This is a genomic window from Pseudomonas quebecensis (assembly GCF_026410085.1).
Classification (GTDB): Bacteria; Pseudomonadota; Gammaproteobacteria; order Pseudomonadales; family Pseudomonadaceae; genus Aquipseudomonas; species Aquipseudomonas quebecensis.
Window position 1 is genome coordinate 5,175,001 of sequence record NZ_CP112866.1, and the last position, 57,671, is coordinate 5,232,671.

47 protein-coding genes, 2 tRNA genes and 4 rRNA genes (1 of these 53 running past the window's edge) are annotated in these 57,671 nt (G+C 59.1%); 28 read left to right on the forward strand and 25 right to left on the reverse strand.

Going from position 1 to position 57,671, the window contains the following annotated elements; translation table 11 throughout:
• The 5 genes in view from OSC50_RS23955 to OSC50_RS23975 are tightly spaced (at most 60 nt apart) and all read right to left on the reverse strand, a layout consistent with a single transcriptional unit that may run on beyond the window.
• On the reverse strand, positions 1-845 hold the 5' portion of the coding sequence (locus OSC50_RS23955; RefSeq protein WP_253509897.1) for a LysR family transcriptional regulator. Its footprint begins 76 nt before the window's first position; only the first 845 of its 921 coding nucleotides appear in the window; its start codon is at positions 843-845; the stop codon falls past the left edge of the window.
• A 60-nt stretch (positions 846-905) separates the two neighbouring features.
• Positions 906-1,754 carry an ABC transporter permease gene (locus OSC50_RS23960; RefSeq protein ID WP_253509896.1) on the reverse strand — a complete coding sequence of 283 codons (849 nt, stop codon included), beginning with the start codon at positions 1,752-1,754 and terminating at the stop codon, positions 906-908.
• 10 nt (positions 1,755-1,764) lie between these two features.
• Positions 1,765-2,616 carry an ABC transporter ATP-binding protein gene (locus OSC50_RS23965; protein WP_266245330.1) on the reverse strand — a complete coding sequence of 284 codons (852 nt, stop codon included), beginning with the start codon at positions 2,614-2,616 and terminating at the stop codon, positions 1,765-1,767.
• 1 nt (position 2,617) lies between these two features.
• Positions 2,618-3,643: an ABC transporter substrate-binding protein gene (locus tag OSC50_RS23970; RefSeq protein ID WP_253509895.1), complete on the reverse strand. Its 1,026-nt coding sequence runs from the start codon at positions 3,641-3,643 to the stop codon at positions 2,618-2,620.
• Positions 3,644-3,657: 14 nt separating this feature from the next.
• Positions 3,658-4,551, reverse strand: a complete 894-nt coding sequence (locus tag OSC50_RS23975) for a TauD/TfdA dioxygenase family protein (protein ID WP_266245328.1) — start codon at positions 4,549-4,551, stop codon at positions 3,658-3,660.
• 311 nt (positions 4,552-4,862) lie between these two features.
• On the opposite strand from OSC50_RS23975, the gene OSC50_RS23980 reads away from it, so the two are divergent.
• From OSC50_RS23980 to OSC50_RS24000, 5 genes are all read left to right on the forward strand, one after another.
• Positions 4,863-5,573: a GntR family transcriptional regulator gene (locus OSC50_RS23980; protein WP_181081779.1), complete on the forward strand. Its 711-nt coding sequence runs from the start codon at positions 4,863-4,865 to the stop codon at positions 5,571-5,573.
• A 381-nt stretch (positions 5,574-5,954) separates the two neighbouring features.
• Positions 5,955-6,713 carry a DUF3050 domain-containing protein gene (locus tag OSC50_RS23985; protein WP_266245326.1) on the forward strand — a complete coding sequence of 253 codons (759 nt, stop codon included), beginning with the start codon at positions 5,955-5,957 and terminating at the stop codon, positions 6,711-6,713.
• A complete protein-coding gene (locus OSC50_RS23990) occupies positions 6,710-7,657 on the forward strand; it encodes a diiron oxygenase (protein WP_266245324.1) in 948 nt (315 codons plus the stop codon). The genes OSC50_RS23985 and OSC50_RS23990 overlap by 4 nt, the downstream gene beginning before the upstream one ends.
• Entirely contained in the window at positions 7,654-11,025 is a 3,372-nt protein-coding gene (locus OSC50_RS23995) for an amino acid adenylation domain-containing protein (protein ID WP_266245322.1), read from the forward strand. Before OSC50_RS23990 ends, OSC50_RS23995 begins: the two co-directional genes overlap by 4 nt.
• 19 nt (positions 11,026-11,044) lie before the next feature.
• Positions 11,045-11,509, forward strand: a complete 465-nt coding sequence (locus OSC50_RS24000) for an SRPBCC family protein (protein ID WP_253509891.1) — start codon at positions 11,045-11,047, stop codon at positions 11,507-11,509.
• Between the two features lie 38 nt (positions 11,510-11,547).
• Here the strand turns inward: OSC50_RS24000 and OSC50_RS24005 are convergent, their stop codons facing one another.
• The 9 genes from OSC50_RS24005 to OSC50_RS24045 form a co-directional block, all read right to left on the reverse strand.
• A complete protein-coding gene (locus OSC50_RS24005) occupies positions 11,548-13,428 on the reverse strand; it encodes a methyl-accepting chemotaxis protein (protein ID WP_181081784.1) in 1,881 nt (626 codons plus the stop codon).
• A gap of 338 nt (positions 13,429-13,766) precedes the next feature.
• A 5S ribosomal RNA gene (gene rrf / locus OSC50_RS24010) occupies positions 13,767-13,882 on the reverse strand.
• Between the two features lie 107 nt (positions 13,883-13,989).
• Positions 13,990-14,105: ribosomal RNA gene (rrf, locus tag OSC50_RS24015) — 5S ribosomal RNA — on the reverse strand.
• Positions 14,106-14,256: 151 nt separating this feature from the next.
• Positions 14,257-17,148: ribosomal RNA gene (locus OSC50_RS24020) — 23S ribosomal RNA — on the reverse strand.
• Positions 17,149-17,395: 247 nt separating this feature from the next.
• Positions 17,396-17,471, reverse strand: a tRNA-Ala gene (locus OSC50_RS24025).
• Positions 17,472-17,501: 30 nt separating this feature from the next.
• Positions 17,502-17,578: transfer RNA gene (locus OSC50_RS24030), tRNA-Ile, on the reverse strand.
• An 82-nt stretch (positions 17,579-17,660) separates the two neighbouring features.
• A 16S ribosomal RNA gene (locus OSC50_RS24035) occupies positions 17,661-19,197 on the reverse strand.
• Together the 16S, 23S and 5S rRNA genes with 2 tRNA genes alongside form the textbook arrangement of a ribosomal RNA operon.
• Before the next feature lie 619 nt (positions 19,198-19,816).
• Positions 19,817-21,037 (reverse strand): CaiB/BaiF CoA transferase family protein, encoded by a 1,221-nt coding sequence (locus OSC50_RS24040; protein ID WP_266245320.1) that lies wholly within the window; start codon positions 21,035-21,037, stop codon positions 19,817-19,819.
• A gap of 13 nt (positions 21,038-21,050) precedes the next feature.
• Positions 21,051-22,232 (reverse strand): acyl-CoA dehydrogenase, encoded by a 1,182-nt coding sequence (locus OSC50_RS24045; protein WP_266245318.1) that lies wholly within the window; start codon positions 22,230-22,232, stop codon positions 21,051-21,053.
• Between the two features lie 158 nt (positions 22,233-22,390).
• Here OSC50_RS24045 and OSC50_RS24050 point away from each other — a divergent pair, with 158 nt between their 5' ends.
• From OSC50_RS24050 to OSC50_RS24145, 20 genes are all read left to right on the forward strand, one after another.
• Complete coding sequence (locus tag OSC50_RS24050) at positions 22,391-23,302, forward strand: LysR family transcriptional regulator (protein WP_181081878.1); 912 nt, start codon at positions 22,391-22,393, stop codon at positions 23,300-23,302.
• 438 nt (positions 23,303-23,740) lie between these two features.
• Positions 23,741-24,862: a Re/Si-specific NAD(P)(+) transhydrogenase subunit alpha gene (locus OSC50_RS24055; RefSeq protein ID WP_266245315.1), complete on the forward strand. Its 1,122-nt coding sequence runs from the start codon at positions 23,741-23,743 to the stop codon at positions 24,860-24,862.
• A 15-nt stretch (positions 24,863-24,877) separates the two neighbouring features.
• Complete coding sequence (locus OSC50_RS24060) at positions 24,878-25,201, forward strand: NAD(P) transhydrogenase subunit alpha part 2 (protein ID WP_124413458.1); 324 nt, start codon at positions 24,878-24,880, stop codon at positions 25,199-25,201.
• The gene (locus OSC50_RS24065) at positions 25,198-26,634 is read left to right on the forward strand and encodes an NAD(P)(+) transhydrogenase (Re/Si-specific) subunit beta (RefSeq protein WP_266245311.1); all 1,437 of its coding nucleotides are present in this window, start codon (positions 25,198-25,200) and stop codon (positions 26,632-26,634) included. Before OSC50_RS24060 ends, OSC50_RS24065 begins: the two co-directional genes overlap by 4 nt.
• Before the next feature lie 179 nt (positions 26,635-26,813).
• Complete coding sequence (gene scpC, locus OSC50_RS24070; protein ID WP_266245309.1) at positions 26,814-28,307, forward strand: succinyl-CoA:acetate CoA-transferase ScpC; 1,494 nt, start codon at positions 26,814-26,816, stop codon at positions 28,305-28,307.
• 318 nt (positions 28,308-28,625) lie between these two features.
• Positions 28,626-28,838 carry a DUF1127 domain-containing protein gene (locus OSC50_RS24075; protein ID WP_181081882.1) on the forward strand — a complete coding sequence of 71 codons (213 nt, stop codon included), beginning with the start codon at positions 28,626-28,628 and terminating at the stop codon, positions 28,836-28,838.
• Positions 28,839-29,096: 258 nt separating this feature from the next.
• Entirely contained in the window at positions 29,097-29,282 is a 186-nt protein-coding gene (locus OSC50_RS24080) for a DUF1127 domain-containing protein (RefSeq protein WP_266245306.1), read from the forward strand.
• Between the two features lie 134 nt (positions 29,283-29,416).
• A complete protein-coding gene (locus OSC50_RS24085) occupies positions 29,417-29,737 on the forward strand; it encodes a DUF2388 domain-containing protein (RefSeq protein ID WP_181081884.1) in 321 nt (106 codons plus the stop codon).
• Positions 29,738-29,839: 102 nt separating this feature from the next.
• The gene (locus tag OSC50_RS24090) at positions 29,840-30,148 is read left to right on the forward strand and encodes a DUF2388 domain-containing protein (protein ID WP_266245304.1); all 309 of its coding nucleotides are present in this window, start codon (positions 29,840-29,842) and stop codon (positions 30,146-30,148) included.
• Positions 30,149-30,174: 26 nt separating this feature from the next.
• Complete coding sequence (locus OSC50_RS24095) at positions 30,175-30,495, forward strand: DUF2388 domain-containing protein (RefSeq protein ID WP_181081886.1); 321 nt, start codon at positions 30,175-30,177, stop codon at positions 30,493-30,495.
• The gene (locus OSC50_RS24100) at positions 30,492-32,453 is read left to right on the forward strand and encodes a DUF7844 domain-containing protein (protein ID WP_266245300.1); all 1,962 of its coding nucleotides are present in this window, start codon (positions 30,492-30,494) and stop codon (positions 32,451-32,453) included. Before OSC50_RS24095 ends, OSC50_RS24100 begins: the two co-directional genes overlap by 4 nt.
• Positions 32,454-32,745: 292 nt before the next feature.
• Positions 32,746-34,053 (forward strand): CitMHS family transporter, encoded by a 1,308-nt coding sequence (locus OSC50_RS24105; protein ID WP_034101743.1) that lies wholly within the window; start codon positions 32,746-32,748, stop codon positions 34,051-34,053.
• A 61-nt stretch (positions 34,054-34,114) separates the two neighbouring features.
• Entirely contained in the window at positions 34,115-34,882 is a 768-nt protein-coding gene (locus OSC50_RS24110) for a TerC family protein (RefSeq protein WP_181081888.1), read from the forward strand.
• Between the two features lie 433 nt (positions 34,883-35,315).
• Positions 35,316-36,974, forward strand: a complete 1,659-nt coding sequence (locus OSC50_RS24115) for a Na/Pi cotransporter family protein (RefSeq protein WP_266245295.1) — start codon at positions 35,316-35,318, stop codon at positions 36,972-36,974.
• Between the two features lie 57 nt (positions 36,975-37,031).
• A complete protein-coding gene (locus tag OSC50_RS24120) occupies positions 37,032-38,414 on the forward strand; it encodes a M16 family metallopeptidase (protein WP_253509886.1) in 1,383 nt (460 codons plus the stop codon).
• A gap of 69 nt (positions 38,415-38,483) precedes the next feature.
• Entirely contained in the window at positions 38,484-39,515 is a 1,032-nt protein-coding gene (locus OSC50_RS24125; protein WP_266245292.1) for a DUF5924 family protein, read from the forward strand.
• Between the two features lie 53 nt (positions 39,516-39,568).
• Positions 39,569-40,717 carry an ABC transporter permease gene (locus OSC50_RS24130; protein ID WP_181077377.1) on the forward strand — a complete coding sequence of 383 codons (1,149 nt, stop codon included), beginning with the start codon at positions 39,569-39,571 and terminating at the stop codon, positions 40,715-40,717.
• The gene (locus OSC50_RS24135; RefSeq protein ID WP_181077379.1) at positions 40,714-41,517 is read left to right on the forward strand and encodes an ABC transporter ATP-binding protein; all 804 of its coding nucleotides are present in this window, start codon (positions 40,714-40,716) and stop codon (positions 41,515-41,517) included. Before OSC50_RS24130 ends, OSC50_RS24135 begins: the two co-directional genes overlap by 4 nt.
• A gap of 1 nt (position 41,518) precedes the next feature.
• Positions 41,519-42,457: an MlaD family protein gene (locus tag OSC50_RS24140; protein WP_181077381.1), complete on the forward strand. Its 939-nt coding sequence runs from the start codon at positions 41,519-41,521 to the stop codon at positions 42,455-42,457.
• A complete protein-coding gene (locus OSC50_RS24145; protein ID WP_266245290.1) occupies positions 42,454-43,065 on the forward strand; it encodes an ABC-type transport auxiliary lipoprotein family protein in 612 nt (203 codons plus the stop codon). The genes OSC50_RS24140 and OSC50_RS24145 overlap by 4 nt, the downstream gene beginning before the upstream one ends.
• Before the next feature lie 91 nt (positions 43,066-43,156).
• Here OSC50_RS24145 and OSC50_RS24150 read toward each other — a convergent pair whose 3' ends face one another.
• From OSC50_RS24150 to OSC50_RS24170, 5 genes are all read right to left on the reverse strand, one after another.
• Entirely contained in the window at positions 43,157-44,386 is a 1,230-nt protein-coding gene (locus OSC50_RS24150; protein ID WP_181077384.1) for a nucleoside recognition domain-containing protein, read from the reverse strand.
• A gap of 99 nt (positions 44,387-44,485) precedes the next feature.
• Entirely contained in the window at positions 44,486-45,817 is a 1,332-nt protein-coding gene (gene gltP, locus OSC50_RS24155; protein WP_181077386.1) for a glutamate/aspartate:proton symporter GltP, read from the reverse strand.
• Between the two features lie 723 nt (positions 45,818-46,540).
• Entirely contained in the window at positions 46,541-47,008 is a 468-nt protein-coding gene (locus OSC50_RS24160) for an inhibitor of vertebrate lysozyme family protein (RefSeq protein ID WP_181077387.1), read from the reverse strand.
• 2 nt (positions 47,009-47,010) lie between these two features.
• A complete protein-coding gene (locus tag OSC50_RS24165; protein ID WP_003170804.1) occupies positions 47,011-47,175 on the reverse strand; it encodes a DUF1328 domain-containing protein in 165 nt (54 codons plus the stop codon).
• A gap of 81 nt (positions 47,176-47,256) precedes the next feature.
• Complete coding sequence (locus OSC50_RS24170) at positions 47,257-47,556, reverse strand: hypothetical protein (protein WP_253509884.1); 300 nt, start codon at positions 47,554-47,556, stop codon at positions 47,257-47,259.
• Positions 47,557-47,949: 393 nt separating this feature from the next.
• Between OSC50_RS24170 and algB the strand changes: the two genes are divergently transcribed.
• Both algB and OSC50_RS24180 read left to right on the forward strand, forming a co-directional pair.
• A complete protein-coding gene (gene algB, locus OSC50_RS24175) occupies positions 47,950-49,296 on the forward strand; it encodes a sigma-54-dependent response regulator transcription factor AlgB (RefSeq protein ID WP_124384508.1) in 1,347 nt (448 codons plus the stop codon).
• A 10-nt stretch (positions 49,297-49,306) separates the two neighbouring features.
• The gene (locus OSC50_RS24180; protein ID WP_181077390.1) at positions 49,307-51,094 is read left to right on the forward strand and encodes a KinB sensor domain-containing domain; all 1,788 of its coding nucleotides are present in this window, start codon (positions 49,307-49,309) and stop codon (positions 51,092-51,094) included.
• A gap of 3 nt (positions 51,095-51,097) precedes the next feature.
• Here OSC50_RS24180 and OSC50_RS24185 read toward each other — a convergent pair whose 3' ends face one another.
• From OSC50_RS24185 to OSC50_RS24210, 6 genes are all read right to left on the reverse strand, one after another.
• Entirely contained in the window at positions 51,098-51,874 is a 777-nt protein-coding gene (locus OSC50_RS24185; RefSeq protein WP_253509883.1) for an N-acetylmuramoyl-L-alanine amidase, read from the reverse strand.
• Between the two features lie 87 nt (positions 51,875-51,961).
• Positions 51,962-54,010, reverse strand: coding sequence for a GGDEF domain-containing protein (locus OSC50_RS24190; protein WP_266245276.1), 2,049 nt, complete (start codon positions 54,008-54,010; stop codon positions 51,962-51,964).
• Complete coding sequence (locus OSC50_RS24195; RefSeq protein ID WP_181077395.1) at positions 54,007-54,885, reverse strand: endonuclease/exonuclease/phosphatase family protein; 879 nt, start codon at positions 54,883-54,885, stop codon at positions 54,007-54,009. Before OSC50_RS24195 ends, OSC50_RS24190 begins: the two co-directional genes overlap by 4 nt.
• A 10-nt stretch (positions 54,886-54,895) precedes the next feature.
• A complete protein-coding gene (locus OSC50_RS24200) occupies positions 54,896-55,531 on the reverse strand; it encodes a thiol:disulfide interchange protein DsbA/DsbL (RefSeq protein WP_181077397.1) in 636 nt (211 codons plus the stop codon).
• A 168-nt stretch (positions 55,532-55,699) separates the two neighbouring features.
• A complete protein-coding gene (locus tag OSC50_RS24205; RefSeq protein WP_181077399.1) occupies positions 55,700-56,311 on the reverse strand; it encodes a c-type cytochrome in 612 nt (203 codons plus the stop codon).
• Positions 56,312-56,345: 34 nt separating this feature from the next.
• A complete protein-coding gene (locus tag OSC50_RS24210) occupies positions 56,346-56,648 on the reverse strand; it encodes a c-type cytochrome (protein WP_181077401.1) in 303 nt (100 codons plus the stop codon).
• Positions 56,649-56,840: 192 nt separating this feature from the next.
• Between OSC50_RS24210 and yihA the strand changes: the two genes are divergently transcribed.
• Entirely contained in the window at positions 56,841-57,482 is a 642-nt protein-coding gene (gene yihA / locus OSC50_RS24215; protein ID WP_078046252.1) for a ribosome biogenesis GTP-binding protein YihA/YsxC, read from the forward strand.
• The last annotated feature ends 189 nt before the right edge of the window (positions 57,483-57,671 follow it).

Below are 57,671 nucleotides of genomic sequence, written 5' to 3' on the forward strand. Positions count from 1 at the left end.
TCGTTGTCGAAGCGCGGGTGCCAGGACTGGGCCAGCACCAGTGTCGGCAAAGAGATGGGCAGCGGGAAGGCGCGCAGCGGCAGCTTCAACCGGTTGGCGCTGTAGAGCGCTTCCTTGGGCACCGGCAGCAGCAGGTCGGAGTCGGGCAGCATGAACATTGCGCCGTGAAAACCCGGCGCGATCATCGCCACGCGGCGCTCCAGGCCTTGGGCATTGAGCGCGGTATCGATCGGACCACGGGCAATGCCGCGCCGCGAGATGCTGATATGGGAATAGCTGGCGAAGCGTGCGGCGGTGATGTCGTCATCGAACAGCGGGTGGTCTTGCCGCGCCAGGCCCACGAAGGTGGTGGAGAACAGGTTCTGGACTTTCACTTCAGGGCTGGCCGGCATGGTGTTGCTCACGCGCAGGTCCAGTCGCCCTTCGCGCAGTGCTTCGTCGTCGGTGTCGCCTTCGGGCACGAAACACAGCTCGCACAACGGCGCCATGCGCTCCATGGTGTCGAACAGGCGACCGCCGTACACCCCGATAAAAAAGTCATTGGCTCGCACGCTGAAACGGCGGCGCAGGGTACTCAGGTCCACTTGGTCGGCCGAGCGAAACAGCAGCGCCGCCTGCTCGACCACGTTGCGCACCTGATCCTGCAACTGCAAGGCCTTGGGTGTCGGCACCAGGCCGCGCCCGGCACGCACCAGGATCGGGTCGCCCACCGCTTCACGTATGCGCGTGAGGGTACGGCTCATGGCCGCAGGGCTGAGGTTCATGCGGCGCGCGGCGCCGACCACACTGCCTTCATCGAGCAAGGCGTCGAGGGCGACCAGCAGGTTCATGTCCGGTAGTTGCATGCCAAGCACTCATAAGCAGTGGGGAGTGAACTGGGCGCAATCGTAACAGGGATGGGTCTTTCAGCGCTGCATACCCCAACGCTTCACGGTAAGACGTTCGAAGGTATCGAACACCAGGTTCTCCACCAGCAGGCCGATCAGGATGACCACCGCCAGCCCGGCAAATACCTTGTCGGTGTACAGCTCGTTGCGGTTCTGGAAGATGTACCAGCCCAGGCCGCCTTTGCCGCTGGTGGCGCCGAACACCAACTCGGCGGCGATCAACGTGCGCCAGGCGAAGGCCCAGCCGATTTTCAGGCCTGCCAGAATGGACGGCAGCGCCGCCGGGATCAGGATAAACAGTACAAAGCGAATGCCTTTGAGGCCATAGTTGCGACCGGCCATGCGCAGGGTTTCGGACACGCCCAGGAACCCCGAATAGGTGTTGAGCGCCAGCGCCCACAACACCGAATGCACCAGCACAAAGATCAGGCTGTTCTGGCCCAGGCCAAACCACAGCAGCGCCAGCGGCAGTAGGGCAATGGCCGGCAATGGGTTGAACATCGAGGTCAGTGTGCTGAGCAGGTCGCGGCCCAGTTGCGTCGACACCGCCAGGGTAGTCAAGGCGAACGCCAGCACAATGCCGATCAGATAGCCCTTGATCAGCACCGCCAGCGAGATGCTGACTTTGCCGAGCAGTTCCCCGCTGAGCAGCCCCTCGTAGAACGCGTGAAAGGTCTGCACAACACTCGGCAGCAACAAGTCGTTGTCCTGGTAGCGCGCAACGGCTTCCCAGAGGACGGCGAGCACGAGCAGGATCAGGCCTTTGCGCAACCAGCCCTGTTGCCACAGGCGCTGGCGCAGCGGCAGTACTCGCTCCACCGGCACGCTGAGCAACGGCTCAAGGGTAATTTCATATTCCTGGCGCATGGGCAGCCCCTTAGTAAGCGATGCGGATATCGGCAAAATCCAGCTCGGGTTCCGCCTCGGTGGCTTCGTCGAACAACAGCCGATGAATCCGTCGCGCCGAGGCCTGAAAGTCGGCACCGCCGAGGCTGTGCAGATCATATTGGTGACTGTGGATTTCCGCGCGCACGCGCCCGGGATGCGGTGACAGCAACAGGATGCGATTGCCCACCACCAGCGCCTCCTCGATGGAGTGCGTGACGAACAGCAAGGTGAAGCGCACCTCCTCCCAGAGCAACAACAGCTCTTCCTGCATCTTGCGCCGAGTCAGTGCATCGAGAGCGGCGAAGGGTTCGTCCATCAACAAAATTTTCGGTTGCATCGCCAGCGCACGGGCAATCGCCACGCGCGCCTTCATACCGCCGGACAGGGTGTGAGGGTACGCATCGGCAAAAGCGCTGAGGCCAACTTTGTCGAGGTAATGCCGCGCACGGTCTTCGGCTTCGGCGCGCTTGCAGGTATTCGACGCCAGCAGCGGGAACATCACGTTCTGTTTGACGGTTTTCCACGGCGGCAACTGGTCGAACTCCTGGAACACCACGATGCGGTCGGGGCCCGGTTGCTCGACTTTTTGCCCCAGCAGGCGAATCTCGCCTTCGCAAGGTTTGATAAACCCGGCGATGGCTTTGAGCAACGTGGATTTGCCGCAGCCGGACGGGCCGAGCAACACGTAGCGGTCGGCCGGGTCGATCTCGAAGCTGACCTGGTGGGTGGCCCGTACCACGCGCTCGGCCGTGCGGTATTCCAGGCTGACGTTATCCACCGCCAGCAACGGCGCGCAGGGGGTCAGACTGCTGGCCGCGTGGCCTGGCAAAGGCGCGTTCATTTCAGCTTCCCTGCAGGGGTTTGGCGTCTTGGAAGAAGTAGTCCTGCCACGACTGCGGTTTGTGCTTGATAGCGCCGACGCGGTACAGGAACTCTGCCAGCGGGTAGGTGTTTTTCGGCGTGACGCTGAATTCGAACTGTGGGTTGTCGATGATTTTGAGCAGCTCGGCGCGATCGATCCTGGCCTTGGTCACGCGCAGGTAAGTGTCGGCCGCCGCGCCTTTGTCGTTCTGGGCGAACTGTGCGGCTTCGGTCAAAGCGTCGACGAACGCTTTGTAAGTCTTGGGGTTGTCGTTGCGGAATTTTTCGGTGGCGAACAGCACGGTCGGCGAGTTCGGGCCCAGCAGGTCGTAGGTGTTGAGCACCACGTGCACGTTGGGGTTGGCCAGGGCTTGCTCCTGGAACGGCGGGTTGGAAAAGTGCCCGGTCAGTTCGGTGCCGCCGGCGATCAACGCTGCAGTGGCGTCGGGATGCGGAACTGCGACGGTGTACTTGTCGAGGCGGTTGAAATCCTGGTCGCCCCACAGCTTAGCGGCGGCGTATTGAAGGAAGCGCGACTGCACCGACACACCGACTGCCGGAACCGCGATGCGGTCCTGGTCGGTAAAATCGGCGATGGTCTTGACCTTGGGGTTGTTGCTGACGAGGTAGTACGGAAAGTTACCCAGGGACGCGACGGCTTTGACGTTCTGCTTGCCGTGGGTGCGGTCCCAGATGGTCAACAACGGGCCGACGCCGGCCCCGGCGATGTCGATGGAACCGGAGAGCAATGCGTCGTTGACTGCCGCGCCGCCGGACAGCTGGGTCCAGTCGACCTTGATGTCGATGCCTTCCTGCTTGCCGTATTTTTCAATCAGATGCTGGTCGCGTACCACGTTGAGCAGCAGGTAGACGATGCCGAACTGTTCGGCGATGCGGATCTCGCCTTCGGCGTGCGCCACCGATGGGGCCGCGAGGCTGCCGACCAACAGGCTGAAACCCAGGCCGACGCTGGCGGCCAGTCGTGCAAATGGAAGGTGTCTGGACATGGTCGTGCTCCGGATCAGAAAGGCGCGTCGCCCTGGATGGTGGTGCGAAACAGCTTGCGGCGCAGATGGCTTGGGCAACCGGCGGCCAGGTGGATCAGCGAGCGGTTGTCCCAGAACACCAGGTCGTGGGGCTGCCATTGATGGCGGTAGATGTTGTGCGCCAACACGCTGTGGGCGTAGAGCTGCGTCAGCAGGTCGCGACTTTCGTCCTCCGGCAGCCCGACGATGCGCGTGGTGAACCCCTCACTGACAAACAGCGCCTTGCGGCCGCTTTCCGGGTGCGTACGTACGATGGGGTGCACCACTTCGGCGACTTGCGCCAGCTGCTCGGGCGTCAGGGTCGGGCGCCAGTTGCCTTCGAATTTGGTTTCGCTGTAACGCGCCGTATAGGAGTGCGCGGCGCGGCGGCCTTCGACCGCCGTGCGCAGATGCGCGGGCAACTGATCCCAGGCTTTGTGCATGTCTGCGAACAGCGTGTCGCCGCCCTCACTCGGCAGCTCCTGGGCGTGCAGCATCGAGCCGAGACTGGGCAGCTCTTTATAGGACAGGTCCGAGTGCCAGAATTTGCCGGCGTCTCCGAGGCCAATGGCCTGGCCGTTTTCGATGATATTGGAGACGATCAGGATTTCCGGATGATTGGCCAGCAGGAACTGCTTGAGCACGTGGATTTGCAGCACGCCAAAGCGCCGGCTGAAAGCGATCTGCTGCTGGGGAGTGATGCGTTGGTCGCGAAACACCACCACGTGGTGATCCAGATGCGCGCGGTGGATGCGCGCGAAGTCGCGGTCGTTGACGGGCCGGGATAAGTCCAGGCCAACCACCTCGGCGCCGACGCTGCCGGGAAGCGCACGAATTTCAAACGTTTGAAGGTGAGTAGCCTCGGATGCAACGGTAGAGACGGTGGACATGTGTTCACTCCCGGTCAGTCAGGAACTGAACTTTATAGGCATAAGAACTTCAATTTAAATACTAATAAAGAATAACCATATGCGTGAAACTGACGGCAAGCACCAGGAAGTTCGCCGCCGAATCGTCCGAGCCTGGACGAGTTCGGCACCTGCTGTAAGACGTTATCAAACCCTGTCGTGAGCCCGCAGAGCGCCGTGTTGATACGCTTACAAGCCGAAACCGTGCATGTTTGACAAGCCTGGGAGCAGCCTCTAGTGTGCATTGGATCCAATTAGCCATCATCCATTTCAGCAAGGAGGGCAGCGTAACCGTGACGCAGAAGCCGACACCTTTGAACAGCATCAAGATCAGCGGTCCCATCCCCGCCCACCTTGCCCGCTCTGTGATTGAAGAAACCCTGCGCAATGCGATACTCGATGGCCGCCTGCCTTGCGGGACGGCCATGCGCCAGCAGGAACTGGCCAGCCTCTTCGGGGTCAGCCGCATGCCGGTGCGCGAAGCTTTGCGTCAGCTGGAGGCCCAATCGCTGTTGCATGTAGTCACTCACAAGGGCGCCGTAGTTGCCCCCTTGATCGAAGACAATTCGGCCGAAACCTATGAGCTGCGGATGTTGCTGGAATCCGAAGCGCTGCGCTTGTCGATTCCCTGGCTGACCGAGGCTGATATCGCCAATGCTGACGGGCTCATTCGTGCGCTGGAGCAGGAAAAGGACTACACCGAGATTGGCCGACTCAATCGCTTGTTTCACATGGCCCTGTACAGCAAAGCGCCTAATCAGCGGCTGCTGAAACTGGTGGAACATGGCCTGAATGAGGAAGAGCGCTTCCTGCGTTTCAACCTGGAGGCCATGGGACTGGGTCAGACGTCCCAGGAGGACCACCGCGAGCTGTTGAACCTGGTGGCGCAGAAGAAGATCCAGGAAAGCATTTTGACCCTGCGCAATCACCTGATGCGCGGGATGGAAGTGATCTCTACCTACCTTGATGGCCTTGGCAAGGCCGAGCGAAACAACCCGCACTAAAACCGCGTGCACCCTGCCCCTTGAGCGAGGCAGGGCTACCTGATCCTGCGCAATTTCCCCATTAAATAAACAGGGCACATTCGCTTTGGCTTAATAACCAAGCCGAGGCTGCCTGCTTGTGTGCGGAAACTTTCCCACTTTCAAAAACCAACTTACTGACAGCCCATATTATTTGGAAAAACATCTAACAAATTTATATGCTCGTCAAACTGTTTAACCTGACTATCATCTTCGCCATCAAACCAGACACCTTATCCATCAGTGCATTCGGGTAGGTTACAAGGCGCGTGCCGAGCCTGGTTTAAATCTCTTATCGCTTTGCCGATCACAAAAGCTCATCGCTGTATTCACAGCAGACGCAACAACTTATAGGCAGCAACCATGCATCAACTTTTACTTGAACAAAAAAAGCAGCAGTTATGCGCTCATCCGCTCTTCAAACAAATAACATCTCTAAACAAGTTACAACTTTTCATGGAGAGCCATGTATTTGCTGTCTGGGACTTCATGACCATCACCAAACGGCTGCAACGGGAGTTGACGTGTACTCAACTGCCCTGGCTGCCACCTACCAACCCGCAGGCAGCTCGCCTGATCAATGAAATCGTGCTGGCGGAAGAGTCCGACACACACCCGCGCGACGGTCATTGCAGCCACTTCGAGCTGTATCTGGAGGCAATGTGCGAAATCGGCGCCAACGCCAACGCGATCAACCGTTTCATGGCCCTGCTACGCCAGGGTGTGGCGCCGATCACAGCGTTGCATGAGGCTAAAGCCCCCTCGGGCGCCAGGCGCTTTGTCAGCGACACGCTGCGCGTGGCGTTGAACGCGCCGACTCACTGTGTCGCGGCGGTATTTCTTCATGGTCGCGAGCGTGTAATCCCCAGCATGTTCGAGCGCCTGCTGCTGGCCGACGCGCTGATTGAGGACCGCGCGCCCATCTTATGTGCCTACCTCAGACGCCATATCGAGCTGGACGCCCAGGATCACGCGCCGGCAGCAGAGCGCTTGCTCAGACAACTGACCGACGCACACCCGACGTATGCGCAGCAAGCCAACCAAACCGCGATCGTCGCGCTGGACAGCCGAATCACGTTCTGGGATGAGGTGCAGGTGTCGCTGCAGGAGGTACGTCCATGAACCTCGCCGGCTACCATTGCTTTGCCGACGATTGGGAACGCCGTGCAACCATTCGCACCCGCCCGCGACGTCTGCTGGAAAACGACAATAAGCTGATCTTTCCAGTGTGCCGCCAGCCATTGGTGCTCAGCGCGACGTTCGTTGAACACTGCCCGCAGTGGCGCGAATTCGTACTGGTGCAAAGCTTCTATAAATTCATCAATGACGTGGTGATCTTCGAAACCGAAATCGTCGATAAAACCGCGCGCGCCATCGCCAAGAATCGCTTCTCGCTGCCCTTCCCGCTCGCCTGTCGCGTGGACGCGATGACCGTAGTAGTGGACGAGGATTACCACGCTCTGGTCGCGCTGGACTTCCTGCAACAGACCGTGGCGCTGACGGGCATTGCCCCCCTCGATCTGCCCTCGCACATTGAACTGAGCCGCGCGTTGCCGGCGGCGCAGGCACAGGCACCGGCTCACCTGCGCGACGCCGTGGAGCTGATTGGCGTGGCCATTGCCGAAAATACCGTGACCCACGATGTGGCGGCGTTTTCCAAGGACAGCAGCGTCAAGGGCGCCATCCGCGGCATGATGGCCGACCACCTGTTTGACGAGGGTCGGCATGCCCGGTTCTGGACCAGCCTGGTCCGCCTGTATTGGCAAACGGCGAGCGCACAGGACCGGGATGCTATCGCGCATGTTCTGCCGACGTTTCTAGGGCACTACCTGACCCATGAGCTGCAGAAAAATTTCGACCTGCACCTGATCGACCACCTCGACATCAGCCCGAACGTGCGCAATGCGCTGCGTGATGACGTCAGGGCGCTGGCGTTTCCCATCCATCGCCAGCACCCCTTGATGAGCAATATCCTCGGTTTCCTGCAGAACAGCGGCCTGTTGCAGACGCCGAGTGTGGCGGACGCGTTGAACGCCTTCGCGCCGGGCCCCGGGGGGCTGGCATGAGGCGCCTGACCATCGGCTGGCGCGGCACCAGCACGGCCCTGGCGGCCACCAGGCGGGTATTGGAGGAGTACGGGCACGCCTCGGCCGACGAAGCCATTGACCTATGGATTGAAGATGGCAGCTCATCGCAGCCCCTGGATGGCGGTGACGCGGCCTGCATCCTGCTACGCATGGGCGTTGGTCCGATCACCGAAAGCGGGCTGCCGGTACTGCAATTGCGCGCTTATGACCGTGGGCACCGGCTGGTGGCCATGTTGGATGTCGTCGACGAGCCCAGCGGAAACGGCCAACGGCAGCGTCAACAGGTGACCCATGCATTGGTCGAATGGGTGGCGCTGTTGGTCAGCGGTTTCTCGCGGGACCCCGCCTACTTCTCACCGACCGCAGCCACCAACGACTGGCCCGAACAAGGCCTGCAGGAGCTTGAGGCATTGGCGTTCCTGCATCGTTTCAACCGCACGGCAAACCCCGAAGTGATGCAGCGGGCGCAAGTGGCCATGATTGATCGAATACAAGCCAGCCTGCAGGCCTTCGCCGAGCGGCCGGCGTTGAATATCGCCGGCACCACGGTGACTTACCGTGAATTGCATTGTCGCGCTCTGGCGATCCAACAACGCTTGCGCCCTGCGCTGCAGCCCTTTGAAGCGCCTGCGGTTGTGGGCGTCTGCCTGGAAAAATCCCTGGATCTTTATGCCAGTATTCTTGCTGTGCTCGGCAGTGGTGCGGTGTACCTGCCACTGGAGCCAGACCAACCCGCGCAACGTCATCAGGCCATGCTCGAAGGCGCCCGGGCCGTCGTATTGCTGGATGCTGGTCAACATCCATTGCGCGAGCGTTTTACTGCGTTGGATGTCAGCACTGTAGAGTCAGTCGACGGTGGGCTCGCACTGATGTGCCATCAACCATGCCTGGATGCGCCGTGCATGATGCTCTACACCTCGGGCACCACGGGCCTGCCCAAAGGCGTTGTGTTGAGCGAAGGCAACCTGGCGCATTTCGCAGCCTGGTTCGGGTCGTGCATGGCGCTGGATGAGCACTGCCGCGTGCTGCAGTTTTCGCCACTGAGTTTCGACTCGTCGCTGATCGATATTTTCCCTGCCCTGATAGCGGGTGCCGAGTTGATCGTCCCCAGCCAGGCGCAACGGCGTGATCCGGTGCAACTACTGGCGCTGCTGCGCCGGCAGCGTATTACTCACGCATTCCTGCCGCCCGCGCTGCTTAGTATCCTGCCACTGGAGCAACCGCTGGGCCTGACACATCTGCTGACCGGCGGCGACGTCTGTGAACCTCATGTCATCGAGCAACTGGCCGGGCAGTGCCAGTTCCACAACCTGTATGGCCCTACCGAAATCACGGTGCTGGCCACTCACCGCACGTTCGTCCAGAGCGACAGTAATCGCAACCTCGGCCGCCCTATTGCCAATAGCCGGGTGCTGATCCTCGATGAACATTTGCAGCCGGTGGATGAACATGTAACGGGCGATGTGTATATCGTCGGCCCTGGGGTAAGCCTGGGTTACGTCAATGTACCGCAGCAGAACGATGGACCGTTTGTCGACCTGCCCATGCCGGGAGGCCAGGTAACGCGAGCCTATCGCAGCGGTGATCTGGCGCAGTGGACGCCCGACGGGATCCTGCTGGTCGGGCGACGCGATGACCAGGTGAAAATCCGTGGGTTCCGGGTGGAGCCTCAGGAAATCGAACACTGTTTGCGCAGCGGGCGGCTGTATCGCCAGGTTGCCGTGGCGATCGACCGTGACCACCGAATCTGCGCATTTGTCGCGCAGCCCGAACCGGACGCTACGCTAGAAACCGTGAAGCAGCATGCGCGGCAATGGTTGCCGGATTACATGCAGCCGGGAATATGGGTCGAGCTGCCAGGATTGCCCTGTTCCAGCAATGGGAAAGTCGACAGGCAGGCGCTGCTCGCATTGCCGGGGCGGTCAGGCAGGCAGGTCAACGGCGGCGTGACGCCGACATCGCTTCAAGCACGAGTGGCGCAATTGTGGGGCGGGGTGCTGGAGGTACCCGCCGCGCAGTTGTCGGTCGATGCCAGCTTCTTCGACCTGGGCGGTCACTCGATTTTGCTGTCGACGCTGTTGCTGCGCGTACGCGAAGAGTTTGGCCGCAGTTTCGCGTTGAGCCAGTTCATTGAAGTGCCCACGATCCGCACGCTCGCCATGTTGATGCAAGAGGGAGAGCGGCCTGACGCCTCCTGTGGCCAGGCCGTTCGGGATGCGCAACGTGAGTGGCGCGTGAAAGCCTTGCCCGAGCGGCTTGGGGGCAATCCGAAGAAGGTCGTGGTCACAGGGGCCAATAGCTTTGTGGGCGTTCATATTGTCGAAGCGCTTCTGGCCGGCGGGGCGGCCCAAGTGGCGTGTCTGGTACGCGAACAGCCGGGGCAGTGCGCAGCGGCGCGGTTCAGTCAGGCACTGCGCGACTACCGCCTCGACCACCTGGACCTTGGCCGGGTGCGGGTATTGGCCGCCGACATCAGCCAACCTCGATTGGGGTTGGCCGACGCAGTGTATGACGAGCTTGCGAGGGAGTTCGGCGTACTGGTGCACAACGCGGCGCAGGTCAACCATGTGATGGACTACGCCTCACTGGCCAGGGACAACGTCGAACCCATCTTCGAATGCCTGCGTCTATGCGAGACCCACTGCAAGAAGGTGTTCAATTTTGTCTCGACGCTTTCAGCCGCCAGCTGCATCGATACCCAGGGCCATGTGCTGGAAGCTCAGGCCGGTGCCGCGCCGCCGCTGTTCATCAAGAATGGCTACAACCTGTCCAAGTGGACGGCTGAACGGCTGTTGGGGCGTGCGATCGAGCAAGGTGCATGGGTCAACATCCTTCGTCCGGGCAACGTCAGTTTCAACAGCCGCACCGGCGTTTGCCAACCGCAGAAAAATCGCTTGATGCTGATGCTCAAGGGGTCGCTGCAGTTAGGCCTGTTGCCCCGCTTGGAACTGGATTTCGACCTGATGCCGGTGGACTTCCTGGCGCGTTTCATCGCGTTCCATTGCATGAGCTTTCACGCCAATAGCTGCGTGTTCAACCTGCATAACCCACAGCCGTTGAGTTGGGAGCGCTACTTGGATGAATTAAGCCGGGTGGGGTGCGGATTCGAGCGGGTATGCGTTGCGCAATGGCAACAAGCCCTGCGCACGGTGAGCCAGGACAACGCAATGTTTGGGGTACTCGGGTTTTACCTTGATCGCCTGGATGATGACATTGGAGATACCAAGATGATTGTGCATAACAATGCCCGACGGGGTGTTGAGCAGATGGGCGAGCACTATCCGGAAAAAGACCCGGCGCTGTTGAACAAAGGCTTTGAGTACCTCAAGGCCATTGGCTTTCTTTGAACCGTTCCAGGACCACGATATGAAACCGCTGCAACCCGATACTTTAATCTGCAACCCGAACGGCCCGCCGATTGTGGCGAGCGTCGTCATCAACTGCGAAGCGCTTCGCGTGTGGGAGATGGTGGGGCAGTTTTCGAGCTTTGATGCCTTCATCCCGGCCTTGGCGTCTGTCGAGATGATCGGCACAGGCGTGGGTGCATTGCGTACCAAAACGTTCCGTGATGGCAACTGTGTCGTCGAGCAACTCAATAGTCGAGATGATCATGCCATGCACATGACCTGGACCATGATCTATAACACGCTGGGCGTGGCCAGGTTGTGGGCAGGGATTCGTGTGCAGGCACATGGCGTGCAATGCGCCAAGGTGAGCTGGACCATCATTGCCGAGCCAGTGGACAAGACGCAGGTGGGCTTCGAAGCGTTTGTGCAGGACTTTGCCGACAGCGCCCTGGTAAACGTGCGTAAGCTGCTGGGCGGTGCGTAGGAGCGAAGCTGCTCGCTCCTACGCACCGTCCAGACAAGTCAGATCTTGAAGCTGTCGACCAGTTGCTTCAAGCGATTGGCCTGTTGCGACAGGGCATCGCAGTCTCTGAGTGTCTCGTTGAGATTGGCTACGCCCTGCTGGTTAAGCAGATTGATCTGGTTGATGTCCACGTTGAGCGTTTCCACCACGGCAGTTTGCTCCTCAGTGGCCGCAGCGACGGACTGGTTCATGCCGTCAATCTCAACGATTCGCTGCGTCACGCTCACCAGGCGTTCACCCGCCTGGTTGGCGACCTCAACACTTTCCTCACTTGAGACCTGGCTGGCATTCATGGTGGTCACCGCCTCGCGGGAGCCCACTTGCAGTGAAGTGATCATTTTATGAATCTCTTCGGCGGACTCCTGGGTACGGTGAGCCAGGTTGCGTACTTCATCGGCCACCACAGCAAAGCCACGCCCGGCCTCACCAGCACGCGCGGCTTCGATCGCGGCGTTGAGAGCAAGCAAGTTGGTTTGCTGGGAAATGCCTTTGATCACATCCAGAATGTGACCAATGTTGTCGGTACTGGCGTTAAGCGTTTCAATCTGTGTGCACGAAAGACTGATCTTCTGAGACAGCTCAGACATTGCCAAAATGGTCTGCTCAACCACTTTGCGCCCATCGTCAGCCTGCTCACTGGCACCGCTGGCGTGTTGAGATGCATCAGCCGCGTTACGCGCAATCTCCTGAGTGGCGGCCCCCAGCTCGTTGATCGCCGCAGCAACGCTGTTGGTACGTGCACTTTGCTCGTCGGAGCCGATGATCGACGCGTTGGACGACGCCATCACGCGCTGGGACAAATCATGAACCTGGCGCGTGGCCGAAGAGACTTCCGAAATCGAAGCGTGAATACGCTCAACGAACCGGTTGAACGCACTGCCTACTTCGCCGAATTCGTCCTTGCTGGTGACAGCCAGGCGACGAGTCAGGTCGCCCTCACCTTGGGCGATGTCCTGCATGGCGACGCCCATGGTGGTCAAGGGGCGCAGTAGCACTTGGATCAACAGGCTCAGCAACACCGCAATCGCTACCACGGCGATCAACATGGCAATCAAGGCTGAGGTGCGGAATTTACCGAGCGGCGCGTAGGCTTTGTCTTTGTCGATCGACAATCCGATATACCAATCGGCACCTGGCAGGCCGCTGATGGGCGTAAAGGACAGAATGCGATCATGGCCTTTGAGTACTACGTCCTGGTTGAGCTTTTCTATGCGAAGTGTGGTGCCTGGATAGATGTCCTTGAGGTTTTTCATCACCTGATCTTCGTCTGGACTGACGATGACCTGGCCGTCGCCGCTGACCAGAAAAGCATGGCCGATACCACCAAAGTCCACCGAGTTGATGATTTTCACCAAGGTTTGCAGGCTCAGGTCACCACCCACTACACCGAGCAATTCGCCGTTCTTTTTCACCGGCATCGCGATGGTAACGATCTGACCACCTACTGCCGCCATATAAGGCGGCGTCAGCATGGGTTTATCTGCAGCAACAGCTTGTTTGTACCAAGGGCGCTGACGAGGATCATAGTCGTCCGGCATTTTGGCGTCAGGGCGTTGGGTGAATACACCGTTGGTTTGCCCGACATAAGTGAACTGGAAGTTCGATGTCAGTGCAGGTTGATCTACCAAACCTGGCAGGTCCGCAGCACTGCCTTGGTGGGCAATGTTCTGAGTCAGACTTTCGAGTACCAGGATTCGACCACTGAGCCAGTTTTGCACACTGCTGGCGGTGAGCTCACCGGATTGTTGGATAGATGACTCCAGATTCTGCTTGATCGTACTGCGTTGCAGGTAATCGTTGTAAAGCGTAAATAACGCGAAGGCTAGGACCACCACGCCTGACGCGGCCAACAAAATTTTATGACTGAACTTGAGATTCATTTCATCGACTTCTTTTTGCCAAAGGGGGATGAGCGTGCCGAGCGGAACATTCCATGTAACGGTATAGCCGGCTTCGCGGGCCGCTCTATTTCGGTGCACGCATGGCTCATCAGGCTTTCGGCCAAATCGAGTGAAATCTTAAGGGTTTGTAGGAAACATCTTCTTTTTGAGCGAGAAACCGGACCGGTGGTACACCGATTCATTGCGGGAATGCAGCACACCGGCACTTGCGCGCACGCCATATAAGGATATTGCGGTTGGATACTGAGTGGTAAATACCGATTGCCTAAACGACAAAACCCCTGCCTGCGTTAGCAGACAGGGGTTTCGGAATTTGATCTTGACGATGACCTACTCTCACATGGGGAAACCCCACACTACCATCGGCGATGCATCGTTTCACTGCTGAGTTCGGGATGGGATCAGGTGGTTCCAATGCTCTATGGTCGTCAAGAAATTCTGTGTACCAGAACGATGCATTGCAGCGTGCCAGTGAAATTCATGGACTTCTACATAAAACAAAACCCCAACTGCTCTCGCAATTGGGGTTTCGGAATTTAATCTTGACGATGACCTACTCTCACATGGGGAAACCCCACACTACCATCGGCGATGCATCGTTTCACTGCTGAGTTCGGGATGGGATCAGGTGGTTCCAATGCTCTATGGTCGTCAAGAAATTCGGGTACTGAGTCGCGGCCAGATGGCCTCGCTTCAGCAAATTGGGTATGTGACAGCTGTCGGTGTTTTGTGAGCGTCGAACTTTCGGTTCATTGCGTCTTCACACACCGCAATCTGGCCTTTCGACTCAAATTGCTTGGGTGTTATATGGTCAAGCCTCACGGGCAATTAGTATTGGTTAGCTCAACGCCTCACAGCGCTTACACACCCAACCTATCAACGTCGTAGTCTTCGACGGCCCTTCAGGGAACTCAAGGTTCCAGTGAGATCTCATCTTGAGGCTAGTTTCCCGCTTAGATGCTTTCAGCGGTTATCTATTCCGAACATAGCTACCCGGCAATGCCACTGGCGTGACAACCGGAACACCAGAGGTTCGTCCACTCCGGTCCTCTCGTACTAGGAGCAGCCCCTCTCAAATCTCAAACGTCCACGGCAGATAGGGACCGAACTGTCTCACGACGTTCTAAACCCAGCTCGCGTACCACTTTAAATGGCGAACAGCCATACCCTTGGGACCGGCTTCAGCCCCAGGATGTGATGAGCCGACATCGAGGTGCCAAACACCGCCGTCGATATGAACTCTTGGGCGGTATCAGCCTGTTATCCCCGGAGTACCTTTTATCCGTTGAGCGATGGCCCTTCCATACAGAACCACCGGATCACTAAGACCTACTTTCGTACCTGCTCGACGTGTCTGTCTCGCAGTCAAGCGCGCTTTTGCCTTTATACTCTACGACCGATTTCCGACCGGTCTGAGCGCACCTTCGTACTCCTCCGTTACTCTTTAGGAGGAGACCGCCCCAGTCAAACTACCCACCATACACTGTCCTCGATCCGGATAACGGACCTGAGTTAGAACCTCAAAGTTGCCAGGGTGGTATTTCAAGGATGGCTCCACGCAGACTGGCGTCCACGCTTCAAAGCCTCCCACCTATCCTACACAAGCAAATTCAAAGTCCAGTGCAAAGCTATAGTAAAGGTTCACGGGGTCTTTCCGTCTAGCCGCGGATACACTGCATCTTCACAGCGATTTCAATTTCACTGAGTCTCGGGTGGAGACAGCGCCGCCATCGTTACGCCATTCGTGCAGGTCGGAACTTACCCGACAAGGAATTTCGCTACCTTAGGACCGTTATAGTTACGGCCGCCGTTTACCGGGGCTTCGATCAAGAGCTTCGCGTTAGCTAACCCCATCAATTAACCTTCCGGCACCGGGCAGGCGTCACACCCTATACGTCCACTTTCGTGTTTGCAGAGTGCTGTGTTTTTAATAAACAGTCGCAGCGGCCTGGTATCTTCGACCGGCATGAGCTTACGGAGCAAGTCCTTCACCCTCACCGGCGCACCTTCTCCCGAAGTTACGGTGCCATTTTGCCTAGTTCCTTCACCCGAGTTCTCTCAAGCGCCTTGGTATTCTCTACCCAACCACCTGTGTCGGTTTGGGGTACGGTTCCTGGTTACCTGAAGCTTAGAAGCTTTTCTTGGAAGCATGGCATCAACCACTTCGTCATCTAAAAGATGACTCGTCATCAGCTCTCGGCCTTAAGATCCCGGATTTACCTAAGATCTCAGCCTACCACCTTAAACTTGGACAACCAACGCCAAGCTGGCCTAGCCTTCTCCGTCCCTCCATCGCAATAACCAGAAGTACAGGAATATTAACCTGTTTTCCATCGACTACGCTTTTCAGCCTCGCCTTAGGGACCGACTAACCCTGCGTCGATTAACGTTGCGCAGGAAACCTTGGTCTTTCGGCGTGGGTGTTTTTCACACCCATTGTCGTTACTCATGTCAGCATTCGCACTTCTGATACCTCCAGCAAGCTTCTCAACTCACCTTCACAGGCTTACAGAACGCTCCTCTACCGCATCACTTACGTGATACCCGTAGCTTCGGTGTATGGTTTGAGCCCCGTTACATCTTCCGCGCAGGCCGACTCGACTAGTGAGCTATTACGCTTTCTTTAAAGGGTGGCTGCTTCTAAGCCAACCTCCTAGCTGTCTAAGCCTTCCCACATCGTTTCCCACTTAACCATAACTTTGGGACCTTAGCTGACGGTCTGGGTTGTTTCCCTTTTCACGACGGACGTTAGCACCCGCCGTGTGTCTCCCATGCTCGGCACTTGTAGGTATTCGGAGTTTGCATCGGTTTGGTAAGTCGGGATGACCCCCTAGCCGAAACAGTGCTCTACCCCCTACAGTGATACATGAGGCGCTACCTAAATAGCTTTCGAGGAGAACCAGCTATCTCCGAGCTTGATTAGCCTTTCACTCCGATCCACAGGTCATCCGCTAACTTTTCAACGGTAGTCGGTTCGGTCCTCCAGTTAGTGTTACCCAACCTTCAACCTGCCCATGGATAGATCGCCCGGTTTCGGGTCTATTCCCAGCGACTAGACGCCCTATTAAGACTCGCTTTCGCTACGCCTCCCCTATTCGGTTAAGCTCGCCACTGAAAATAAGTCGCTGACCCATTATACAAAAGGTACGCAGTCACCCAACAAAGTGGGCTCCCACTGCTTGTACGCATACGGTTTCAGGATCTATTTCACTCCCCTCTCCGGGGTTCTTTTCGCCTTTCCCTCACGGTACTAGTTCACTATCGGTCAGTCAGTAGTATTTAGCCTTGGAGGATGGTCCCCCCATATTCAGACAAAGTTTCTCGTGCTCCGTCCTACTCGATTTCATGACTAAGAGATTTTCGCGTACAGGGCTATCACCCACTATGGCCGCACTTTCCAGAGCGTTCCGCTAATCTCAAAGCCACTTAAGGGCTAGTCCCCGTTCGCTCGCCACTACTAAGGGAATCTCGGTTGATTTCTTTTCCTCAGGGTACTTAGATGTTTCAGTTCCCCTGGTTCGCCTCTTGCACCTATGTATTCAGTACAAGATAACCATCTTATGATGGCTGGGTTCCCCCATTCAGACATCTCCGGATCAAAGTCTGTTTGCCGACTCCCCGAAGCTTTTCGCAGGCTACCACGTCTTTCATCGCCTCTGACTGCCAAGGCATCCACCGTATGCGCTTCTTCACTTGACCATATAACCCCAAGCAATCTGGTTATACTGTGAAGACGACATTCGCCGAAAATTCGAATTTCTCAATTAAGAGAACTCACAAATTTTACCTTAGCCTGATCCGTTACCAGTGAAAGTAACGTTCAGTCTATCTTTCTATCACATACCCAAATTTTTAAAGAACGAACTAGTCAAAGACTAGAAATCAACATTCACCATCGCAGCGATGGAATGCTCATTTCTAAGCTTTCAAACGTCAGAAGCAGTAGTGGTGGAGCCAAACGGGATCGAACCGTTGACCTCCTGCGTGCAAGGCAGGCGCTCTCCCAGCTGAGCTATGGCCCCGTATTTCTACAGGCGTTTCCCACACAAAATTGGTGGGTCTGGGCAGATTCGAACTGCCGACCTCACCCTTATCAGGGGTGCGCTCTAACCAACTGAGCTACAGACCCAATTTCGGGCTGCTTCTTATCGTCTTCTTCAATGAATCAAGCAATTCGTGTGGGAACTTATGGAGCAGCTGATGTCGTCGATTAAGGAGGTGATCCAGCCGCAGGTTCCCCTACGGCTACCTTGTTACGACTTCACCCCAGTCATGAATCACACCGTGGTAACCGTCCCCCCGAAGGTTAGACTAGCTACTTCTGGTGCAACCCACTCCCATGGTGTGACGGGCGGTGTGTACAAGGCCCGGGAACGTATTCACCGCGACATTCTGATTCGCGATTACTAGCGATTCCGACTTCACGCAGTCGAGTTGCAGACTGCGATCCGGACTACGATCGGTTTTATGGGATTAGCTCCACCTCGCGGCTTGGCAACCCTTTGTACCGACCATTGTAGCACGTGTGTAGCCCAGGCCGTAAGGGCCATGATGACTTGACGTCATCCCCACCTTCCTCCGGTTTGTCACCGGCAGTCTCCTTAGAGTGCCCACCATAACGTGCTGGTAACTAAGGACAAGGGTTGCGCTCGTTACGGGACTTAACCCAACATCTCACGACACGAGCTGACGACAGCCATGCAGCACCTGTCTCAATGTTCCCGAAGGCACCAATCTATCTCTAGAAAGTTCATTGGATGTCAAGGCCTGGTAAGGTTCTTCGCGTTGCTTCGAATTAAACCACATGCTCCACCGCTTGTGCGGGCCCCCGTCAATTCATTTGAGTTTTAACCTTGCGGCCGTACTCCCCAGGCGGTCAACTTAATGCGTTAGCTGCGCCACTAAGAGCTCAAGGCTCCCAACGGCTAGTTGACATCGTTTACGGCGTGGACTACCAGGGTATCTAATCCTGTTTGCTCCCCACGCTTTCGCACCTCAGTGTCAGTATCAGTCCAGGTGGTCGCCTTCGCCACTGGTGTTCCTTCCTATATCTACGCATTTCACCGCTACACAGGAAATTCCACCACCCTCTACCATACTCTAGTCAGTCAGTTTTGAATGCAGTTCCCAGGTTGAGCCCGGGGATTTCACATCCAACTTAACAAACCACCTACGCGCGCTTTACGCCCAGTAATTCCGATTAACGCTTGCACCCTCTGTATTACCGCGGCTGCTGGCACAGAGTTAGCCGGTGCTTATTCTGTCGGTAACGTCAAAACCATCACGTATTAGGTAATGGCCCTTCCTCCCAACTTAAAGTGCTTTACAATCCGAAGACCTTCTTCACACACGCGGCATGGCTGGATCAGGCTTTCGCCCATTGTCCAATATTCCCCACTGCTGCCTCCCGTAGGAGTCTGGACCGTGTCTCAGTTCCAGTGTGACTGATCATCCTCTCAGACCAGTTACGGATCGTCGCCTTGGTGAGCCATTACCCCACCAACTAGCTAATCCGACCTAGGCTCATCTGATAGCGCAAGGCCCGAAGGTCCCCTGCTTTCTCCCGTAGGACGTATGCGGTATTAGCGTCCGTTTCCGGACGTTATCCCCCACTACCAGGCAGATTCCTAGGCATTACTCACCCGTCCGCCGCTCTCAAGAGAAGCAAGCTTCTCTCTACCGCTCGACTTGCATGTGTTAGGCCTGCCGCCAGCGTTCAATCTGAGCCATGATCAAACTCTTCAGTTCAAACATCTTTGGGTTTTTAAGAAACCCTAAACTTGGCTCAGCAATCGTTGGTTACATCTTTGATTTCTCGCGGAGTAACTTGTGATGCTGATAATCTTGTTGACTATCAGTCTGACTCCACAAGCACCCACACGAATTGCTTGATTCAGTTGTTAAAGAGCGGTTGGTTAAGATCTTTCGTCTCAACCGAGGCGCGCATTCTACAGCAGCCTCATTTGCTGTCAAGTGATTATTTTCAGAAGTTTTCGAAGATTTCTTCAACAACTTCAACCACTTGCGCTTCCGATCTCTCGTTAGCGGGAGGCGAATTCTACAGCGTTACACGCTGCTGTCAACACCTCTTTTACTCCGCTTTCGACCGAGAAGATCGAAACGTTAATAGAGCCAAACAACCTTGCCCTACCAACTCCTTCTGGGCTTCGATAAACTGAAGCCATCCGCTGTCGAATTCTGCGTAACTCTTTGTTTACCAAGGAGTTTTCCGTTTCGACTGCGCCGGAAGTGGGGCGAATTATAGACTTCTGGAATCTGCCGTCAACCCTTAATTTGCTCTTTCTATCAATTACTTATATCTGGCTAAAAACTAACCAACACTAGCTAGCTATATAGAAGGAAAGATTCAGATAACACCTGCATCTTTCAAAGCCGCCACATTCTCCGCTCCAAGACCCAGCACGCCCTGCAGCACCTGGACTGTATGCTCACCTAACAAGGGGGGCGCACTACGATACTCCACGGGCGTCTTGGATAAACGTATTGGACTGGCAACCTGGGGCACTACCCCTGCCAGCGCATGAGGCAGTTGCATTGCCAATCCACGCGCCGTGACCTGCGGATCAGCAAATACCTGCGCCAAATCGTTGATCGGCCCACAGGGAACCCCAGCGCGCTCCAATTGCGCCACCCACTGCGCCGTCGTTTTGAAGACTGTTGCCTGACGAATCAATGGAATCAACTCGGCACGATTAGCCACCCGCATTCTATTAGTAGAGAAACGCGGGTCGTCCGCCCAGTGGGGCTGCCCAGCCACCTCGGCGAATTTGCGGAACTGCCCGTCATTACCCACCGTCAGGATGAAGTCGCCATCCGCCGTAGGAAAGTCCTGATAGGGCACGATATTGGGGTGAGCGTTACCCAGACGCTTTGGCGCGCTCCCAGTTGTCAGGTAATTCATCGCCTGGTTGGCCAAGCAAGCGACCTGCACGTCCAGCAGGGCCATATCAATGTGCTGACCACCACCGTCATGATCACGATGCGCCAGCGCAGCCAGAATCGCGACAGTTGAGTAAAGCCCCGTCAAGATATCGGTCAACGCCACTCCGACCTTTACAGGCCCGGCCCCTTCATCGCCCTCGGGCCGCCCCGTCAGACTCATGAGCCCGCCCAACCCTTGGATCATGAAGTCGTAACCCGCCCGCGCCGCATAAGGCCCTGTCTGGCCAAACCCAGTGATTGAGCAGTAGATCAATTCAGGATTGATCTCCTTGAGCGATTCATAATCCAGCCCATAAGCCGCGAGACCACCGACCTTGAAGTTCTCGATAAGGATGTCGGACTTCGCCGCCAGATCCCGTATGAGCTTTTGCCCCTCCGGCCGAGTGAAATCAATTGTCACCGACTCTTTATTGCGATTGGCCGCCAGGTAGTAAGCCGCCTCACTGGTGTTCTCACCATAAGCGTCCTTCAAAAAGGGCGGTCCCCAGGCGCGCGTATCGTCACCGCTACCTGGCCGCTCGACCTTGATCACCTCAGCCCCAAGATCTGCAAGGATCTGTCCCGACCAGGGGCCTGCCAATACCCGCGACAAATCCAGTACCCGCAAATGCGAAAGCGCGCCCATGCCAATGCTCCTATTAATAGAAGGCCTGAAGACCGGTTTGCGCGCGCCCCAGTATCAAGGCGTGCACGTCATGAGTGCCTTCATAAGTGTTGACCACTTCAAGGTTCACCAAATGACGCGCCACGCCGAACTCATCGGAAATACCGTTGCCGCCCAGCATGTCCCGTGCCATGCGGGCGATATCCAAGGACTTGCCACACGAATTGCGCTTCATGATCGAGGTGATCTCCACCGCAGCCGTGCCTTCGTCCTTCATACGCCCCAGCCGCAGGCAGCCCTGCAGGGCCAGCGTGATCTCAGTCTGCATATCAGCCAGTTTCTTCTGGATCAATTGAGTTGCCGCCAACGGCCGACCAAACTGATGACGGTCCAACGTGTACTGGCGAGCGGTGTGCCAACAGAATTCGGCAGCCCCCAAGGCCCCCCATGAAATGCCATAGCGCGCAGAATTCAGGCAAGTGAAAGGCCCTTTCAAGCCGCGCACATCCGGAAAGATGTTCTCTTCAGGCACAAACACGTTATCCATTACGATCTCGCCGGTGATCGAGGCCCGCAGGCCGACCTTTCCGTGAATCGCCGGAGCGCTTAGGCCCTTCCATCCCTTTTCCAGCACGAAGCCTCGAATATCGCCGGCATCGTCCTTGCCCCAAACCACAAATACATCAGCGATCGGGCTGTTGGTGATCCACATCTTCGCGCCCGTCAGGCTGTAGCCGCCGTCCACCTTGCGTGCGCGAGTAATCATCGCGCCTGGGTCAGACCCGTGGTTAGGCTCTGTCAGACCAAAGCAACCGATCCATTCGCCAGAGGCCAGCTTTGGTAAGTACTTCTGCTTCTGCGCCTCGGTACCGAATTCATTGATCGGCACCATGACCAGAGAAGACTGCACGCTCATCATCGAGCGGTAGCCGGAGTCGACACGTTCCACTTCGCGCGCGATCAAGCCGTAGCTGACGTAATTCAAGCCACTGCCGCCGTACTGTTCGGGAATCATCGCCCCCAGCAAACCGGTCTCACCCATCTCGCGAAAAATTGCCGGGTCGGTCCGCTCATGACGGAAGGCCTCAAGTACACGCGGCGCCAGCTTGCCCTGAGCAAATTGCTCGGCACTGTCGCGCACCATGCGCTCTTCTTCGGTGAGCTGTTGATCCAGCAGCAGTGGATCGATCCAGTTGAAGCTTGCCTTGCCAGCCATGAGTCAAGTCCTCGCAAAGAACATAGGAAGTCGTGGACCAAGCCTAGGCCCGGTAACCATTCGGGGCAAACGAGGATTATGCATAGGGTTGTGCTAATTTCTCACTTCGTAATAGTTGTAATCCGCCCCCAGCGGCTTTATGAGTGAGGACAGAGTACATGCGCAGAAAAATACCCAGCACGACCGCGCTTGTCAGTTTTGAGGCGGCGGCTCGCCATGAGAGCTTCACCAAGGCAGCGCAGGAGTTATCCCTCACCCAAGGCGCCATTTGCCGACAGATCGCCAGCCTTGAAGAGTTTTTAGGTGTCGAACTGTTTCGACGCTCGCGACGCGGAGTGAAGCTAACCGAAGCGGGGCTGTCTTATAGTCGTCGCGTCGCGACGCAACTGGACGCGGTGGAACGCGACACGCTGTCCGTAATGGGTCAGCAGGGCGCCAACGTAATTGAACTGGCCGTGGTCCCCACGTTCGGCACGCAGTGGCTGATCCCCAGGCTCAAGGACTTCCAGCGCCAGCATCCGGAAGTGACAGTCAACCTCACCAACCGCACGCGGCCGTTCCTGTTTGCGGATACCGATTTCGACGCGGCCATTTACTTCGGGGACGCCGATTGGTCCGGCACTGAATCGCACCGATTGATGGGGGAGAACCCCGTGCCCGTCTGCAGTCCGCAGTTGCTGGGCGAGCGCACTCAGTTCAGCGCCGAAGAAATTGCAGAGCTACCGCTGCTGCAGCAAACCACACGCCCCTATGCCTGGCGGCAGTGGTTCAGTGCCAGGCAACTGAACGTTCCCCGTGACATGACAGGCCCTCGTTACGAGCTATTCTCGATGCTGTCTCAGGCCGCCACGCATGACATGGGCATCGCGCTGATCCCGCCGTTCCTGATTCAGCGCGAGCTGGACGAGCATCAACTGGTGATCGCAAGCCCTGAAGCACTGACCAGCTCCAAGGCTTATTACCTGATGATTCCTGACCGAAAGGTCGAGTCCGCCTCGTTGCACGCGTTCAGAGACTGGCTTATTGATCAGTCACAACGCTACAGCCCAGCAATCAAAGGACTTCAATAGCTTACTGACTTTGTAGTCAGATATTTTTTATCCCTACAGATGTACGTATATGTCGCATTTAAACAGACTGTATTCATCGGCCCGAAATACCCTCAAAGCCATGATTCCTATGGCTTACAACGACCATGACGAGTCAATACACGACTATTCACAGTAAATATAAAAATCCTCGCGAAAAACACCTAGAACGCCATAATCACTTGTATTTAAAGCGGTTATTCCAGTGCCTTGCGACAATCAGTCACAGGGTGACTTGTAGTTAATTTTTCGTCACCCGTCATAATCCCTTGAAGGCCGTAAAGTTCGCCTGCAAAATGCCGCGCCCCGCTGTCATTTCAGCGGGATCGTGCTGATCGGCCGCCCCAGTTGCGCCACTCGCGGTGCACTGGCCTTTTTACAAAAAGATCAAAAGCAAAAAGATCATGCAGGAGATTTGACGTGCACATTGGTGTTCCTCTCGAAACCCAGACCGGTGAAACGCGGGTGGCTGCCACCCCGGAAACCATCAAAAAGCTGATCGGCCAGGGCCATAAGGTCACTGTACAAAGCGGAGCGGGCCTCAAGGCCAGCGTCGTCGACAGTGCCTATGAAGCAGCAGGCGCCACCCTTGGCAGTGCCAACGACGCATTTGGCGCCGAGCTGATCCTCAAGGTCGTGGCTCCCAGCGACAGCGAGCTGGCGCTGATCAAAAGCGGCACCGTACTGGTGGGCATGCTCAATCCGTTCAGCAACGAAACCATTACCAAACTGGCCGAACAGGGTGTCACTGCCTTTGCGCTCGAGGCTGCACCACGCACCTCGCGTGCCCAGAGCCTCGACGTACTGTCCTCCCAAGCCAACATCGCCGGCTATAAAGCCGTGCTGCTCGCCGCGCATCACTATCCGCGCTTCATGCCGATGCTGATGACCGCCGCAGGCACCGTAAAAGCCGCGCGCGTGCTGATCCTCGGCGCGGGGGTTGCCGGGCTGCAGGCAATTGCTACGGCGAAACGTCTGGGGGCCGTGATCGAAGCGTCTGACGTACGCCCGGCCGTCAAGGAGCAGATCGAGTCCCTCGGCGCCAAGTTTGTGGAGGTGCCTTACGAAACCGATGAAGAACGCGAGTGCGCCGTCGGTGTCGGCGGTTACGCGCGCCCGATGCCCGCAAGCTGGATGCAGCGTCAGGCCCTTGCCGTGCACGAGCGCGCAAAACAAGCCGATATCGTGATTACCACGGCCCTGATCCCCGGCCGCAAGGCACCCACGCTGCTCAGCGCCGACACCGTCGCACAGATGAAGCCTGGCTCGGTAGTCATCGACCTTGCCGCCGCCCAGGGTGGGAACTGCCCGCTGACCGTCGCCGACCAGGTCGTGGTGGAAAACGGCGTGATCATTTGCGGCCCGACCAATCTGGCCGGGGCCGTCGCTGCCGATGCGTCTGCGTTGTACGCGCGCAACCTGCTGGACTTCCTGAAGCTGGTCTTCACCAAGGAAGGGCAGTTCGAAATCAACCTCGAAGACGACATCGTCGCCGCGTGCCTGATGTGCCGCGACGGCCAAGTCATCCGCAAAAACGCCTAAGCAGGGATTCAGACGATGGAAGAGCTTATCTCCCCCGGTATCTACAACCTGATCATCTTTGTGCTGGCGATCTATGTCGGCTATCACGTGGTCTGGAACGTCACGCCCGCGCTGCACACTCCATTGATGGCGGTGACCAACGCGATTTCCGCCATTGTGATCGTCGGCGCCATGCTGGCTGCCGCCCTCACCGTGACGCCGCTGGGCAAAACCATGGGCACCCTGGCGGTGGCCCTGGCCGCAGTCAACGTGTTCGGCGGTTTCCTGGTCACCCGCAGAATGCTGGAAATGTTCAAGAAGAAAGCCCCGAAAGTAAAAGAAGAGGCGCCGAAGTCATGAGCATGAATCTCGTCACGACGCTGTACCTGATCGCGTCGATCTGTTTCATCCAGGCCCTCAAGGGGCTGTCGCACCCCACCACGTCGCGTCGCGGCAACCTGTTCGGCATGCTCGGCATGGCGCTGGCCGTACTTACCACCGTGGGCCTCATCTATAAGCTCGGCGCTGAGCTGGCCACTGCCGGCATCGGCTATGTGATCGTCGGCCTTCTGATCGGTGGCACCGCCGGCTCGATCATGGCCAAGCGGGTAGAAATGACCAAGATGCCGGAGCTGGTGGCGTTCATGCACAGCATGATCGGCCTGGCCGCGGTGTTTATCGCCATCGCCGCCGTGGTCGAGCCGCAATCCCTGGGCATCGTCAAACACCTTGGCGATGCGATTCCTGCCGGCAACCGCCTGGAACTGTTCCTGGGCGCGGCCATCGGTGCGATTACGTTTTCCGGCTCGGTGATCGCTTTCGGCAAGCTGTCGGGCAAGTACAAGTTCCGCCTGTTTCAGGGGGCACCGGTACAGTTCGGCGGCCAGCACAAACTGAACCTGGTGCTTGGGCTGGCAACCCTGGGCCTGGGTTTGGCGTTCATGTTCTCCGGCAACCTCACCGCCTTCGCACTGATGCTGGCGCTGGCGTTTGTATTGGGCGTGCTGATCATTATCCCGATCGGTGGCGCGGACATGCCGGTAGTCGTCTCAATGCTCAACAGCTATTCCGGCTGGGCGGCGGCCGGCATCGGTTTCTCGCTGAACAACTCGATGCTGATCATTGCCGGCTCACTGGTAGGCTCCAGCGGCGCGATCCTGTCGTACATCATGTGCAAGGCGATGAACCGCTCGTTCTTCAATGTGTTGCTCGGCGGCTTCGGTAATACGCCAGACGCCGGTGCGGCCGCTGGCTCCAAGGAAGCGCGTCCGGTGAAATCCGGTTCGGCAGACGACGCCACCTTCCTGCTCACCAACGCCGACACCGTAATCATCGTGCCAGGCTATGGCCTGGCGGTGGCGCGGGCGCAGCATGCGCTCAAAGAGTTGACCGAGAAACTCACTCACCACGGTGTTACGGTGAAATACGCGATCCACCCGGTGGCCGGTCGCATGCCCGGACACATGAACGTGTTGCTCGCCGAGGCGGAAGTGCCGTACGACCAGGTGTTCGAGATGGAAGACATCAACTCCGAGTTCGGCCAGGCCGACGTAGTGCTGGTGTTGGGTGCCAACGACGTGGTCAACCCGGCCGCGAAGAACGATCCGAAATCGCCGATTGCCGGGATGCCGATCCTCGAAGCCTTCAAGGCCAAGACCATCATCGTCAACAAGCGCTCCATGGCCAGCGGCTATGCGGGGCTGGATAACGAGCTGTTCTATCTCGACAAGACCATGATGGTGTTCGGTGACGCCAAAAAGGTCATCGAAGACATGGTCAAAGCCGTCGAGTAACACTGCTCCAGCGCAATACTCGAAACCCCGGCGCGACGTAGGCTGGGGTTTTTTATTGCGGGATGAAACCCGACCAAAGGCTCTAAATCGCTAGCTTGCATTCGACCATGGTAGCGGGCCGAATTTTTTTGAAATCACTACACTGCCTACCTTGCTTCCGTAGCCCGAGATAACCATTCATGTACCGTGATCGTATCCGCTTGCCTTCGTTGTTGAACAAGGTCATGAGCGCGGCAGACGCCGCCGCACTGATCGAGGACGGCATGACCGTCGGCATGAGCGGCTTCACCCGCGCCGGTGAAGCCAAGGCCGTCCCCCACGCCCTGGCCGAACGGGCCAAGACCTCCCCGCTGAAAATCACCCTGATGACCGGCGCCAGCCTGGGCAATGACCTGGACAAGCAACTGACCGAAGCCGGTGTGTTGTCCCGGCGCATGCCATTCCAGGTCGACAGCACCTTGCGCAAGGCCATCAACGCAGGCCAGGTGATGTTTATCGATCAGCATTTGTCGGAAACCGTCGAGCAACTGCGCAACAATCAACTCAAGCTGCCGGACATTGCGGTGATCGAAGCCATCGCTATCACCGAGCAAGGCCACATCGTGCCCACCACGTCGGTGGGTAACTCAGCCAGTTTCGCAATTTTCGCCAAACAGGTGATCATCGAGATCAACCTCGCGCACAATCCGAATCTGGAAGGGCTGCACGACATCTATATTCCGACCTACCGTCCAACCCGCACGCCGATCCCATTGGTAAAGGTGGACGATCGTATCGGCAGCACCGCAATCCCGATTCCGCCAGAGAAGATCGTCGCGATCGTCATCACCAATCAGGCGGACTCAGCGTCGACCGTAACCCCGCCCGACAGCGACACCCAAGGCATCGCCAACCACCTCATCAACTTCCTCAGGCAGGAAGTGGACGCCGGGCGCATGACCAACAAACTCGGGCCGCTGCAAGCGGGCATCGGTAACATCGCCAACGCTGTGATGTGCGGCTTGATCGACTCGCCTTTCGAAGACCTGACCATGTATTCGGAAGTGTTGCAGGACTCGACATTCGACCTGATCGACGCCGGCAAGCTGAGCTTCGCCTCGGGCAGCTCGATCACTCTGTCGCAACGGCGCAATGGCGACGTGTTCGGCAACCTGGAGCGCTATAAGGACAAACTGGTGCTGCGTCCCCAGGAAATTTCCAACCACCCTGAAGTGGTGCGACGCCTGGGCATTATCGGCATCAACACAGCCCTGGAGTTCGACATCTATGGCAACGTCAACTCCACCCACGTCTGCGGCACGCGGATGATGAACGGCATCGGCGGCTCAGGTGACTTCGCGCGCAATGCGCACCTGGCGATCTTCGTGACCAAATCCATCGCCAAGGGCGGCGCGATTTCCAGCGTGGTACCGATGGTCAGCCATGTGGACCACACCGAGCATGATGTGGACATCCTGGTCACCGAAGTCGGCCTGGCCGATCTGCGCGGCCTGGCGCCACGGGAACGGGCGCGGGTGATCATCGATAACTGTGTGCACCCAGCGTACCGTGACGCGCTGAACACTTACTTCGAGACCGCCTGCACACTCGGCGGACACACCCCGCATATCCTGCGCGAGGCACTGAGCTGGCACATCAATCTGGAAGAAACCGGGCATATGCTAAAGGCTTGATTCATACAGATCCGGGCTGGTGCAAATACAGTTTCATCAGCCCTGCAGTAATCCGCGCCATTCCTGAAAAAACTGTACTGCTGTACCGGTCTTTTCCTAGGGAAATAGCTGACACAGTCACTCGAAACCGACTATTTCGCACTACTTCAGTGCAGACAGGTACAGTTGCCCCGTTTCCGTACAGTACAGCCCCTATAAACAGTTAACTGGCCCCTCACAATACAAGTGAACTGTATCTAGAGAGTGTTGCGCCGCAGGAGGATCATTGGCATCAGTTAAACCACTACCTAATCCCGCCACAAGCGGAAGGATGCCATCATGGAACGTACACTCAGTTCCGAACTGTTCTCTGAAAAAGCCGTAAACAACCAAGCCGCTCTGCCTCTGCGCGTTCTGGCCAACCTGATGCTGTGGCAACGTCGCATCTCCAGCCGCCACCAACTGGCTCGTCTGGATTCGCGCCTGCTGGCTGATGCCGGTATCAGCGAAGCACAACGCTACGAAGAGCTGAGCAAGCCGTTCTGGCGCTGATGAGCGCTCGCTGGCCCTGACCTGAACGGTCCACTGCCAGCAACCAGATTGAACAAAACAAAGCCCGCCCCGGGAAACCGGAGGTGGGCTTTGTCGTTTCCGGGATTCGATTGCGACGAAAAACAGAACCCGCAGCGCAGGACCAGTACAGTTAAAATAATCCAACAGATGATAAGTACAATTCAGTGCCATTGTATCTGTATTGGTTAAACCAGCTCAGCCATTCTGGTGTGCCAGACCAGAATCGAGGCCACACAGATGGACTTCCAACCCGCTCTATATAAACGGCTGGCACTGCGCTTCATCGAGGCTCTAGGCCGTTGGGCCCTGCGTGCTCAAGGTCGACGTCAGTTAACTCAGCTTGATTTGCGGGGCTTGGCCGATGCAGGCATTACGCCAGGAGATCGCATGGCCGAGCTGTCCAAGCCTTTTTGGCGTGACTAGGCAGTCAAGACGCTATCCGAACGCATAAACGGCAGCTTAATATCCCGCTACCAAGTGGCGAAGCACGGGGAGCAGGCGTCTGATCCCCAAGGCTGTTCTGCACCACTTTATCCGTTCACCCAAGGAGTCACCCCATGCCCCGTCTTCGCCTTCTTAGTGCCGCTGCGCTGTTGACCCTGGCTGCCACCGCCAACGCTAGCAGCTTCATCGTGACCACCGACTCCATTGTCGGCGCGCTGAAAGCCACCTCCGACGCCACCTCCGATGCCACGTCATCCCTGCGCGACAACAAGGTGGTACGCGCCGCCCGTGACGACGCCGCCAGCTTTGTCGCCAGCGAAGGCGCCATTCGTGGAGTGAAGCTGGAAAGCGCTCTGGCCCAGATCCGCCAACAAGCCCCGCAATTGAACACCGCAACTGACGCACAGCTGGCCCAGGCCATCCTGGCCATTTGAGGCAACGGGCAAGGGAGCGCGAGCCGCTCCCGGACGCCTCCGCGCTGGCTCTCGTCCGGGCATTGCGCTAGCCTTGGCGCTCGTTTCCAGTTGTCGAGTCCCATGGCTTTTTCATACCGACTGTTCCTTGTCCCTGTGTTGTTTTCAGCGAGCTGGTCGCCTCTGGCATCGGCCTTTGACGTGACCCTTCAAGGCACTGTCGCGAGCGCCTATGCCACCAGCAAGGTGACCTCCGCGCCCTTCGATAGAAAGTTGCTGATGGCAGCCCAGGATGATGCTGCCGTGTTTGTCGCCACTGGCGGCCAATGGCGGGGAGCAAGGCTGGAATCAGCGCTGGATTACCTGCGCCGCACCCAGCCAAAACTTAACGCCAGCGACCGTGAACTGGCGCAAGCAATACTCGTCCAATAAACATCTTTGTATTTCGGAGTCATCCCATGCGTAGCCCGCTGATCGCCGCCACCCTTGGCCTGCTGTTATTGGCCGATGTTGCCCAGGCACACACGCTGGTGGCCACCAGTAACATCATTGTTCGCGCCTTTGGCCGCACCATTGATTTCACCTCGGACACCACCACCTCAATCCGCGACTCCAAAGTCGTGCGCGAAGCCCACGATGATGCCGCCAGTTTTGTTGCCACCAACGGTGAGATCCGCGGCGCGCAACTTGAAGCCGCCTTCGATACCCTGCGCACCCGCGTGCCGGAAGCTCGCGATGCCACTGACCAGACTCTCGCCGAAGCCATCCTCGCACTGTGAGGCGCCTCGCCGCCTGGCTGCTGGCCGGGACTGTGCTGCTGTGTACCGGCGCAGCGCAGGCCAGCCTGCAGCTGCGGCTCAAGTCCGATGGCTTGAGCCCGGCTGAGCAACAAGCCAGCCAGGCTTTGCTCGATGAGGCGATGCGCGCGTTGCCGCCGCGCTTTATCGAGCAACTGGACCGGCGCATCGATGTCGGCTGGACCGACAAAATGCCCGGCAACGCCTACGGCCAGGCCTCTCTGGTGTCGGAGCTGGACCTCAACCGCAACCTGCTGACCAGCCTGACCGACGGCAGCGCCGCCGCCCGTCAAACCAATCGTCCCCACGGTACGGTGCGCCGGGAAATGCTCGCCACGGTTCTGCACGAACTGACCCACATCTATGACCGCGCGCGCCTGTGGTCCAAAGACGAACGCGCGCTGATCCAGCGCTGCAGCCGCCAGAACAGCATCACTGGCGTGATCGGCCTGCCGGATCAGTGCCGGGGCCAGAACGACCGGCGCTTTACCCTCAGCGATGATCCTCGATTGCTCGACCTCGCCGGTTGGCCGCAATACGTCGGCCGGCGCGGCGAGCGCGAGCAGCACAACCGCCAGGTCGTGCGCAGCCCGGACCTCTACGAAACCACCAGCCCACTGGAGTTCGTCGCGGTCAACATGGAGTACTTCCTCCTCGACCCGAGCTACGCCTGCCGCCGCCCGGCGTTGTTCCGCTATTACCGTGACCATTTCGGCTGGGCGCCGCCCGGGCAGGACGCGTGCGCCAAGACGTACGCGTTTCTCAATGCCGGCAATGATTTCGCCAAGACGCCGCTGGGCCATATCGATCCCGAGCGGGTGTACCAGATTGACTATCTGCTGGCCGAAGCCAACCAGAACCTGGTAAGCCGCTGGGGCCACAGCATGCTGCGGCTGGTGATCTGCGCCCCCGGCCGGCCGCGCGGGCCCGATTGTCGGCTGGACCTGGACCAGCACCTGGTGCTGTCCTACCGCGCCTTCGTCGGTGACGTGCAGCTGTCGAGCTGGGACGGCCTGGTGGGCAAATACCCGTCGCGCCTGTTCGTATTGCCGCTGGCCCAGGTCATCGACGAATACACCAAGACTGAGCTGCGCGGCCTGGCCTCCGTCCCGCTGAAATTGTCGCGCCAGGAGATCAACGAAACCGTCGAGCACGCCGCTGAAATGCATTGGAGCTACGACGGAAACTATTTCTTCCTGTCCAACAACTGCGCCGTCGAAAGCCTCAAGCTGTTGCGCAGCGGCAGCGCCAACCCGCAACTGACCGGCCTGGACAACATCACCCCCAATGGTCTGCTGGAAGTGCTGCAGGCTCGCGGCCTGGCCGATACCAGCGTACTGGACGACAAACGCGAAGCGCTGCGCCTGGGCTATCACTTCGACTCGTTCCGCGAACGCTATCAGGCGATGTTCGATGTATTGCGCAAGCATCTACCGATCAAACAGACCCAGGTTGAAGATTGGTTGGCGCTGGACGCGGCGCAACGTCGCCAATGGTTCGACCAGGCCGATCTGCGCACCAGCGCGGCGTTGCTGCTGCTGGAACAGGCCAGTTTTCGCAAACAGCTGATGCTGGCCCAGGATGAGGTCAAGCAACGCTACCTCGGTGCCCGCGAGTTGAAAAATGGCGGCATGGAGAAAGCCAATGCCACGCTGCAAAAGATCCTCGCCAACAGCGGCTTTCTCAGTCGTCCGGCCGAACTGCTCGGCGCCGGAGGCTATGGCCTGCCGCAACCGTCGGAAGCCGAACGCCTGGAGTCAGAAAGCGCCGAACGCCAAAAGCAGCTCCAGTCACTGACCGGTGAGCTGGACAAAGAAGTGAGGGCGCTGCTTGAACCCTCCCGCGCCGCCGAGATTGCCGCGTGTGAAGCCAACCTCAAGCAGGTCGGTGAACATCTGCGCAAACTGCACAAAGCGGCGGGCGGGCTCGAACTGCCGTGAAGGTGGGAGGGGCTTGCCCCTTGATAGATTTTGACCTGCACAAGCTTGAAGACCGCGCGTCTTGCCCACACTGACTGTTTTGCCGGCGAAAGCTGGCTGAAAGCTTACGCGTCTAGGATCGCCCCCAACTGCCGGCAATAGATCGGCTGTACACAACAACAATGGTGATCCCCGATGTCCGTCCGTACCCGCCTGTTCGCTCCAACTCCTCCCGTACGTCTCGTGCCTTTCGTTCTGCGCTGACCCGTCCCGGTTCGCCATTCCCTAGCCGCGCTACGCCTGGAGTATTCCTATGCTGACTTTCCTTGGCTTTGCCATGGTCATCACGTTCATGTTCCTCATCATGACCAAGCGCCTGTCCGCGCTGATCGCCCTGATCATCGTGCCGATCCTGTTCGCGCTGTTCGGCGGTTTCGCACCGAAGATCGGTCCGATGATGCTTGAAGGCATCACCAAGCTCGCGCCGACCGGCGTGATGCTGATGTTCGCCATCCTCTACTTTGCCCTGATGATCGACTCCGGCCTGTTCGATCCGGCCGTGCGCAAGATCCTCAAGATGGTCAAGGGCGACCCGCTGAAAGTCTCGGTGGGTACTGCCGTGCTGGCCCTGGTGGTGTCCCTCGACGGTGACGGCGCCACCACTTACATGATCTGCGTGGCCGCCATGTTGCCGCTGTACCAGCGCATCGGCATGAGCCCGCGGATCATGGCCGGCCTGATCATTCTCGCCGGCGGCGTGATGAACATGACGCCCTGGGGCGGCCCGACCGCCCGCGCCGCCAGTGCGCTGCATGTGGACCCGTCGGATATTTTCGTACCGATGATTCCCGCCATGGCCGCCGGTGTGGTGGCGATCCTGGTGATTGCCTATATGTACGGCAAGCGCGAACGAGCGCGCCTGGGTGAACTGCACCTGCAAGGCGACGAAATCGACCACAGCGAGATCAGTGTGTCGCAGTACCCGGATGCTCGCCGTCCGAAGCTGATCTGGTTCAACGGCGCCCTGACCCTGGCCCTGATGTGCACGCTGATTGCAGGCCTGTTGCCACTACCGGTGCTGTTCATGGTGGCGTTCAGCATTGCAATGATCGTCAACTACCCGTGCCTGCAACAACAGAAAGACCGCGTCGCCGCCCACGCCGGCAGTGTACTGGCGGTGGTGGGGCTGATCTTCGCCGCAGGCATCTTCACCGGCATCCTGTCGGGCACCGGCATGGTCGATGCCATGTCCAAGAGCCTGCTGGCGGTCATCCCTGAAGCGTTGGGCCCATACCTGGCGGTCATCACCGCGCTGGTTAGCATGCCGTTTACCTTCTTCATGTCCAACGACGCGTTTTACTATGGCGTGCTACCGGTACTCGCCGAAGCCGCCAGCCACTACGGCATCACCGCCGTGGAAATGGCACGCGCCTCCATCGTCGGCCAACCGGTGCACTTGCTCAGCCCGCTGGTGCCATCGACCTACCTGTTGGTGGCCCTGGCCGGTATCGAATTTGGCGATCACCAGCGTTTCACCCTGAAGTGGGCAGTGCTGGTGTGCCTGTGCATAATGTTCGCCGCCTTGCTGATGGGGATTTTTCCGCTGTTCAGCACTCTATAACCGTACAACCCGCTGCGCCGGTCCTACCGGCGCGGCTTAACACTCGCGCAAAGGTATACACATGGAATGGCTGACCAATCCGGAAATCTGGATTGCCTTCTTCACCCTGACGGCCCTCGAGATCGTCCTGGGCATCGATAACATCATCATGATTTCGATCCTGGTCAGCCGCATGCCCAAGCACATGCAGGCACGTACCCGGATCTTCGGCCTGGCGCTGGCCATGGTCACGCGTATCCTGTTGCTGCTGTCGATCACCTGGGTCATGCAATTGACCGCCGACCTGTTCGTGGTCCTCGGCCAAGGCATTTCCGGTCGCGACCTGATCCTGTTCTTCGGTGGCCTGTTCCTGCTGTGGAAAAGCTCCCAGGAGATGTACCACGCGCTGGAAGGTGAAGACGAAACCCAGGACGAGCCCAAGGGCGCAGGTGGCAAGTTCATCTACACCATCATCCAGATCGCGATCATCGACATTGTGTTCTCCCTGGACTCGGTGATCACTGCGGTCGGCATGGTGTCCCATGTACCGGTCATGATCGCCGCGATCGTCGTCGCCGTACTGGTGATGATGCTGGCGGCCGGCACGATCAGCGAATTCATCGACAAGCACCCGTCGTTGAAAATGCTCGCGCTGTCGTTCCTGCTGGTGGTGGGTACCGTGCTGATCGCCGAATCTTTCGATGTGCACGTACCGAAGGGCTACGTCTACTTCGCCATGGCATTCTCGCTGGCGGTGGAAGCGGTGAACATCAAGATGCGCACCGCGATCGCAAAGAAGAAGAAGCAGAAGGATCCGGTGAAACTGCGCAAGGACATTCCGGGTCAGTAACCCCGAGCCTGAATAAAAACGGGGCCCTCGCGCCTAATGCCTGTCAGTTAAGAGACGGAACGGACAATCAGTCACCTGTGGCGAGCGGGCTTGCCCCGCGTTGGGCTGCGCAGCAGCCCCAAAACATAGTCCCGGAGCTGCCTGGCATACCGCGACGCTCCTATTGGGGCTGCTGCGCAGCCCAACGCGGGGCAAGCCCGCTCGCCACAGTTACAGTGTTCCTCCTTAACTGACTGGCATTAGGCGCTCGCGCCCCGTTTTTTTTGATCGCAAAAAGCTGATTTCATGACAGTTTTGTTTCAATCCCCACTTTAGCTATGCGATGCTGGCGCCGAGCCCATTCGCCAACTACAGCTTAAGTACAAGACGTAGAACGGCACGCGGCAATTTTTCATTGGCTCCTTCTGGAGCCCACCCACACGGGGGGCCGAGCATGCTGACCTTGCTCAATCTGCTTTCCGCCGTGACCCTGCTCATCTGGGGCACGCACATCGTCCGTACCGGCATCCTGCGGGTCTACGGTTCCAACTTGCGCCAAGTCATCGGTCAGAACATGGCCAAGCGCTGGCTGGCGTTTATCGCCGGCATTCTGGTGACGGCCATGGTGCAGAGCAGCAACGCCACGGCCATGCTGGTGACGTCGTTCGTCGGCCAGGGCCTGATGGGGCTGATGCCCGCCATGGCGACCATGCTCGGTGCCGATGTGGGCACCGCCCTGATGGCACGGGTGCTCACCTTTGACCTGTCCTGGCTGTCGCCGCTGTTGATCTTCCTGGGGGTGATCTTCTTCCTGTCGCGCAAACAGACGCGGGCAGGGCAGTTGGGTCGGGTGGGCATCGGCCTGGGGCTGATCATTCTGGCACTGCAGTTGATCGTCGAAGCGGCGGGGCCAATCACCCATGCCCAGGGCGTCAAAGTCATCTTTGCCTCGCTGACCGGCGACATCCTGCTCGATGCCTTGGTCGGCGCCCTGTTCGCGATGATCTCCTACTCCAGCCTGGCCGCCGTGCTGCTGACCGCCACCCTCGCCGGTGCCGGTGTGATCGGCCTGCATGTGGCAATCGGTCTGGTGATCGGCGCCAATATCGGCAGCGGCGTGCTGGCGTTTCTCAGTACCAGCATGCAAAACGCAGCCGGTCGCCAAGTGGCACTCGGCAGCCTGCTGTACAAACTGATCGGCCTGTTGCTGATCATCCCGGTGCTCGACCCGCTCGTACGCTGGATGGATAACCTGGACTACAGCGCCCAGGGCATGGTCATCACCTTTCATCTGCTCTACAACGTCAGCCGCTGCCTGATCCTGCTGCCGACCATCGGCCCGATGGCACGCCTGTGTGCCTGGTTGCTGCCCGAGCGTGAAGAGGTCAACGGCAAGGCCAAGCCGCGGCATCTGGACCCCACGGCCCTTGCCACTCCCAGCCTGGCGCTGGCCAATGCCGCGCGCGAAACCCTGCGCCTGGGCGACCTGATCGACAATATGCTCACCGCCATGCAGGAAGTGCTGCGCGGCAAACAGACAGCGATCACCCAGGAAATGCGCAGCCTCAGCGATGACGTTGAAGCGCTCTACAGCGCCATCAAGCTTTATCTGGCGCAAATGCCGCGTGAAGACCTCAGCGAACAAGACAGCCGCCGCTGGGCTGAAATCATTGAACTGTCGATCAACCTGAAGCTGGCCGGCGACTTGATCGAGCGCATGCTGCGCAAGGTCCAGCAGCAGAAAACGTCCCAGCGCCGACAATTCTCGGAGGTGGGCCTGGAAGAACTCACCGACCTGCACAGCCAGTTGATCGCCAACCTGCGCCTGGGCCTGTCGGTGTTTCTGAGCGCCGACCCGGAAAGTGCCCGCCAGTTGCTGCGCGAGAAACGCCGCTTCCGCGCGCAGGAGCGGCGCCTGGCCCACGCCCATGTAAGCCGTCTGCAGCGCAAGATCGTACAAAGCCTGGAAACCAGTTCCCTGCACCTTGAGCTGATTGCCGACATGAAGCGTCTGAACTCGTTGTTTTGCAGCAGTGCCTATGTCGTATTGGAAACGTCCGACACCGGCGCACTCTCGGCCGAAGATATTGCCGACATCACGCATTCCCCCTGAACGTAAGATGGCCCGTGAAGTCAGTTACAACTGACCTCACTCGCCAGGAAGCCAGTTATGCGTCGCCTGTTATTCGTCTGCCTGCTGTTGGGCGCCGCTCATGCCTTTGCCTTTGACCGCTTGCAAGTCGAGGGCTACACCTTGCCCAACGGCCTGCAATTGCTGCTCAAACCCGGCACCGAGCGCGGGCATGTGGCTATTCGCTTGGTGGTCGGCGTGGGCCTGGATGACTTCCCGTGCGAAGACAAAGAGCTGCCCCATCTGTTCGAGCACTTGCTGTTCAGCGGCATCGATGGCGGCGGCGAGGGCGACCTGGAAGAGCGCATGCAGGCCCTGGGCGGCGAATGGAACGCCTACACCAGTAATGCGGACACCACCTTCGTGATCGAGGCCCCCGCGTACAACCAGCGCAAAGTGCTGGACCTGCTGCTGGCGATCCTCACCCGCACCGAGCTGACCGACGCCCACATCAATGCAGCCAAACAGGTGGTGGAGCGTGAGGACGGCGGCCATTACTCACGGCTGCAACGCCTGCTTGATCGCCAGGATCTGGGCCACACCGCCAGCAACCAGCTGGCCGTCGAACTGGGGCTCAAATGCGCCGAACGTGCCGAGGTCAATCACCTGACCCGCGATCAATTGCAAACGCTACGCAAGGACTGGTACGCGCCCAATAACATGACGCTGATCATCGTCGGCGACCTCGATAAACTGCTGCCGGCCTATCTCGAGCGCACCTACGGGCAACTGACGCCGGTCGAGCCCAGCGAACATTTGCCGCTGCCGCAGATCCAGCAAACGGCCGCCAGTCATCGCGAACTGATCCACGGTTGGGTGGGCAACAGCGCCAAATTGCACTGGCTGCTGCCGGAACCGGTACTGGACGACCAACATGATGAAACCTATGACCTGCTCAAGGACTACTTGGACTGGGCGCTGTACCGCCAGTTGCGCCTCAGGCATGGGTTGTCCTACGGCCCCTGGGCCGAGCGCGAAGTGCTCGGAGGCGTCGGCTTTCTGAGCCTGAATGCCGATCTTGAGCGCGAAAACCTCGACGAAGCCGAACAGGTGCTGCACGACCTCAAGGCGCAACTGCTCAAGGACGGCCTGGACCCGGCCACCTTTACACGCCTGCAACAAGCGGCCATCGCCCGACAAGCCTGGGCCGTGCAGGGCAACAGCGCACTGGCCGACTACTACTGGAGTGCCGCAGGCGACTACGACAACGGCCATTTCAGCGACCCCGCCAAGCGCATCAAGGCCATCAAGCTGGACCAGGCAAACCAGGCCTTGCGCGAGCTTCTCAAGCAACCGGGCTACTGGCGCATCGAAAAGCCGCTGTTCAGTTACGACACCCTCAGTTGGAGCGGCGCAGGCCTGCTGGCACTGATGGTAATCGGCTGGGTGGGCGTGCGCCGTTATCGCAAACGGGTTGAGTAATGAGGCACCGAACAGCAGCCTAAGACGCTATTCTGTCTAAGATTTCTCCTACACAGTGCGAACCGCCGAATGCCCAACCTGACCCACTATATCCAGCGCATCCTCGAACTGATGAAGCGCTACCCAGGGGTGATTGCACTCGGCGGCTTCATCTCGGGGGTGGGCAGCTTCATTCTGGTGGACCGTCAGCAGGGGATGGCCAGCTGGATTGCCGTGATCATGCTGGTGAGCTGGCTCTGGCTGATGCTCGAGAACAGTTTTACCCAACTGTTCACCAAACTCTTCAAGCGCGAGATCCCCGAGCCCCTGCTGCGCTACGCGACCCAGATGATCCACCAGGAAAGCCTGTTTTTCGTACTGCCGTTCTTCTTCGTCACCACCGCGTGGAACAGCGGCCAATCGGTGTTCACAGGGCTACTCGGCGCGGCAGCGCTGGTGTCGATCATCGACCCGTTGTACTACAAATGGCTGGCGCCCAAGCGTTCACTGTTCCTGGCCCTGCACACCCTGACCCTGTTCGCCGCGCTGCTCACTGCGCTGCCGATCATCCTGCACCTGACCACCGCCGAGAGCTACAAACTCGCCCTTGGCGTGGCCATGGCGCTATCAATTCCAAGCCTGGCGGTGAGCATGCCGCTGCGCAGTCTTAAAGGTTGGGCCATGTTGCTGGGTGTTACTGCGGCCATTGGTTGTGCCGGCTGGTTACTGCGCAGCTGGGTGCCGCCGGCCACCCTGTGGATGACAGAGGTGGCCATCAGTACCCAGCTGCAGGACCGTACGCCAGGGCATGACCTCAAGGAAGTCTCCGCCGCACAACTGCGCAGCGGCGGGCTGTACGCTTATACCGCGATTAACGCGCCGCGCGGGTTGGATGAGCGCATCTACCATGTGTGGAAATTCAACGGTAAGGAAGTAGACCGCATTGCCCTGGACATTCATGGCGGGCGCAAGGAAGGCTACCGTGCCTGGACCCACAAGCAGAACTTCCCGGGGGACTCGGCAGGGCGCTGGCAGGTCCAGGTATTGACCGAGGATGGACAGGTTATCGGCGTGCTGCGCTTTAAAGTCACCGACACAGCACAAACGGACAACCCACAGTAGGCAGCTTCGTGCTATTACGTAGGGCTTTGTGAAAACAGACACGCTCGCAGCTTATGACCACCCGCATCACGGCCGGCGCCGCCCATCTCGATACGTCCACCACCCCTCCGTTGCTCAGGATTACGGGGGACTGGACGCTTGCCCACTATGCGAGCCTGAAGAAGCTGTCGGACAAACTCGACGGCCAATACGATGCCGGCGCGCGTATCGACCTCAACGGGCTCGGTGCCCTGGACACCGCCGGCGCGTCGCTGCTGGTGGAACTGCTGGGGCCGACTCGCATCGAGCAATCCGCAGAGCAGACCGATTGCAGCCTGTCCGCCGCCGACCGCGCACTGCTTAAAACGGTGTATCGCTCCCTCAACGACTTCTGCGTGCCGGACAAAGCGCCCGAAGAAGCCACCGGTATTCAGGTGCTGGCGCGTATCGGCGCGGCCGTGGACAAGGTGTGGCAGGACAGCAAGCAACTGCTCGGCTTTATCGGCCTGATCCTCGAAACCCTGGCCCGCGGCCTGTTGCGCCCCAAACGCTGGCGCCTGACTCCGATGGTCGCTCACCTTGAACAGGTTGGCCTGGACGCCGCGCCCATCGTGGCCTTGCTCACGTTCCTGGTAGGCGCCGTGGTGGCCTTTCTCGGCGCCACCGTGCTTAAAAGCTTCGGCGCGACAATTTTTACCGTGGACCTGGTGGCGTTCTCTTTCCTACGGGAATTCGGCGTGTTGCTGACCGCGATCCTGATCGCCGGCCGCACCGCCAGTGCGTTTACCGCGCAAATCGGTTCGATGAAAGCCAATGAAGAAATCGACGCCATCCGCACCCTGGGCCTGGACCCGATGGAGCTGCTGGTACTGCCCCGCGTGCTGGCGCTGCTGGTGGCGCTGCCGATGCTGACGTTCCTGGCGATGCTCTCGGGGATTATCGGCGGCGGCGTGGTGTGCGCCGTGGCACTGGATATTTCGCCGGCGATGTTTCTCTCGCTGCTGCAATCGGACATTGGCGTCCAACACTTTCTGGTGGGCATGGTGAAAGCGCCGGTGTTCGCCTTCCTGATCGCCGCCATTGGCTGCCTGGAAGGATTCAAGGTCAGCGGCAGCGCCGAGTCGGTCGGTGCGCACACCACTTCCAGCGTGGTGCAATCGATCTTTGTAGTGATCGTGCTGGATGCGGTCGCGGCGCTGTTCTTCATGGAGATGAGCTGGTGAGCCGTCTACACCGAACACCCGCCGAGGCGGTGATTGAAGTGCGCGGCCTGTGCAATCGCTTTGGCAGCCAAAGCGTGCATGAAAACCTCGACCTGGACTTGTACAAGGGCGAAATACTCGCCGTGGTCGGCGGTTCCGGCAGCGGTAAGTCAGTGCTGCTGCGCAGCATCGTCGGCCTGCGCCGGCCAAGCGAGGGTGAAGTGCGGGTGTTCGGCAAAAACCTGCCAAACCTGCCGGAACAGGAGCGTTCCCTGGTGGAACGGCGCTTTGGTGTGTTGTTCCAGAAGGGCGCGCTGTTTTCCTCGCTGACGGTGACCGAAAACGTCGCGCTGCCGTTGATCGAGCATGCGGGCCTCAGCCGTGCCGATGCCGAGCATTTGGCCGCGGTGAAGCTGGCGCTGGCCGGGCTTCCGCTGTCGGCGGCCGACAAGTACCCGGCGTCGCTGTCCGGCGGCATGATCAAGCGCGCCGCCCTGGCCCGCGCCTTGGCGCTGGATCCGGACATCCTGTTTCTGGATGAGCCCACCGCCGGCCTCGACCCGATCGGCGCGGCGCAATTTGACCAACTGATCCTGACCCTGCGCGACGCGTTGGGCTTGAGTGTGTTCCTGGTGACTCACGACCTGGACACGCTGTACACCATCACCGACCGCGTGGCGGTGCTGGCCCGGAAAAAAGTGCTGGTGGCCGATGCCATCGATGTCGTCTCGGAAACGGACGACGCGTGGATCCACGAATATTTCCACGGCCCCCGTGGCCGCGCGGCATTGGATGCCGCTCAATCGCTCAACGAGGTATGACATGGAAACCCGAGCCCATCATGTGATGATCGGACTGTTCAGCGTGATCGTGGTGGTCGGCGCCATGCTGTTTGGCCTGTGGCTGGCCAAGTCCAGCGTCGACAGCGCGTTCCAGGACTACGAAGTGGTCTTCAACGAAGCGGTCAGCGGTCTGTCACAGGGCAGCGCGGTGCAATACAGCGGCATCAAGGTGGGTGACGTGATCAGCCTGCGCCTGGACCCCAAAGACCCGCGGCGCGTCCTCGCCCGCATTCGCCTGGCCGGGCAGACGCCGATCAAGGAAGACACTCAGGCCAAGCTCGCGCTGACCGGCATCACCGGTACCTCGATCATCCAGCTCAGCGGCGGCACGCCACAAAGCCCCGAACTCAAGGGTAAGAATGGCAATCTGCCGGAAATCATCGCCTCGCCTTCGCCCATCGCGCGCCTGCTCAATAACAGCAATGACCTGATGACCAGCATTAATGTGCTGCTGCACAACGCCAACAGCATGTTCTCTGCGCAAAACGTCGAGCACCTGAGCAACACCCTGGCGCATTTGGAGCAAACCACAGGCGCCATCGCCGATCAGCGTGGCGATATCAAAGTGGTGATGCAGCAACTGTTGCAGGTCAGCAAACAGGCTACGGCTGCGCTGGAGCAGACGACCGTGCTGATGCGCAATGCCAATGGCCTGCTGAACGAGCAGGGCAAGCAGGCCTTCGGCAGCGCCGAACAGGCCATGAAGTCCCTTGAGCAAAGCACTGCCACCATCAATACCTTGCTGACCAACAACAAGGATTCGGTTAACAGCGGCATGCAAGGGCTCAACGAACTGGCGCCGGCCGTGCGCGAACTGCGCGAAACCCTCGGTTCGCTGCGCGCCATCTCCCGCCGCCTGGAAGCCAACCCCAGCGGCTACCTGCTGGGCAGTGACAAGAACAAGGAGTTCACGCCATGAAGCGTGCATATCAACTGATCGCCCCTATGGCCCTGGCGCTGATCAGCGCGTGTTCGATCCTGCCCAAGGCCGACCCGTCCGACGTGTACCGTCTGGCGTCGGCCCAAGCCACGGCCCAAGGCACACCGGTGAGTTGGTCGCTGCGCGTGACCAAGCCGCAAACCAGCGAATTTCTCGACAGCCCACGCATTGCCGTGGTGCCCAATGGCGACTTGATCAGCAGCTATGCAAACGCGCGCTGGAGCGATCCGGCTCCCGTGCTGTTGCGCAATCGCCTGCTCGACGGCTTCCAGCGCGATGGTCGGGTAACGCTGCTCAGCACCGACGACACCAACCTGCAGGCCGACTATGAGCTTGGCGGGCAGTTGCAGGCGTTTCAGAGTGAGTACCGAGGCCGCGCGGTGGACGTAGTGATCCGCCTCGACGCGCGACTGGTGCGAGGGAACGATCAACGGATTATTGCCAGTCGGCGCTTTGAAGTGCGCCAGCCGGTGAGCGATACCCAGGTGCCGACGGTGGTGGCTGCTTTTGGTCAGGCTGGGGATCAGCTGAATAAGCAGGTGGTGGATTGGGTGGTGGCACAGGGCAACATGGGTGTGAAACGCTGAGGGCCTCATCGGGGGCAAGCCCCCTCCCACATTTGAATGTATTCACAGGCCAATAGGTGGGAGGGGCTTGCCCCCTATAGCTATCTAAGCCTCAGCCAAAGAACCAGTAGCACACCGAAATAGCCGCCACGACGCCGGCAAACTCAGCCAGCAATGCACAACCCACCGCATGCCGCGCGCGCTGGATGCCCACCGAGCCGAAGTACACCGCCAACACGTAGAAGGTGGTTTCGGTACTGCCCTGAATCGTCGCGGCCACCAGTGCCGGAAAACTGTCCACGCCCTGCGTCTGCATGGTTTCGATCAGCATCGCCCGTGCGGCACTGCCGGAGAACGGCTTGACCATGGCGGTCGGCAAAGCATCGACAAAGCGCGTGTCCATGCCCGTCCACGCCACCACATGGCGAATACCTTCAAGGCCGAAATCCAGCGCGCCGGAGGCACGTAACACGCCCACCGCACATAGCATCGCCACCAGGTACGGCAGCAGGTTTTTGGCGACGTCGAAGCCTTCTTTGGCGCCTTCGACAAATGCCTCGTACACCTTCACCTTGCGCAACGCGCCGATCAGCAGGAACAACATGATCAGGCCGAAGAGGGTCAGGTTGCCGAGAATCGACGACAACCCGGCCAGCGCCGTGGCGGACAGGGTCGCCAGTAACGCCATGAAGCCGCCCAGCACCAGCGCGCCGGGTATCAGATAGGCCAGCACCACGGGGTCCCACAAACGCAGGCGCTGCATGATGGCGACCGACAGCAGGCCCACCAGTGTCGACGCGCTGGTCGCCAGCAGGATCGGCAGGAACACCAGCGTCGGGTCGGCGGCACCCTGCTGGGCGCGATACATGAAGATGGTCACCGGCAGCAGCGTCAACGACGAGGCGTTGAGCACCAGGAACAGGATCTGCGCATTGCTCGCCGTGGTCGGCAGCGGGTTGAGTTCCTGCAGCGCCTTCATGGCTTTGAGGCCGATGGGGGTGGCGGCGTTGTCCAGGCCCAGGCCGTTGGCGGCGAAGTTGAGGGTGATCAGGCCGATGGCAGGGTGGCCCGCCGGCACTTCCGGCATCAGGCGACGGAACAAGGGGCCCAGTGCCTTGGCCAGCCAATCGACGATCCCGGCTTTCTCGGCGATGCGCAAAAAGCCCAGCCATAAGGTCAGGGTGCCGAACAGCAGCACCATCACTTCCACCGACAATTTGGCCATGGCGAAAATGCTTTCCACCATCGCCGCGAAAATCCCGGCGTTACCGCCCACCAGCCATTGCGCCAAGGCTGAGACCATTGCCACGACAAAGAATCCAAGCCACAGGCCATTGAGCATCAGTTGAATCCCCTCGAATGATGGGGCGAATGATAGCGGGGCTGGCAGAAACGACAAACCCCGGATTTCTCCGGGGTTTGGGTCAGTACCAGCGTGCGATCAACCGCGAGTGGCCTGAGCAGTCGGCATCGCCGGCTTACTGCGCCAGTGCGGCAGCGAGTTCCAGTAGCGCTCGCCCTTGGCATCGTCGTACATGCCTTCCCAACGGGAAATCACCAGTACCGCCAGGGCGTTGCCGATCACGTTCAGGGCGGTACGCGCCATGTCCATCACACGGTCGACACCGGCAATGAACGCCAGGCCTTCGAGCGGAATGCCCACACTGCCCAAGGTGGCCAGCAGCACCACGAAGGACACACCCGGTACGCCGGCGATGCCTTTGGAGGTGACCATCAGGGTCAGTACCAGCATCAATTGCTGACCGATCGACAGGTCGATGCCATACAGCTGGGCGATGAAGATCGCGGCGATGCTCTGATACAAGGTCGAACCGTCGAGGTTGAACGAGTACCCGGTCGGCACTACAAAGCTGCAGATCGCCTTCGGCGCGCCGTAGGCTTCCATCTTCTCGATCACGCGTGGCAACACCGTTTCGGAACTGGCGGTGGAGTAGGCGAGCACCAGCTCATCCTTGAAGATGCGCATCAGCTTGATCACCGAGAAGCCGAACAGGCGCGCGATCAGGCCCAGGACCACGAAGGCGAAGAACAGAATGGCGACATAAACCAGGATCACCAGCTTGGCCAGCGGCAGCAGCGAGGCGAACCCGAAGTTGGCCACGGTCACGGCGATCAGGGCGAATACACCGATCGGCGCGTACTTCATGATCATGTGGGTGACTTTGAACATGCTCTCGGACACGCCCTGGAACATCGTGACCAGCGGCTCGCGCAGTTCTGGCTTGAGGCTCGACAGGCCCAGGCCGAACAGCACGGAGAAGAAGATGATCGGCAGCATTTCACCACGGGCGACGGCGGCGAAAATGTTGGAGGGGATCAGGTTGAGGATGGTCTGGATAAACGCATGCTCGTGCTGCACCTCGGCGGCAGTCGCCTGGTACTTGGAAATGTCCACGGTACCCAGGGTACTCATGTCGATCCCGGCACCGGGATGGAACAGGTTGGCCAGCAACAGGCCGACCACGATGGCGATGGTGGTGACCACTTCGAAGTAAAGGATGGTTTTGACGCCGATGCGACCGAGTTTCTTCGCATCGCCGACACCGGCAATGCCGACGATCAGCGAGGAAATCACAATCGGGATCACGATCATCTTGATCAGGCGGATAAAGATATCGCCCGCCGGCTGCAGCACATTGCTGATCCACCAGGCCTTTTCGGCACTGAAATGGTTGAGCACTGCGCCGATTGCGATCCCCAGTACCAAACCGATGAGGATCTGCCAGGCGAGGCTTAGCTTTGCCTTCTTCATGTCATTACCCTTACTTCAAGTGGACTTAAGGCAAATGCGCCAGCTGGAACGCTCGAGAGCGAAAAAGTGTGAGCATCCGCCTCCATGGAAGGTCGCCGCCCGATGGCCGAAATGGCTTATTGGCAGGCGAAAAAAGGCGCAACTATTCCCATGCAAGGGGGCGACGTCTAATGCCGTAAACGCCTACCCTATGCCGAATCGGCATGGCTTTTTGCAATGATAACTGTCCGAACGGTCAGTTCAAATGCGACATATTGCCCGTTGAATATGCCGTAAAACGGCCAAACCAGGCTTATGCAGGGATGAAGGAGGGGTTGGATCGGTCGGCACAAATGCCTGGGAATTCAGCTGTCTGGTGTCGGAAATGTCCTATACACCCGGCAAAACTTTCTCGATAGATGGTCAACGCGACACACTCAGTAATGGTTGAGAGCGAGCAAAACCAAAATAAGCGGCTATGGGCGGCATAAGGCACGCAGGACGCTGTAAGCCCGCCGCAAGTTCAGCAAGTCGATGACTTGTGAACTTGCGTCGCAGCTTTTCACCTGACCCGGCCCTTGCGCAGGCACTCCCTGTACCCGTAGGTCACGCCGATCCCAATCGATCAGAGCGACCCGGCCCCCTGGTCATGCACGGCTCTTGTCGAATCGTGCAGCTAGAAAGAAGCGAGGGGCTTCTTTCTATGGACGCCGGCTCCGACTGCGGCAGCGCCGCAGGCGAAACCTAGTACCAATTCGGATCTTTCTTAAGCTGTTCCATCAGCAGTTTTTGCATGCCTTCGTCCGGCTTACCGATAAAACGGTAATCGGCATGCCGCGTAGGGGATTTGTCCGCCGGCAGGCCGGCAGGCACTTCCACCAACATGGCGTAGGCGTCTTCCTTGTCGAAGCTGAAAGCAACGATCAAGCGCTTGTTCAGGCAGGTGTCAGCGGTTTCGCAGAGCGGCCCGACCAAGTACTTATCGCCATCTTCTTCAACGGCGTTCATCTGTTCAGCCGTACCGGTCAGGTTCATTACCCATTCCGGCAAGCGCTCTTCTTTCTTCACCACGCCTTGCCAGGTTTCACGGTATTGCGGATCCGCGCTGAGCAATTCGTTGGCCCGCGTCTGGCCATCATTGGCGGCCATCGCCAGACCGCTGCCGCCCAGCAACAGGGCGGCAACAATGGCTTTGAGAGACAAAGTGCTCATATTCAGCCTCGGCCGCGACGACCAAAGAAGAACGAAGCAATGAACATCACCAGGAAGACGACAAACAGGATCTTGGCGATACCGGTTGCGGTGCCCGCGATACCACCGAAGCCCAGCACTGCAGCAACAATGGCGATGATCAGAAATGTGATTGCCCAACTCAACATGGTGATTCTCCTTACGCTTCTATTAGAGGTTACAGCGGTCATGCCGTACGGACGCCCGGTGCGGACGACCGCTTGTTTTGCTTAGAAAACCCACCGTTCCTGGGCTGGCAGCTGATCCAGGGTTGAATCCTGATCAGCCACTCGCAATTGCTTGACGCTGACCTCACCCGCAACACTGGCAACGGGACGGCCCTGCATCGAACTGAAATGGGTCTGCATCATGGCCGGACGCTCGAATACTTGGGCTTGCTGCTGACTCTCCTGCCAATGCTGAATCTGCTGGCCTGCAATCAACGTGACCATCAGGGCCAGGCTGGCAAACAGACCTTGCTGCAAGCGCAGTGGCGATACACGCAATTGGCTGAGGGTTTGGCGAGTCATGCTGCTGTTCTCCCGCATTCTGATTATTCATTCATGACGCTCTTGTGAGGGGATATTGCAGAGCCCATGCCAGGTCTTTAACAAAATAAAACCTTTTAAAATCAGCAGGTTATAGATTCATGCTCGATGACAAGGCCAGCATCCTGCACGATGCCCCCCTATAGGCCGTGCGAAATGCACGATGGTCAGCGGTCGGATCAACGGATAGAAAGCGGGGCCGTTGATGCCCAATTGAGCGCAAGGCGGGAAAACCCAGGCTGATCTCGCCCGTTGTAAGAAGATGCGCAGATACCTGCACGACGTTGCCGTTTATCGATCAGAATAAACCATGCAACTTGCCCGATTATTCCGGGACTAAACACCATCATTTATCAGTTAAGGAGCGTGGGACAGATGGAATCAGCCAAGGAACTTCAAGGCCGCATTCTTTTAGTGGATGACGAGTCCGCGATCCTCCGCACCTTCCGTTATTGCCTGGAAGATGAAGGCTACACCGTCGCCACCGCTAACAGCGCCGCCCAAGCCGACGCGCTGATGCAACGCCAAGTGTTCGACCTGTGCTTCCTGGATCTGCGCCTGGGCGAAGACAATGGCCTGGATGTACTGGCCCAGATGCGCATACAGGCGCCATGGATGCGCGTGGTGATCGTGACGGCGCACTCTGCCGTGGACACCGCTGTGGATGCCATCCAGGCTGGCGCCGCTGACTATCTGGTCAAGCCCTGCAGCCCGGACCAACTGCGTCTGGCTACGGCCAAGCAATTGGAGGTGCGCCAACTCTCGGCTCGCCTGGAAGCGCTGGAAGGCGCCGTGCGCCAGCCCAAGGACGGCCTCGACTCCCATAGCCCGGCGATGATGGTGGTGCTGGAAACCGCGCGCCAAGTGGCCGGCACAGACGCCAACATCCTGATCCTCGGCGAGTCGGGCACCGGTAAAGGTGAACTGGCGCGGGCCATCCACGGCTGGAGCAAACGCTCGAAGAAGTCCTGCGTGACCATCAACTGCCCTTCGCTGACCGCCGAATTGATGGAAAGCGAACTGTTCGGCCATAGCCGCGGCGCGTTTACCGGCGCCAGCGAAAGCACCCTGGGCCGGGTCAACCAGGCCGACGGCGGTACGTTGTTTCTTGACGAGATTGGCGACTTTCCCCTCACGTTGCAGCCTAAACTCCTGCGCTTCATCCAGGATAAGGAGTACGAGCGCGTGGGCGATCCGGTGACCCGGCGCGCCGATGTGCGCATCCTCGCCGCCACTAACCTGAACCTGGAAGACATGGTGCGCGACGGCCGCTTTCGGGAAGACTTGCTGTACCGCCTCAATGTCATCACGCTCCACCTGCCGCCGCTGCGTGAGCGCAGTGAAGACATTCTGACTCTCGCCGACCGCTTCCTGGCCCGCTTCGTCAAGGAATACGCACGGCCCGCGCGGGGGTTCAGCGACCAGGCACGTGAAGCGCTGCTCAACTACCGCTGGCCGGGTAATATCCGCGAGCTGCGCAACGTGGTGGAGCGCGCGAGCATTATTTGCCCGCAGGAAAAGGTTGAAATCAGCCACTTGGGGATGGCCGAGCAACCGACCAACAACGCTCCGCGCATCGGTGCCGCGCTGAGCCTGGATGAGCTGGAAAAAGCCCACATCGGCGCCGTACTGGCCACCAGCGACACGCTCGATCAGGCGGCCCGCACCCTCGGCATTGACGCGTCGACGCTGTACCGCAAACGAAAACAGTACAACCTGTGAGCTGTACCTTATGAAGTTAGCGATGAAGCTGCGGACTCGGCTGTTCTTGAGTATCTCGGCGCTGATCACCGTCGCCCTGCTTGGATTGATCCTGGGCCTGGTCAGCGTCATGCAGATGGCCAAGACCCAGGAGTCACTGATCCGCAGCAATTTCGTCACCCTGGAACTGGGCCTGAAGCTGCGCCAGAGCCTGGGCGACCAGTTGATCCTGATGCTCGACGAACGCCCCAATCCAAAAGCCCTGGAGGCCTCCAAACAGCAGTATTTCGAACTGTTGGACGAAGGCATCGCCCATGAGCGGCAGGACGGCATGACCAGCGGATTCAGCCAGGCGCGCAGCGACTACCTGAATTTCCTCAAGGCCTTCGACGAATCCCAACCGGCCTCGCTGATCAGCGGCAATAACGACAAGCTCACCCAGACATTCAACGTGCTGCGCAACGGTTTGATCGCCGAGCACAAGCGCGCGCTGGAAGCCATCAATACCAGCGAGCGCAAATCCCGCGACCGCGCGCTGCTGATCGCTGGACTGATGGGCCTGGTGGGCCTTGCGGTGCTGATCATCGGTTTCGTGACTGCCCACGGAATCGCACGGCGCTTCGGCGGCCCCATCGAAGCGCTGGCCAAGGCTGCCGATAAAATCGGCCAGGGTGATTTCGAAGTCACACTGCCGATCTCGTCAGCGGCGGAAATGAACCAGTTGACCCGGCGCTTCGGGATCATGGCCGAGGCATTGCGCCAGCACCAAGCCACCAATGTGGACGAATTGTTGGCCGGCCAGCAGCGCCTGCAGGCGGTGCTCGACAGCATTGATGACGGCCTGTTGATGATTGACCGCCAAGGGCGCCTGGAACACCTCAACCCGGTTGCCCAACGCCAGCTGGGTTGGGACGAAGAACGCCTCGGCCAGGGCCTGGGAGAAGCGCTGTCGCGCCCGGAGCTGGATGAACAGCTGCACCTGGTGCTGCGCGGCGGCAACCTTGAGCGCGCGCCGGAAGATCTTGAAGTGGAAGTCGAGGGTGAGCTGCGCCTGCTGACCTACAGCCTGACGCCGGTGAGCCACACTCAGGGCCACATCCTTGGCGCGGTAATGGTCATGCACGACGTGACCGAGCAACGCGCCTTCGAACGTGTGCGCAGTGAGTTTGTGCTGCGCGCCTCCCATGAGCTGCGCACCCCCGTGACCGGCATGCACATGGCGTTCGGGCTGTTTCGCGAGCGCGCCAAATTCCCCGCCGAGTCCCGTGAAGCGGACCTGCTGGATACGGTAAACGAAGAAATGCAGCGCTTGATGCAATTGATCAACGACCTGCTCAACTTCTCGCGCTACCAGAACGGCCTGCAGAAACTCACCCTCGGCCCCTGCGAGATTCCCGACCTGTTGGAACATGCCCGCGGGCGCTTCATTGAGCAGGCCAACGCGCAGCACATCGAACTGCTCATAGAAGCGCAGCCCGACCTGCCACGACTGTACGCCGACCGGGCGCAATTGGAGCGGGTGCTCGACAACCTGTTGGCCAACGCCCTGCGCCATACGGCCGACGGAGGCCAGATTCGCCTGCAGGCACGCCGTCATGGCGAGCGGGTGATTATCAGCGTCGAAGACAATGGCGAAGGTATTGCCTATGGGCAGCAAGGCCGCATCTTCGAGCCCTTTGTGCAAGTGGGCCGCAAAAAAGGCGGCGCCGGCCTGGGGTTGGCGCTATGCAAGGAGATCGTGCAATTGCACGGTGGCCGCATGGGCGTGTATTCGCGACCGGGGCAGGGCACTCAGTTCTACATGGCGCTGCCGCTCTAAGGGTCAGCGCTGGCTGAGGGCACGCAGGATCGCCGCACTTTCAGCATCCGGCGTGCCGTCGAACAACGCTGGCCGGAAATGCATCTGGAACGCCGCCAGCACATGCCGCGTGGCCACATCCAGTTCACCCGTTTGCGGGGTCTGGTAGCCCAGGCGAGCCAGCTCTTCCTGGAACCAGGTGATGCTTGGCAAACCCGCAGCGTACTGCAGCTTGAACCGCGCTACTGCCTGCGCATCCGGCCACATACCCAGCCCTTCATCGGCCAGGCGCTTCCACGGGAACAGCGGCCCCGGGTCGAGCTTGCGCAGCGGCGCTATATCGCTATGGCCGATGATATTTTTCGGGTCGATGCCGTTGCGTTTGCTGATGTCTTTGAGCAGCACGATCAACGCTTTCACCTGCGCGTCCGAATACGGGTACCACAGGCGCCCTGTCGGCGTATCCGTGTAACCGGGGTTCACGATCTCAATACCGATGGAGCTGGAGTTGAGCCAGGTGCGGCCCATCCATTCACTCTCACCGGCGTGCCAGGCGCGCTGGCTTTCATCCACCAGCTTGTAGATGGTTGCCGAAGCGTCATCGCCGATCAGGTAATGGCTGCTCACTTGCCCGTGGGTCAACAGGGCCAGGGAACGTTCAAGATTGGCCGAGGTGTAGTGGACGACCACGAATTGCACGCGGTTGTCATAGTTGACCGAAGGGTGGCTGGTATTCAGGCGCGGGCCGCTGGCGCAACCGGCGAGCAGAAGAACCGCAAAGGCGAAACAAAGGGATTTCATGGCGGAGAACAGTACACTGAAGACGATAATGCAACAGTGTAACGTACCGCTTGAGGCGCAGCGGGCAATTTACACAGAAGGAACATCTTAAGCCGCCTGCACCTGATTGCGCCCCGCCGCCTTGGCTCGATACAACGCTTCATCGGCACGCTTGAGCGCCAACTCACTGCGCTCGCCAGACTGCAACTGCGCCACGCCCATCGAGACCGTGACCGTCACCCGTTCGCCCTTGAAGTGGAACGGACAGGCCTGAATCGCCTCACGCAATCCTTCCCCCACCGCCAAGGCGTCGGCCAGGGACGAGTCGGGCATCAGCAACACAAACTCTTCACCGCCAAAACGCGCGATAAAATCGTTAGGCCGCAGACGTTTGCTCAACACGCTGGCGATGATCTTCAACACCTTATCGCCGGCCAGGTGGCCGTAGCCGTCGTTGATGCGTTTGAAATGGTCCAGGTCCAGCATGGCCAGTGAAAGGTTGTTGCCGCGCTGGTGCCACGCATTGATTTCGTGGTCCAGGCGCTCGCTCCAGGCCGCGCGGTTGGGCAAGCCGGTCAGGGGGTCGATCAGGGCTTTCTGGCGCTGCACTTCCAAGTGCTCACGGTAGCCTTGAGCTTCCTGCTCCATGTTGGCGACCCGCTCGGCCAAGCCTTTGAGGCGCGCCGCCACTTCCTGCTCGCGCTGGTCGCGTTGTTGCTGGTGCTGGTCCATGGTGCCCAGCAGACCCTCCAGATGGTTCTCCAGCAGTTGCTTGAGGCTGTCCAGGTCGGCGGCGTCCTGCACGCTGCTTTGCAGGCCGTCGACCTGTTCGCGAATCTGCGTATCCAGCTCCCGCGCGGCGCAGTTACTGTCGGCGTGTTCATCAGTGGCGACCTTCAAGTGCCCCTGGAAAGCTTCCAGGCGTTCATTGAGCCGCTTGAGATAAGCCTCGAACTCATGCTGGCCACTGTCGGTAATCGCCAGCATCAGGATCGCCAGATCATCCAGGATCGGCAGCAGCTCGTACCAGTTCAAGCCGTTGGCCAAGCGCTCGCGCAGGGCTTCGGCCTGGGGTCGATGACGCTCCGGCAGGTCCAGCTCTTCGAGCAGGCCAATCAACGTGTCTTCGATGTGCTTGGCCACGGAGCTGTAGGAAGGCTCCGGAGAATCCGGTAACGCATACTGGGCGTCCGCTTGCAGCTCGTCGGGGTCGAGCGACTCGACACTCAGCACAGGAGGAAGCGAGAGGCTACCGATAGCGGTTTCCTGCGGCGCCTCAGGTGCATCGTGCTCGTCTATAAAAGCGGCGAGGGCGCTTTCAGAGGGCGGCGCTTGCGTCGGCGATTCCGGGAGCTGCGCGGGTGTCGCGACAGCGTCGGGAGGCTGCGCCACTGCGTTGGCTTGGACCGGAGCCTCGTAAATAAACGTTTCGCCAGTGACGTGGGCAGGCTCGGCTGGCGTATCGGCAGCGGGTTCTGCGGCAGCAGCTTGCGGCGCAAAGGCACGCAAGGCTTGAGTCAATTCCTCGGATTGCTCCGACTCCTGGGGCTCAACGGGAACCTGGGGCACGGCAGGGGGTGCCGCGGCGGGCGAGGCAGGCTCGCCGGCGGCAGGCTCACTGACGGCTTCCTTGGTACCGAACAACCGCTGCAGAAGCCCAGGCCCGGGCCGCGCGATTTCGCCATCCGGCTCCAGATTATCCAGCGCCTGCCCCTGCAGCCCGCTCAGTTCGCTGAGCAACAGGGGGATCTCCCGAGCCTGGCCGACACGACTGTCCAATTGCTTGGCAAAGGCTTTCAGCGGGCGCGCCACTTCGCGGGGCAGCGGTAATTTCTGTAACTGCGTGACCAGCGCGGTGAGCGCGGTATTCATCTGCTCCACCCGCGTCTCGCGGCGCTGCTCCGAGTCCAGCACGGCCTTTTCGAGGCGCGGCAGCAAAGCCGCAAGGGAGGCGTCCATGTCGTCGGTGCGCACCACGTCACGCATTTCCTTCATGCACTGGTCAACGGCGCGATCGGTGCCTTCCGCCGCCAGAGTGCTGCGTACCAGCCCCCGGCGCAGCAAGTCCAGACGTGCGGCCCAGCGGCGCTCGAGCTTTTCTTGTTGCTCAACGCTTAACAGGTATTTTTCTTTCCAGCGCTGGGCATCGTCGCTCATGCAAGAGGTCCGCGAGGGCCTGGGCTCAACGCGGGCAATGCATCCGCCGTGAGCGAACCCGGCAGACGTATTTCTACCGCGACCGGCAGGTGATCGGAAATGGGCTGCGCCAGCACCTGCACGCTTTCAAGCGTGAGGGTAGGGCTGAGCAGGATATGGTCAAGACAGCGTTGCGGGCGCCAGCTCGGGAATGTGGCTTCGGCCTGTGGCGCCAGCAAGCCGAGGTCACGCAGCGGGGAATTCAAAAGCAGATCGTTGGCATGGGTGTTCATGTCCCCCATGAGCACCTGATGCTTGTAGTTGCCGATCATGTCGCGCACATAGGCCAGCTGCAGATTGCGCGTCCGCCCCCCGAGCGCCAGGTGCATCATGACCACGACCAGGGCTTCCGGTCCTTCGCCGAAACGCACAAGGATCGCACCACGCCCCTTGGGGCCTGGCAGCGGATGGTCTTCGATAGCGGACGGTTTGAGGCGGCTGAGCACGCCGTTGCTATGTTGCGCCAGACGCCCGAGGTTGCGATTGAGTTGCTGGTACCAATAGGGAAACGCCCCAAGCTTGGCCAGGTGTTCCACCTGGTTGATGTAGCCGGAGCGCATGCTGCCGCCATCGGCCTCCTGCAGCGCCACCAGGTCGAAATCGCTCAGCAGGTCGCCGATCTTCTGCAGGTTGCCGGCCCGCCCGTTGTGCGGCAGCAAGTGCTGCCAGCCACGGGTGAGGTAGTGTCGATACTTCTCGGTGCTGTTACCGACTTGGATATTGAAGCTGAGCAGGCGCAGGCGGCTGTCTGCCGCCAGGCCCGTGGATTCCAGATGATCCTCATTGACCCGCGCATCATGCAGGCCAACGACGCGTTCGGTACCCCAGCGGCGCATGACAGGCCCCTTACTTGGCTGCGCGCTCTTTGGCGATCAGCTGGTCGGCGACGTTGAGGGTCTGTTCAGGACCACCGGTGGAGCCCAGGTCGAAACGGTATTTGCCGTTGACGATCATGGTCGGAACGCCTTGCACGCCGTACTTCTGCGCCAGCTCCCTGGCCTGTTTGATCTGGCCCTGGATGGCGAAGGAGTTGAAGGTGGCCATGAACTTGTCTCTGTCGACACCCTGAGTGGCAACGAAGTCAGCCATGTCATCAGGTTTGGTCAGGCGCTTGCCTTCTTTCTGGATAGCATTGAACACCGCATTGTGGACCTTGTGCTCAACACCCATGGCTTCCAGGGTCAGGAACAGTTGGCCGTGGGCGTCCCACGGGCCGCCGAACATGGCCGGAATGCGCTTGAAGTTAACGTCTTTCGGCAATTTTTCAACCCATGGGTTGATGGTCGGTTCAAAAGCGTAGCAATGCGGGCAGCCGTACCAGAACAGCTCAACCACTTCGATCTTGCCCGGCACCGAGACTGGCACTGGGTTGGCCAATTCAACATAGGTTTTACCGGCTTCAAGCGGCACGTCGGCAGCTTGCGCGGTCATGCCGAAAAGGCTGGCAGTGACGAGAGCGGCGCTGAGGATCAGATTACGCATGCTTTACTCCTGGACAAATAAAGTCGCCTCACGCGACCTTGTTGTGACCGGTCTACGCGGGCATGAGTTCGTTAGTGTAACGGCAGCGGCCACAAAAAAGGGCGGCCAAAGCCACCCTTTTTATGCTTGCATCGCTGTATTAATCGAGCGTTAACGTCGCCGCGTCGATCAGTGCAGGCCCTGGATGTAACTGGACACGGCCGCGATGTCCTCGTCGCTGAGCTTGCGGGCGATGGTGCGCATGGTCATCGCATCGCCATCGTTGGCACGGCCGGCTTCTTCCTTGCGGAAATCGGTCAGTTGCTTGGCGATGTACTGCGCGTGCTGGCCACCCAGATGTGGGAACCCGGCGGCGGCATTACCCGCGCCATTGGGCGAGTGGCAACCGGTACAGGCCGGCAGGCCTTTGTCCAGGTCGCCGCCACGGAACAGCTTCTCCCCGCGCGCCACCAGCTTCGGATCGGCAGCTCCCACACTGCCTTTCTGGCCGGCGAAATAGGCGGCGAGATCCGCCAGGTCCTGATCGCTGAGGTTGGTCAGCAAGCCGGTCATTTCCAGCACCGTGCGCTTGCCGCTCTTGATGTCCTGCAACTGCTTGGTCAGGTAACGTTCACCCTGGCCGGCCAGCTTGGGGAAGTTCGGCGCCGGGCTGTTGCCATCCGGCCCGTGGCAAGCACCACACACGGCGGCTTTCGCCTGGCCCGCAGCAGCGTCGCCTGCAGCATGGGCCACACCGGTGATGCCCAGGGTCAACAGCAGACTCACGATCAGTTTGTTCATCAGCTAATCCAACTACGGCTAAGGGGTTTAAGAGTTATCTACCGGGTCTACTCACCATCAACTCAATGACGGCCTGGTAGTCCTCAGTACTGCAGTCCATGCACAAACCACGCGGCGGCATTGCCTTGAAACCCTGTGTCACGTGCTGCACCAGCGTGTCCATGCCTTGCGCCAGTCTTGGCGCCCAGGCTGCCGCGTCACCCCGCTTCGGGGCGCTCGGCAACTGGCCAGCATGGCAAGCCCCGCAAACTCGGTTGTACAGCGCCTCCGGATCCTGTGTAGCCTGCGCGCCATAAAGCGGTATCAGGGCTCCGAACGCGAGCAACCAGCGGGTCATACGTCGACCCATTCAGGGTTTGAGAGCGTTTTGCGTTCTAATGCGCAATAAAGGTCTATCGCTCCCGTGAACTTCATCCTTCGCTGGGACAAAGCACACACAAAATCTGCGGCATTATATACTGGCGCTACTGAAACGGAAACGACACCGCTTGCCGCACCCTTTTTCGGCACCGCCCACATCGGAAATCTCATGCAACTCAAGAATCCCATCCTCGGCCTGTGCCAACAGTCCACGTTTATGCTCAGCGCTGCCAAAGTTGACCAATGCCCCGATGACGAAGGCTTCGAAGTCGCCTTCGCCGGCCGCTCCAATGCCGGTAAATCCAGCGCCCTGAACACCCTGACTCACGCCAGCCTGGCGCGCACCTCGAAAACCCCGGGTCGCACGCAACTGCTCAATTTCTTCAAGCTAGACGATGATCGGCGTCTGGTCGACCTGCCGGGCTACGGTTACGCAAAAGTACCTATCCCGTTGAAGCTGCACTGGCAGCGTCACCTGGAGGCTTATCTGGGTGGCCGGGAGAGTTTGAAGGGCTTGATCCTGATGATGGACATCCGTCATCCAATGACCGACTTCGACCTGCTGATGCTCGATTGGGCCGTTGCCAGCGGCATGCCGATGCACATTCTGTTGACCAAAGCCGACAAGCTGACCTACGGCGCCGCCAAGAACACATTGCTCAAAGTGCAATCCGAAATCCGCAAGGGTTGGGGCGACACGATCACCATCCAATTGTTCTCCGCCCCTAAGCGCCTGGGCTTGGAAGAGGCTTACACCGTTCTCGCGGGCTGGATGGAATTGGCCGACAAGGGCGCGGAAATCGCCGAATAACTTTTCTGCAGGCAAAAAAAACCCCGGACTTCTTATGGGGAGGGGAAGTTCGGGGTTCAAGTTCCGGACCGCTAGGGCGGGGCCCAGATATCTGCCAACACTTAACACAACATAGGAGCATTGAAGGGCTTCACCACCCATTCAGTAACTCTGAGTGGCAGTTCACAGGTTAAGTTCCGGGGTGCTCGA

What these genes read in the sequence shown, in the direction of transcription:
- OSC50_RS24170 (WP_253509884.1), bottom strand. Translation starts at nt 47,556, where the DNA reads ATGACTCGCCAAACCCTCAGCCAATTGCGTGTATCGCCACTGCGCTTG.
- OSC50_RS23995 (WP_266245322.1), top strand. Translation starts at nt 7,654, where the DNA reads ATGAGGCGCCTGACCATCGGCTGGCGCGGCACCAGCACGGCCCTGGCG.
- OSC50_RS24005 (WP_181081784.1), bottom strand. Translation starts at nt 13,428, where the DNA reads ATGAATCTCAAGTTCAGTCATAAAATTTTGTTGGCCGCGTCAGGCGTG.
- OSC50_RS24200 (WP_181077397.1), bottom strand. Translation starts at nt 55,531, where the DNA reads ATGCGTAATCTGATCCTCAGCGCCGCTCTCGTCACTGCCAGCCTTTTC.
- OSC50_RS24040 (WP_266245320.1), bottom strand. Translation starts at nt 21,037, where the DNA reads ATGGGCGCGCTTTCGCATTTGCGGGTACTGGATTTGTCGCGGGTATTG.
- OSC50_RS24110 (WP_181081888.1), top strand. Translation starts at nt 34,115, where the DNA reads ATGGAATGGCTGACCAATCCGGAAATCTGGATTGCCTTCTTCACCCTG.
- OSC50_RS24180 (WP_181077390.1), top strand. Translation starts at nt 49,307, where the DNA reads ATGAAGTTAGCGATGAAGCTGCGGACTCGGCTGTTCTTGAGTATCTCG.
- yihA (WP_078046252.1), top strand. Translation starts at nt 56,841, where the DNA reads ATGCAACTCAAGAATCCCATCCTCGGCCTGTGCCAACAGTCCACGTTT.
- OSC50_RS24065 (WP_266245311.1), top strand. Translation starts at nt 25,198, where the DNA reads ATGAGCATGAATCTCGTCACGACGCTGTACCTGATCGCGTCGATCTGT.
- OSC50_RS24115 (WP_266245295.1), top strand. Translation starts at nt 35,316, where the DNA reads ATGCTGACCTTGCTCAATCTGCTTTCCGCCGTGACCCTGCTCATCTGG.
- OSC50_RS24190 (WP_266245276.1), bottom strand. Translation starts at nt 54,010, where the DNA reads ATGAGCGACGATGCCCAGCGCTGGAAAGAAAAATACCTGTTAAGCGTT.
- OSC50_RS24095 (WP_181081886.1), top strand. Translation starts at nt 30,175, where the DNA reads ATGCGTAGCCCGCTGATCGCCGCCACCCTTGGCCTGCTGTTATTGGCC.
- OSC50_RS24120 (WP_253509886.1), top strand. Translation starts at nt 37,032, where the DNA reads ATGCGTCGCCTGTTATTCGTCTGCCTGCTGTTGGGCGCCGCTCATGCC.
- OSC50_RS24060 (WP_124413458.1), top strand. Translation starts at nt 24,878, where the DNA reads ATGGAAGAGCTTATCTCCCCCGGTATCTACAACCTGATCATCTTTGTG.
- OSC50_RS24050 (WP_181081878.1), top strand. Translation starts at nt 22,391, where the DNA reads ATGCGCAGAAAAATACCCAGCACGACCGCGCTTGTCAGTTTTGAGGCG.
- OSC50_RS23985 (WP_266245326.1), top strand. Translation starts at nt 5,955, where the DNA reads ATGCATCAACTTTTACTTGAACAAAAAAAGCAGCAGTTATGCGCTCAT.
- scpC (WP_266245309.1), top strand. Translation starts at nt 26,814, where the DNA reads ATGTACCGTGATCGTATCCGCTTGCCTTCGTTGTTGAACAAGGTCATG.
- OSC50_RS24195 (WP_181077395.1), bottom strand. Translation starts at nt 54,885, where the DNA reads ATGCGCCGCTGGGGTACCGAACGCGTCGTTGGCCTGCATGATGCGCGG.
- OSC50_RS24160 (WP_181077387.1), bottom strand. Translation starts at nt 47,008, where the DNA reads ATGAGCACTTTGTCTCTCAAAGCCATTGTTGCCGCCCTGTTGCTGGGC.
- gltP (WP_181077386.1), bottom strand. Translation starts at nt 45,817, where the DNA reads ATGAAGAAGGCAAAGCTAAGCCTCGCCTGGCAGATCCTCATCGGTTTG.
- OSC50_RS24075 (WP_181081882.1), top strand. Translation starts at nt 28,626, where the DNA reads ATGGAACGTACACTCAGTTCCGAACTGTTCTCTGAAAAAGCCGTAAAC.
- OSC50_RS24165 (WP_003170804.1), bottom strand. Translation starts at nt 47,175, where the DNA reads ATGTTGAGTTGGGCAATCACATTTCTGATCATCGCCATTGTTGCTGCA.
- OSC50_RS24185 (WP_253509883.1), bottom strand. Translation starts at nt 51,874, where the DNA reads ATGAAATCCCTTTGTTTCGCCTTTGCGGTTCTTCTGCTCGCCGGTTGC.
- OSC50_RS23965 (WP_266245330.1), bottom strand. Translation starts at nt 2,616, where the DNA reads ATGAACGCGCCTTTGCCAGGCCACGCGGCCAGCAGTCTGACCCCCTGC.
- OSC50_RS24085 (WP_181081884.1), top strand. Translation starts at nt 29,417, where the DNA reads ATGCCCCGTCTTCGCCTTCTTAGTGCCGCTGCGCTGTTGACCCTGGCT.
- OSC50_RS24205 (WP_181077399.1), bottom strand. Translation starts at nt 56,311, where the DNA reads ATGAACAAACTGATCGTGAGTCTGCTGTTGACCCTGGGCATCACCGGT.
- OSC50_RS24210 (WP_181077401.1), bottom strand. Translation starts at nt 56,648, where the DNA reads ATGACCCGCTGGTTGCTCGCGTTCGGAGCCCTGATACCGCTTTATGGC.
- OSC50_RS24150 (WP_181077384.1), bottom strand. Translation starts at nt 44,386, where the DNA reads ATGCTCAATGGCCTGTGGCTTGGATTCTTTGTCGTGGCAATGGTCTCA.
- OSC50_RS24000 (WP_253509891.1), top strand. Translation starts at nt 11,045, where the DNA reads ATGAAACCGCTGCAACCCGATACTTTAATCTGCAACCCGAACGGCCCG.
- OSC50_RS23960 (WP_253509896.1), bottom strand. Translation starts at nt 1,754, where the DNA reads ATGCGCCAGGAATATGAAATTACCCTTGAGCCGTTGCTCAGCGTGCCG.
- OSC50_RS24045 (WP_266245318.1), bottom strand. Translation starts at nt 22,232, where the DNA reads ATGGCTGGCAAGGCAAGCTTCAACTGGATCGATCCACTGCTGCTGGAT.
- algB (WP_124384508.1), top strand. Translation starts at nt 47,950, where the DNA reads ATGGAATCAGCCAAGGAACTTCAAGGCCGCATTCTTTTAGTGGATGAC.
- OSC50_RS24130 (WP_181077377.1), top strand. Translation starts at nt 39,569, where the DNA reads ATGACCACCCGCATCACGGCCGGCGCCGCCCATCTCGATACGTCCACC.
- OSC50_RS24090 (WP_266245304.1), top strand. Translation starts at nt 29,840, where the DNA reads ATGGCTTTTTCATACCGACTGTTCCTTGTCCCTGTGTTGTTTTCAGCG.
- OSC50_RS23970 (WP_253509895.1), bottom strand. Translation starts at nt 3,643, where the DNA reads ATGTCCAGACACCTTCCATTTGCACGACTGGCCGCCAGCGTCGGCCTG.
- OSC50_RS24145 (WP_266245290.1), top strand. Translation starts at nt 42,454, where the DNA reads ATGAAGCGTGCATATCAACTGATCGCCCCTATGGCCCTGGCGCTGATC.
- OSC50_RS24140 (WP_181077381.1), top strand. Translation starts at nt 41,519, where the DNA reads ATGGAAACCCGAGCCCATCATGTGATGATCGGACTGTTCAGCGTGATC.
- OSC50_RS24080 (WP_266245306.1), top strand. Translation starts at nt 29,097, where the DNA reads ATGGACTTCCAACCCGCTCTATATAAACGGCTGGCACTGCGCTTCATC.
- OSC50_RS23990 (WP_266245324.1), top strand. Translation starts at nt 6,710, where the DNA reads ATGAACCTCGCCGGCTACCATTGCTTTGCCGACGATTGGGAACGCCGT.
- OSC50_RS24125 (WP_266245292.1), top strand. Translation starts at nt 38,484, where the DNA reads ATGCCCAACCTGACCCACTATATCCAGCGCATCCTCGAACTGATGAAG.
- OSC50_RS23975 (WP_266245328.1), bottom strand. Translation starts at nt 4,551, where the DNA reads ATGTCCACCGTCTCTACCGTTGCATCCGAGGCTACTCACCTTCAAACG.
- OSC50_RS24105 (WP_034101743.1), top strand. Translation starts at nt 32,746, where the DNA reads ATGCTGACTTTCCTTGGCTTTGCCATGGTCATCACGTTCATGTTCCTC.